The sequence below is a fragment of the Streptomyces sp. NPDC047130 genome, from assembly GCF_040643475.1.
In the GTDB taxonomy this organism is placed as follows: Bacteria; Actinomycetota; Actinomycetes; order Streptomycetales; family Streptomycetaceae; genus Streptomyces.
In genome coordinates this window covers 1-51,931 of record NZ_JBEYUK010000037.1, presented here as the reverse complement: position 1 = coordinate 51,931, position 51,931 = coordinate 1, and the positions used below count along the sequence as shown (strand labels likewise).

The 51,931-nt window shown below is 75.3% G+C and carries 53 protein-coding genes; 24 read left to right on the top strand and 29 right to left on the bottom strand.

Annotated elements, in window-relative coordinates; genetic code table 11:
• Positions 1–528: ricin-type beta-trefoil lectin domain protein (locus tag ABZ836_RS28485; protein ID WP_361146876.1), on the top strand; the 528-nt coding region annotated here is incomplete at its 5' end.
• A 133-nt stretch (positions 529–661) separates the two neighbouring features.
• Here ABZ836_RS28485 and ABZ836_RS28480 read toward each other — a convergent pair.
• From ABZ836_RS28480 to ABZ836_RS28470, 3 genes are all read right to left on the bottom strand, one after another.
• The gene (locus tag ABZ836_RS28480; RefSeq protein ID WP_361146873.1) at positions 662–2,014 is read right to left on the bottom strand and encodes a cytochrome P450; all 1,353 of its coding nucleotides are present in this window, start codon (positions 2,012–2,014) and stop codon (positions 662–664) included.
• Positions 2,015–2,095: 81 nt separating this feature from the next.
• On the bottom strand, positions 2,096–2,278 hold the full coding sequence (locus tag ABZ836_RS28475) for a hypothetical protein (protein WP_356134885.1): 183 nt from the start codon (positions 2,276–2,278) through the stop codon (positions 2,096–2,098).
• Entirely contained in the window at positions 2,275–4,176 is a 1,902-nt protein-coding gene (locus ABZ836_RS28470) for a prolyl oligopeptidase family serine peptidase (RefSeq protein ID WP_361146869.1), read from the bottom strand. Before ABZ836_RS28470 ends, ABZ836_RS28475 begins: the two co-directional genes overlap by 4 nt.
• A 230-nt stretch (positions 4,177–4,406) precedes the next feature.
• Between ABZ836_RS28470 and ABZ836_RS28465 the strand changes: the two genes are divergently transcribed.
• A complete protein-coding gene (locus ABZ836_RS28465) occupies positions 4,407–5,780 on the top strand; it encodes an MFS transporter (RefSeq protein WP_361146866.1) in 1,374 nt (457 codons plus the stop codon).
• On the opposite strand, the gene ABZ836_RS28460 is transcribed toward ABZ836_RS28465, so the two are convergent.
• From ABZ836_RS28460 to ABZ836_RS28450, 3 genes are all read right to left on the bottom strand, one after another.
• Positions 5,749–6,081: a DUF3140 domain-containing protein gene (locus tag ABZ836_RS28460; protein ID WP_356135107.1), complete on the bottom strand. Its 333-nt coding sequence runs from the start codon at positions 6,079–6,081 to the stop codon at positions 5,749–5,751. The genes ABZ836_RS28465 and ABZ836_RS28460 overlap by 32 nt on opposite strands.
• A gap of 5 nt (positions 6,082–6,086) precedes the next feature.
• The gene (locus ABZ836_RS28455; protein WP_356134890.1) at positions 6,087–6,317 is read right to left on the bottom strand and encodes a DUF2945 domain-containing protein; all 231 of its coding nucleotides are present in this window, start codon (positions 6,315–6,317) and stop codon (positions 6,087–6,089) included.
• A gap of 180 nt (positions 6,318–6,497) precedes the next feature.
• A complete protein-coding gene (locus ABZ836_RS28450; RefSeq protein ID WP_356134892.1) occupies positions 6,498–8,036 on the bottom strand; it encodes an IucA/IucC family protein in 1,539 nt (512 codons plus the stop codon).
• 247 nt (positions 8,037–8,283) lie between these two features.
• On the opposite strand from ABZ836_RS28450, the gene ABZ836_RS28445 reads away from it, so the two are divergent.
• From ABZ836_RS28445 to ABZ836_RS28430, 4 genes are read left to right on the top strand one after another with little or no spacing between them, the layout of a single operon-like run.
• Positions 8,284–8,940: a DUF1349 domain-containing protein gene (locus tag ABZ836_RS28445; RefSeq protein ID WP_361146863.1), complete on the top strand. Its 657-nt coding sequence runs from the start codon at positions 8,284–8,286 to the stop codon at positions 8,938–8,940.
• A gap of 50 nt (positions 8,941–8,990) precedes the next feature.
• Entirely contained in the window at positions 8,991–10,505 is a 1,515-nt protein-coding gene (locus ABZ836_RS28440) for an IucA/IucC family siderophore biosynthesis protein (protein ID WP_361146860.1), read from the top strand.
• A gap of 43 nt (positions 10,506–10,548) precedes the next feature.
• Positions 10,549–11,814 (top strand): VWA domain-containing protein, encoded by a 1,266-nt coding sequence (locus ABZ836_RS28435; RefSeq protein WP_361146857.1) that lies wholly within the window; start codon positions 10,549–10,551, stop codon positions 11,812–11,814.
• Positions 11,814–12,692: a hypothetical protein gene (locus ABZ836_RS28430; RefSeq protein ID WP_361146854.1), complete on the top strand. Its 879-nt coding sequence runs from the start codon at positions 11,814–11,816 to the stop codon at positions 12,690–12,692. The genes ABZ836_RS28435 and ABZ836_RS28430 overlap by 1 nt, the downstream gene beginning before the upstream one ends.
• A gap of 63 nt (positions 12,693–12,755) precedes the next feature.
• Here the strand turns inward: ABZ836_RS28430 and ABZ836_RS28425 are convergent, their stop codons facing one another.
• The gene (locus tag ABZ836_RS28425; RefSeq protein WP_361146851.1) at positions 12,756–13,340 is read right to left on the bottom strand and encodes a helix-turn-helix domain-containing protein; all 585 of its coding nucleotides are present in this window, start codon (positions 13,338–13,340) and stop codon (positions 12,756–12,758) included.
• A gap of 84 nt (positions 13,341–13,424) precedes the next feature.
• Between ABZ836_RS28425 and ABZ836_RS28420 the strand changes: the two genes are divergently transcribed.
• The 4 genes from ABZ836_RS28420 (at position 13,425) to ABZ836_RS28405 (ending at position 16,826) form a co-directional block, all read left to right on the top strand.
• On the top strand, positions 13,425–14,633 hold the full coding sequence (locus tag ABZ836_RS28420; RefSeq protein ID WP_356134903.1) for a pyridoxal phosphate-dependent aminotransferase: 1,209 nt from the start codon (positions 13,425–13,427) through the stop codon (positions 14,631–14,633).
• A 29-nt stretch (positions 14,634–14,662) separates the two neighbouring features.
• Positions 14,663–15,202, top strand: a complete 540-nt coding sequence (locus ABZ836_RS28415) for a hypothetical protein (RefSeq protein WP_361146848.1) — start codon at positions 14,663–14,665, stop codon at positions 15,200–15,202.
• Between the two features lie 117 nt (positions 15,203–15,319).
• A complete protein-coding gene (locus ABZ836_RS28410) occupies positions 15,320–16,123 on the top strand; it encodes a class I SAM-dependent methyltransferase (RefSeq protein WP_361146845.1) in 804 nt (267 codons plus the stop codon).
• A complete protein-coding gene (locus tag ABZ836_RS28405) occupies positions 16,116–16,826 on the top strand; it encodes a hypothetical protein (RefSeq protein WP_361146842.1) in 711 nt (236 codons plus the stop codon). The genes ABZ836_RS28410 and ABZ836_RS28405 overlap by 8 nt, the downstream gene beginning before the upstream one ends.
• Here the strand turns inward: ABZ836_RS28405 and ABZ836_RS28400 are convergent.
• A complete protein-coding gene (locus ABZ836_RS28400) occupies positions 16,796–18,166 on the bottom strand; it encodes an MFS transporter (RefSeq protein WP_361146839.1) in 1,371 nt (456 codons plus the stop codon). The genes ABZ836_RS28405 and ABZ836_RS28400 overlap by 31 nt on opposite strands.
• Before the next feature lie 212 nt (positions 18,167–18,378).
• Here ABZ836_RS28400 and ABZ836_RS28395 point away from each other — a divergent pair, with 212 nt between their 5' ends.
• Positions 18,379–18,906, top strand: a complete 528-nt coding sequence (locus tag ABZ836_RS28395; protein WP_356134913.1) for a DUF1648 domain-containing protein — start codon at positions 18,379–18,381, stop codon at positions 18,904–18,906.
• 34 nt (positions 18,907–18,940) lie between these two features.
• Here the strand turns inward: ABZ836_RS28395 and ABZ836_RS28390 are convergent, their stop codons facing one another.
• The gene (locus ABZ836_RS28390; RefSeq protein WP_356134915.1) at positions 18,941–19,309 is read right to left on the bottom strand and encodes a DUF488 family protein; all 369 of its coding nucleotides are present in this window, start codon (positions 19,307–19,309) and stop codon (positions 18,941–18,943) included.
• Between the two features lie 84 nt (positions 19,310–19,393).
• On the opposite strand from ABZ836_RS28390, the gene ABZ836_RS28385 reads away from it, so the two are divergent.
• Positions 19,394–21,565 (top strand): hypothetical protein, encoded by a 2,172-nt coding sequence (locus ABZ836_RS28385; RefSeq protein ID WP_361146835.1) that lies wholly within the window; start codon positions 19,394–19,396, stop codon positions 21,563–21,565.
• Between the two features lie 105 nt (positions 21,566–21,670).
• Here ABZ836_RS28385 and ABZ836_RS28380 read toward each other — a convergent pair whose 3' ends face one another.
• Positions 21,671–22,087, bottom strand: coding sequence for a helix-turn-helix domain-containing protein (locus ABZ836_RS28380; RefSeq protein WP_356134919.1), 417 nt, complete (start codon positions 22,085–22,087; stop codon positions 21,671–21,673).
• Positions 22,088–22,179: 92 nt separating this feature from the next.
• On the opposite strand from ABZ836_RS28380, the gene ABZ836_RS28375 reads away from it, so the two are divergent.
• Entirely contained in the window at positions 22,180–23,625 is a 1,446-nt protein-coding gene (locus ABZ836_RS28375; RefSeq protein ID WP_356134921.1) for an MFS transporter, read from the top strand.
• 178 nt (positions 23,626–23,803) lie between these two features.
• On the opposite strand, the gene ABZ836_RS28370 is transcribed toward ABZ836_RS28375, so the two are convergent.
• The 14 genes from ABZ836_RS28370 to ABZ836_RS28305 all read right to left on the bottom strand — a co-directional run bounded on the left by ABZ836_RS28370 (position 23,804) and on the right by ABZ836_RS28305 (position 36,367).
• Positions 23,804–25,195, bottom strand: a complete 1,392-nt coding sequence (locus ABZ836_RS28370) for an 8-oxoguanine deaminase (RefSeq protein ID WP_356134923.1) — start codon at positions 25,193–25,195, stop codon at positions 23,804–23,806.
• Positions 25,196–25,237: 42 nt separating this feature from the next.
• On the bottom strand, positions 25,238–26,158 hold the full coding sequence (gene pucL, locus ABZ836_RS28365; protein ID WP_361146830.1) for a factor-independent urate hydroxylase: 921 nt from the start codon (positions 26,156–26,158) through the stop codon (positions 25,238–25,240).
• 5 nt (positions 26,159–26,163) lie between these two features.
• Positions 26,164–26,517, bottom strand: a complete 354-nt coding sequence (uraH, locus tag ABZ836_RS28360) for a hydroxyisourate hydrolase (protein WP_361146827.1) — start codon at positions 26,515–26,517, stop codon at positions 26,164–26,166.
• Positions 26,514–27,056 carry a 2-oxo-4-hydroxy-4-carboxy-5-ureidoimidazoline decarboxylase gene (gene uraD / locus ABZ836_RS28355; protein ID WP_356134929.1) on the bottom strand — a complete coding sequence of 181 codons (543 nt, stop codon included), beginning with the start codon at positions 27,054–27,056 and terminating at the stop codon, positions 26,514–26,516. The genes uraH and uraD overlap by 4 nt, the downstream gene beginning before the upstream one ends.
• A gap of 33 nt (positions 27,057–27,089) precedes the next feature.
• Entirely contained in the window at positions 27,090–27,722 is a 633-nt protein-coding gene (locus ABZ836_RS28350) for a 2'-5' RNA ligase family protein (RefSeq protein ID WP_361146823.1), read from the bottom strand.
• 163 nt (positions 27,723–27,885) lie between these two features.
• On the bottom strand, positions 27,886–29,214 hold the full coding sequence (locus ABZ836_RS28345) for an ammonium transporter (RefSeq protein WP_361146888.1): 1,329 nt from the start codon (positions 29,212–29,214) through the stop codon (positions 27,886–27,888).
• Between the two features lie 59 nt (positions 29,215–29,273).
• Positions 29,274–30,215, bottom strand: a complete 942-nt coding sequence (locus ABZ836_RS28340) for an urease accessory protein UreD (RefSeq protein ID WP_356134933.1) — start codon at positions 30,213–30,215, stop codon at positions 29,274–29,276.
• A gap of 1 nt (position 30,216) precedes the next feature.
• Complete coding sequence (ureG, locus tag ABZ836_RS28335) at positions 30,217–30,837, bottom strand: urease accessory protein UreG (protein WP_356134935.1); 621 nt, start codon at positions 30,835–30,837, stop codon at positions 30,217–30,219.
• A 41-nt stretch (positions 30,838–30,878) separates the two neighbouring features.
• Positions 30,879–31,559, bottom strand: a complete 681-nt coding sequence (locus ABZ836_RS28330) for an urease accessory UreF family protein (RefSeq protein ID WP_361146885.1) — start codon at positions 31,557–31,559, stop codon at positions 30,879–30,881.
• 69 nt (positions 31,560–31,628) lie between these two features.
• Positions 31,629–33,353: an urease subunit alpha gene (gene ureC / locus ABZ836_RS28325; protein WP_356134937.1), complete on the bottom strand. Its 1,725-nt coding sequence runs from the start codon at positions 33,351–33,353 to the stop codon at positions 31,629–31,631.
• Between the two features lies 1 nt (position 33,354).
• The gene (locus ABZ836_RS28320; protein ID WP_356134939.1) at positions 33,355–33,792 is read right to left on the bottom strand and encodes an urease subunit beta; all 438 of its coding nucleotides are present in this window, start codon (positions 33,790–33,792) and stop codon (positions 33,355–33,357) included.
• A complete protein-coding gene (locus ABZ836_RS28315) occupies positions 33,789–35,018 on the bottom strand; it encodes a cobalamin biosynthesis protein CbiX (RefSeq protein ID WP_361146817.1) in 1,230 nt (409 codons plus the stop codon). The genes ABZ836_RS28320 and ABZ836_RS28315 overlap by 4 nt, the downstream gene beginning before the upstream one ends.
• A 4-nt stretch (positions 35,019–35,022) precedes the next feature.
• Entirely contained in the window at positions 35,023–35,328 is a 306-nt protein-coding gene (locus ABZ836_RS28310) for an urease subunit gamma (protein ID WP_356134943.1), read from the bottom strand.
• Positions 35,329–35,392: 64 nt separating this feature from the next.
• Entirely contained in the window at positions 35,393–36,367 is a 975-nt protein-coding gene (locus ABZ836_RS28305) for an urea transporter (protein ID WP_356134945.1), read from the bottom strand.
• A gap of 103 nt (positions 36,368–36,470) precedes the next feature.
• Here ABZ836_RS28305 and ABZ836_RS28300 point away from each other — a divergent pair, with 103 nt between their 5' ends.
• From ABZ836_RS28300 to ABZ836_RS28280, 5 genes are all read left to right on the top strand, one after another.
• Positions 36,471–36,983 (top strand): CrcB family protein, encoded by a 513-nt coding sequence (locus ABZ836_RS28300; protein WP_356134947.1) that lies wholly within the window; start codon positions 36,471–36,473, stop codon positions 36,981–36,983.
• On the top strand, positions 36,980–37,354 hold the full coding sequence (locus ABZ836_RS28295) for a CrcB family protein (RefSeq protein WP_356134949.1): 375 nt from the start codon (positions 36,980–36,982) through the stop codon (positions 37,352–37,354). Before ABZ836_RS28300 ends, ABZ836_RS28295 begins: the two co-directional genes overlap by 4 nt.
• A complete protein-coding gene (locus ABZ836_RS28290) occupies positions 37,348–39,297 on the top strand; it encodes an FUSC family protein (RefSeq protein ID WP_361146812.1) in 1,950 nt (649 codons plus the stop codon). Before ABZ836_RS28295 ends, ABZ836_RS28290 begins: the two co-directional genes overlap by 7 nt.
• Before the next feature lie 177 nt (positions 39,298–39,474).
• Positions 39,475–40,131, top strand: a complete 657-nt coding sequence (locus ABZ836_RS28285) for a hypothetical protein (protein ID WP_361146809.1) — start codon at positions 39,475–39,477, stop codon at positions 40,129–40,131.
• A gap of 157 nt (positions 40,132–40,288) precedes the next feature.
• Positions 40,289–41,200 carry a hypothetical protein gene (locus ABZ836_RS28280; RefSeq protein ID WP_361146806.1) on the top strand — a complete coding sequence of 304 codons (912 nt, stop codon included), beginning with the start codon at positions 40,289–40,291 and terminating at the stop codon, positions 41,198–41,200.
• Between the two features lie 45 nt (positions 41,201–41,245).
• Here the strand turns inward: ABZ836_RS28280 and ABZ836_RS28275 are convergent, their stop codons facing one another.
• The 3 genes from ABZ836_RS28275 to ABZ836_RS28265 all read right to left on the bottom strand — a co-directional run bounded on the left by ABZ836_RS28275 (position 41,246) and on the right by ABZ836_RS28265 (position 42,419).
• Positions 41,246–41,620: a helix-turn-helix domain-containing protein gene (locus tag ABZ836_RS28275; RefSeq protein ID WP_356135113.1), complete on the bottom strand. Its 375-nt coding sequence runs from the start codon at positions 41,618–41,620 to the stop codon at positions 41,246–41,248.
• Positions 41,621–41,691: 71 nt separating this feature from the next.
• A complete protein-coding gene (locus tag ABZ836_RS28270) occupies positions 41,692–41,955 on the bottom strand; it encodes a hypothetical protein (protein WP_356134957.1) in 264 nt (87 codons plus the stop codon).
• 59 nt (positions 41,956–42,014) lie between these two features.
• Positions 42,015–42,419 carry a hypothetical protein gene (locus tag ABZ836_RS28265; RefSeq protein ID WP_356135132.1) on the bottom strand — a complete coding sequence of 135 codons (405 nt, stop codon included), beginning with the start codon at positions 42,417–42,419 and terminating at the stop codon, positions 42,015–42,017.
• 218 nt (positions 42,420–42,637) lie between these two features.
• Between ABZ836_RS28265 and ABZ836_RS28260 the strand changes: the two genes are divergently transcribed.
• Both ABZ836_RS28260 and ABZ836_RS28255 read left to right on the top strand, forming a co-directional pair.
• A complete protein-coding gene (locus tag ABZ836_RS28260) occupies positions 42,638–42,865 on the top strand; it encodes a hypothetical protein (RefSeq protein ID WP_356134959.1) in 228 nt (75 codons plus the stop codon).
• Between the two features lie 357 nt (positions 42,866–43,222).
• A complete protein-coding gene (locus ABZ836_RS28255; protein WP_361146802.1) occupies positions 43,223–43,885 on the top strand; it encodes a hypothetical protein in 663 nt (220 codons plus the stop codon).
• A gap of 140 nt (positions 43,886–44,025) precedes the next feature.
• Here ABZ836_RS28255 and ABZ836_RS28250 read toward each other — a convergent pair whose 3' ends face one another.
• Positions 44,026–44,943, bottom strand: a complete 918-nt coding sequence (locus tag ABZ836_RS28250; protein WP_356134963.1) for a nucleotidyl transferase AbiEii/AbiGii toxin family protein — start codon at positions 44,941–44,943, stop codon at positions 44,026–44,028.
• Between the two features lie 263 nt (positions 44,944–45,206).
• Between ABZ836_RS28250 and ABZ836_RS28245 the strand changes: the two genes are divergently transcribed.
• Complete coding sequence (locus ABZ836_RS28245) at positions 45,207–48,077, top strand: AAA family ATPase (RefSeq protein ID WP_356134965.1); 2,871 nt, start codon at positions 45,207–45,209, stop codon at positions 48,075–48,077.
• A gap of 301 nt (positions 48,078–48,378) precedes the next feature.
• Here the strand turns inward: ABZ836_RS28245 and ABZ836_RS28240 are convergent, their stop codons facing one another.
• On the bottom strand, positions 48,379–49,431 hold the full coding sequence (locus ABZ836_RS28240; RefSeq protein WP_356134967.1) for a PRC and DUF2382 domain-containing protein: 1,053 nt from the start codon (positions 49,429–49,431) through the stop codon (positions 48,379–48,381).
• Positions 49,432–49,634: 203 nt separating this feature from the next.
• Between ABZ836_RS28240 and ABZ836_RS28235 the strand changes: the two genes are divergently transcribed.
• The 3 genes from ABZ836_RS28235 to ABZ836_RS28225 all read left to right on the top strand — a co-directional run bounded on the left by ABZ836_RS28235 (position 49,635) and on the right by ABZ836_RS28225 (position 51,797).
• A complete protein-coding gene (locus tag ABZ836_RS28235; protein ID WP_361146882.1) occupies positions 49,635–50,504 on the top strand; it encodes a polysaccharide pyruvyl transferase family protein in 870 nt (289 codons plus the stop codon).
• 147 nt (positions 50,505–50,651) lie between these two features.
• Positions 50,652–51,041: a DUF6153 family protein gene (locus ABZ836_RS28230; protein ID WP_361146879.1), complete on the top strand. Its 390-nt coding sequence runs from the start codon at positions 50,652–50,654 to the stop codon at positions 51,039–51,041.
• A gap of 120 nt (positions 51,042–51,161) precedes the next feature.
• Positions 51,162–51,797, top strand: a complete 636-nt coding sequence (locus tag ABZ836_RS28225; RefSeq protein ID WP_361146797.1) for a DUF305 domain-containing protein — start codon at positions 51,162–51,164, stop codon at positions 51,795–51,797.
• The last annotated feature ends 134 nt before the right edge of the window (positions 51,798–51,931 follow it).

The window sequence follows — 51,931 nt, the reverse complement described above, 5'->3', positions numbered from 1 at the left end:
CGCGACAGCGACTCCTGGCGGTCCGGGGACACCCCGCTGCTGTTCAACAACGACGGCAGCAAGAAGCCCGCGTACACCGCGGTCCTCAACGCCCTCAACAACGGCTCGTCCAACCCCGACCCCACGCCGACCCCGACGCCGCCCTCCGGTGCCGGTCAGATCAAGGGCGTGGGCTCGGGCCGCTGCCTGGACGTGCCCAACGCCACCACCACGGACGGGACCCAGGTCCAGCTGTGGGACTGCAACAACGGCACCAACCAGCAGTGGTCGTTCACCGCGGCGGGTGAGCTCAGGGTCTACGGCAACAAGTGCCTGGACGCCGGAGGCACCGGCAACGGTACCCGGGTGCAGATCTACAGCTGCTGGGGCGGCGACAACCAGAAGTGGCGGCTGAACTCCGACGGTTCGATCGTCGGCGTCCAGTCCGGCCTCTGCCTCGACGCCGTCGGAGCCGGCACCGCCAACGGCACCCTGATCCAGCTCTACTCCTGCTCGAACGGCAGCAACCAGCGCTGGACCCGCACCTGACGGGCCCGTCGCGGGGAGTTCCACCGGGGCCCTCGGCCGCGCGATCGCGGCCGAGGGCCCCTTCGGCGGGCCGCCGGGCCCCGGTGCCCGTTCCGGCCCGTGAGCAGGAGGACGAGGCTCTTCGGGGCGGGGCTCAGCGGCACAGGGTGACGGGCAGGGCCTCCAGGCCGCGCAGCATCATCGTGTTGCGCCAGCGCAGGTCGCGCTCCTGGCAGGCCAGGGTCATTCCGGGGAAGCGGGGGAGGAGCGCGGTGAGCGCGACCTCGGTCTCCAGCTTGCCGAGCAGGGCCCCGAGGCAGCGGTGGATGCCACCGCCGAAGGCGAGATGGCCGGCGTCCCGGCGGTCGAGGACGAGGCGGTCGGGGTCCTGGAAGCGCGCCGGGTCGCGGTTGGCCGCGCCGAGGGACAGCAGCACGAACTCGCCCTGCGGGATCTCCACCCCGCCGACGTCCACCGGCTCGGTGGTGAAGCGGGTGGTGGCCATGCAGATGGGCGAGTCGTAGCGCAGGAACTCCTCGACGGCCCCGGGCATCCGGGTGGGATCGGCGCGCAGCCAGGCGGCCTGGCCGGGATCGCGCAGCAGCGCGAGGCAGGAGGTGCCCAGCAGGTTCACGGTGGTCTCGTGCCCGCCGATCAGCAGCAGGGCGACCATGCCCACGATCTCGTCGTCCGTCAGCTCCCCGCCCTCGCGGGCCTCCAGCAGGTCGGTGAGCAGATCGGCGGGACGGTCGTCGCGGCGCATGCGCCGGTCGGCGAGGGCCAGGACGTACGAGCCCATCTCCTGGACGGCTCGCCGGAACGCCGCGTGGTCGCCCTCCTGGGTGACGATGGCGGTCGACCACTGCCGGTAGAGGTCGCGGTCCTCGGGCGGGAAGCCGAGCAGTTCGCAGACGACGAGGATCGGCAGCGGGAAGGCGAAGTCACGTACCAGGTCCACCGTGGCGGTGGTGGTGCCGGTCGTGCGGCGCACGGCTGCCGCGTCCAGCCCGTCGAGGAGTTCGAGGGTGATGCGCTCGACCATCGGCCGCATCGCCTCGACCCGCTTCCGGCTGAACGCCGCCTGGACCACGCGGCGGAGGCGGGTGTGGTCGGGCGGATCGCTGCTGAGCATATGGGTGATGTCGCTGCCCAGGTTGACGCCCTCGACCCGACTGTCGGCCAGGGCCTGGGCGCGCCGCACATCCTGCGCGAAGCGGCGGTCGAAGAGCGCGGCCCGGACGTCGGCGTAGCGCGGGACGATCCACAGCCGCAGGCCGTTGTCGCCGTGCAGCACGGAGACCGGGGCGGCTTCCCGCATCCTGGCCAGGGTCGGGTACGGGTCGCTGAGGAACGGCGGCGGGTTCCGGCGCGGTTCCGTCGCGCCGTGCTCGTCCGGCCGGTGCACGTCCGGCCCGTGCTCCTCCGGCCCGTGCTCCTCCGGCCGGGGACCGTTCGTCCGGGGACCGTTCGTCCGGGGTGCTGCCGTCGCTGCCGTGGCTGTGGTCATGATGTCTTCCTGTCCTCACCGGTACGGCCGGCGCCGCGGCGGGGTGCCGGGCCTGGCACCCCGCTGCGGCGCTGCTTGGTCTCACTGCAGAGGCGACGTCTTCTCCGTGTTCTTCTCCGTGCGGGTGGTGCAGGTCCGCGCCGGGCCGGTCGGCCGGACCGGGACCGCCTTGTCCAGGGCGGCCTGGGTGTCCGGGTGAATGATGAGCCCGCGCTCCCGCTCGGTGGCGCTGAGGGGGTCGACGCGCAGTCCGTGACGCTTCATGACATTGCCCTTTCTTCGGTTTCCTCGGTGTGGTGGACGGGGTGGTGCGAGCCGGTCCGCCCGCTGTCGCGGGGGTCGGCGGTTCTGGGGGAGGCGCGCAGCGCGTCGTCGGCGTAGCGCACCATGGCGGCCCAGGCGGCGGCGTATCCGGCCGGGTCACGGCCCACGTCGTGTCCGCCGCCGAGCCACCGGACGCGATGCGGGACGTCGCGTCGCCGCAGCGCGGCGAGATAGCGCTCGATCTGTTCCGGAGGGCACTTCTCGTCGTCCGCCGAGGCGGCGAGGAAGAGCGGGCCGCGTACGCGGTCCACGTAGGTCGTCGGGCAGGCCGCGCGATAGCGGTGCGGCACCTGCTCGGGGGTGCCGCCGAAGAGGCGGTCGTCGACCTCCCGCAGCGCCGGCGTCGTCGCCCGGTACGCCGCCGTGTAGTCGGCCACCGGGGCGACGGCCAGCCCCACGTCCCACAGCCGGGGCTGGACGCCCATCGCCAGCAGCGTCAGGTAGCCGCCCCAGGAGTAACCGCACAGGCCGGTACGGCCCGGCTCCGAGACTCCCGCGTCGATGAGGTGGCCGCGCACCGCGGCGAGGTCTTCGAGCTGGGCGAGGCCGACCCGGTGGCCGAAGTCGTTCCGCCAGCGGGGGCCGTAGCCCGTCGAGCCGCGGTAGTTGGTGCGCACCACGGCGAATCCGGCCCGGACCAGGTCCTCGGTCCGTCCGTCGTAGGCGTCCCGGTCGTGGGTGTGGGGCCCGCCGTGGACGAGGAAGAGCGTCGGCCAGGGGCGGTGGTCCGCCGCGCGGCCGGGCGGGGTGGCCACAAAGCTGTGGATCTGCCCGTACGGCCGACGTGTCCACAGCTCGCGGCGCCCTGATCCGGTTGTTCCGCGGGTCGCCGTGCCACGTGACGCCGTGGTGGAGCGGCCGGGATGTTCCGGGCCTTCCGGGCCTTCCGGATGGCAGATCAGCGGCCGGGGCGGTTCGCCGTCGCGGCTCCACAGGCAGTGGACCGTGCGGTCGGGTGCGCAGGAGAAGTCGATGATCGTGCCCTCGGGCGTGGGAAGCACCGTCGTCGTACCGCGGTCGAGGTCGGCGCGGAGCAGGCGGCTGCGTCCCGCCCGGTCCTGCTGGACCAGCGCCGTGCGGCCGGGCCCGTACCAGCAGGCGGTGATCTCCGTGTCGAAGTCGAGGGCGGTGCCGGGACCGTGCGTGCGGATCCCCTCGCCCTGCCGCCAGAAGGCCAGGGTGTAGCGGCCCGCGCGTTCGAGGACGAGCAGCAGTTCCGGCCGTGCGGTGGTGAGGTCCGGGCGGAAGCCCAGCCCCCAGGCCGCGCCGCCGGCGCCGTCCCCCGCCGCGCCGGGGACGGCGTCCACGAGGACGCCGGAGGCCGACCACAGCCGGACCGCGGCCGGTCCGGCCGGGCACCCCGCGGTGGCCAGCAGCCGGCCGCCGGGGGCCAGGCCCACGACCACCCCGTAGCCGGGCTCCTCGGCCACCAGGCGGGCGTGCCCGCCCGGCCGGCCGAGGTAGTACCGGGAGCGGTCCGCGACCCCGACGCCGACGGCGGCGAGGCCGCTGACCGGGTCGAAGGCCAGGCCGTGCATCCGCCCGGCGGGTACGCCGTCGAGCGCCGGGCGCGGGTGCCCGCCCTCGAACGGCCCGCGCAGCCAGCGGCCTCGGCCGTCGGGGGCGGCGTCGAACCACCACAGGCCGTGGCCGTCCGGTTCGATGGCGGCGGTCTCCACACCCAGCGGTGCGGTGGTCGCCTGCCGGCGCCGACCCGTCGTCAGGTCCCAGGCCACGATCTGCGGGAGACCGTCCACGTACCGGGTCTCGACCGCCCGCCGTCCGTCGCGGGCGGCGAAGGACGGGACGTGCACCGCTGTTCCGATATCGCCGCTCATCGCCGTCCCTCCCCTCGCCGGTGTCCGCTTCCGCCGCCGGTGGCCCCGGCTGTGGTGGGCTCCGACGGCCATCACACTGCCGGACGGGCGGGCCGCGCGGCAGGGAAGAAAGCGCAGCGGCACCGGCAGTGAGCTACTGCCGGTCCTTCCCTGGCCCCGGACGGCGGGCGGGCGACAGGGTGCGGGGGCGACCACCTGGCCCGACCCATCGAGGAGAAAGAGGCGACCCGATGAAGATCGCGGCGACCCGGCCCGGCGCAGCTCCCGTCCCACCCGGCGGAGCGCCGAACGGCACAGCGGGTGGCAGGCCGAGCCGTACGCTGACGGCGGTCTACGTCGCGGGCGCGGTGACGGCGTTGGGCACCCAGATGACCATGCTGGCGCTGCCCTGGCTGGTGCTGGAGACCACCGGCTCGGCCACCCGGGCGGGCCTGGTCCTCGCGGCCCAGGTGCTGCCCATGGCGCTGCTCGGTTTCGCGGGCGGAGAGGTCATCCAGCGCCTGGGCGCCCGCCGGACCATGGTCGTCTCCGATCTCGCCCGTGCTCCGGTGGTGGCGCTGATCCCGCTGCTGCAGGCCCTGGGCGCGCTCCGTCCGGCCGTCCTCGTGGCGATCGTCGCGGCGCTCGGGGTGCTGGCCGTTCCGTACCACGCGGCGCAGCGGGTGCTGGCGATGGAACTGCTGAGCCCGCACGCCCGCTCCCTGACCCGCGCCAACAGCGCGCTGGAAGGTGTGCAGTACGGCTCGGCGTTCGCCGGACCGGCGCTCGCGGGCGCGCTGATCCCGCTGGTGGGGACCACGTCGGTGGTGTGGCTGAACGCGGCCACGTTCGCCTTCTCCGGGTTGCTGCTGCTGCGCCGCGTCCCGGCAGGCGGCGGGGCCGGGGGGCCCGCGGCCGGGCCCCGCGGCCTGTGGGCGGGGGTGCGGCATCTGTGCGGCGACTGGTTCCTGAGCCGGGCGATGCTGTCCACCGTGGTGTTCGGGCTGATGCTGCGGACCCTGATGATCACCATGCCGGTGCTGGCCTTCGCCCGGTTCGAGGGGGACCCCAGGATCGGCGGCCTGCTGTTTGCCGCCCTGGGTGCCGGCGGCCTGGTGGGCTCGGTGACCGCCTATGTGCTGGCGGCGCGGGTCGCCCCCGTACGACTCGCCTGCACGGCCCTGGTCTGCGTCGCCCTGCCCCTGTGGGCGCTCCTGGTGCCCGTGCCGGCCGGCGTGCTCGTCGTCGCCGTCGGCCTGTCGTCGGCGGCCGCGCCCCTGGCGAACGCGCCGCTGATGGGGCTGCTCTCCGCCCGGCTGCCGGAGGGCTTCGGGCCCAAGGTGCTGCAGGCCGTGGTCACGATCAGCACCCTGGCCGGGCCGCTGGGCTTCCTGGCCGCGGGCGCCGTGCTGGACCGGGCCGGTGTCGCGGCGACCCTGTGGGGCGTCGCCGCGCTCGCGACATTCGGCAGTGGCAATCTGATCCTGGCCCTGCGCCGCCTGCGGGCCACCGGGGACGCGGACCGACCTGGTCCTCCGCCGAGGTCGAGGAGGGGTCGTCGCCCGGCTGCCGGTGCGACAGCGCCCACGCCGGTCAGGCCAGCGGGTCGTGGCCCCAGTTCATGAGCGAGTGCCTCCAGCGGCTGTCGCGCACGTCGCCCGAGGGCCGCTGGGCGAGGTGCCTGCGCACGTATCCGACCACCTTCCGCATGTGCGCGTAGTCGTCGTCGGAGAGGTCGCCCTTCTTCGCGCCCAGGATCTCCACGATGCGGCGGCCCGAGGCGTGGCCGGTGGACTCGCCGCCGTCCTTGTGCTGCCCGGCCTCCTGCGACTCGGGGGTGGCGAGCCATTTCTCCAGGTCGGCCGGTTTCATGTTCACCACCTCCCGGAAGTCGTCCCAGGTCTCCTTCCGGTCGTCCTCGTCCACGCCGGTCACTTGCCCTTCTTCTTCAGCGCCGACGGCTTGTGCACCGCGGACTTCCCGGACTTCTCGCTGCGGACCTGGTACTGGGGGTCGTCGGAGGAGGCGTCGACCGTGCGTCCGGCCGCCTCGGTCCGCTCGGTGATCTTCTTCTCCACCGTTCCCTCGGCCTCGCTGCCGTGGCTCTTCCAGGCGACCTCGTCGCCCTTCTTCAGCTTCTTGGGCCCGTCGTCCTTGGCCATCGACCGCTCCCTTCGCCGGTGCCGACGCGTCGCGCGTCTCGCGGGCGTCCCTTTCCAGGGTGAGCGCTCCCGCCGCGCGCCGCAGCCCGGACCGGCCGGACCGGCCGGACCGGCCGCAGTGGCCGCAGTGGCCGCACCGGCCGCAGTGGCCGCACGGCGACCCGGGCCCGGCTCCCGCGGTCACCGGCCCCGCGGCGCCCTGGGGCCCGCGCCCACCAGCGGGTTCGGCAGCGGCAGGTAACGGGCGTCCGCGCCGTCCGCGCCGGTCCAGCGCAGCAGCAGGTTGGTCTTGCCCGGCAGCGTGGGCCGGGCGAGCAGCCGCCGGACCTCCGGGATGTCGTGCCGGGCGAGCTCGCGGCGGACCGCGGACCACGGGTCCAGGTCGGGATGCCGCTCCCGGAGGGCCTCGGCCAGTTCGCCCAGGTGGTTCACGACCAGGCAGTACACCAGGCGCTCCCAGCCCGCCTCCCGGGTGGCGGGCGGCACGGTCTTGACGCCCTCCGCGTCGCGGAACAGGGCCCGCACCGGCGTCCCGTCCCGGTCCACGGCGATCAGGCAGTTCTGCAGGTGGGCCTCGAGGACCACCCCGTGCCGGTGGAACAGGTGCAGCGCGGGCGGGACCACGCGGCGGAGGTACGCCGTCCACCAGGCCTCGGGGTCGGTGAGCCGGTCGAGCGGGTTGCCGTCGAAGCCCTCGGCGAGGGCCGCGGTCAGCAGCGCCGTGGAGCCCCGCGGCAGGTGGGCGGCGAGGCCGTCGCGGACCAGGACGGCCAGTTCCTCGAAGGCGAAGGCCGCGGTCCGGTAGCCGCGGTCGCTCAGCCAGGCGGCCCCGGCCGACTCCCCGGCGGGCAGGGCGGCCAGCGCGGTGGTGACGGCCGTGTCGGTGCGGCGCAGGCGCAGCAGGTCGTGGCGCCACAGGCGCCGTACGTCGTTGGTGATCCGCACGTCCAGGCTGAACTTGGCGAAGAGGTCCGCCCGCGGCAGGTGGACGGTGCGGACGGCCGCGGTCGGCCGGGCGGACTCGGCGGTCGTCCCCAGGCGCAGCAGCCGGCCGTCGGCGAAGGCCCGGCGGATCTCGGCGTCGGCGGCCACCAGCTCCAGCTGCCACGGGTGGGCGGGCAGCAGCCGGTATCCGGGCGGCGCCTCGCCCAGGCCGTCCAGGGCGGTCAGGTCGCCCTCCTGGACGACGGCGTCCTCCCGCACCGCGAGCAGGGTCAGCGGGAACCGGGCGTGCGCCTCGGGCGCGTACGGCAGCCAGGCCGCCGCCGGGCCGCCGCCGCGGGCCTTGGGGGCGGGGTGGAAGGGGTGCCCGGTGATCAGGGCCTGTTCCGAGCGCAGGTACGGGTCGTCCGGCGCGGTGGCCGTGGCGCGGGCGGCGAGCAGGGCGGCGACCGCGTCGCGGCTGTCGAGCATCTCGCCGGGCAGCTCGTCGTTGGTGAGGCCGGTGTGCAGGCGCAGTTCCTCGGCGGCGAGCTTGACCAGTTCCGTGTGGTCCAGCCGCCGCCAGCCGTGCGCCCCGCGCACCTCGGGCTCGGCCGGGCGGCGGGTTCCGCGGACCCGCAGCAGCCGTCCGCTGCCCGCGAGCCGGTGGACGTGCCGCCCGGCACCGTCCTGGCCCCCGCCGTCCTCGGGGCGGGCCACCTCGCGCAGCAGGCAGTTGAGGAGGGCGGTGCCGGCGTAGGCGTCGGCGCTCCCGCCGAGGTCCGCGATGGGGGGCATGTGCGGTGGTGGTCCGTTCGTCCGGCGGCGCGGTCGCGGTCAGTATCTCCGGCATCGGCGCGGCGGCGAAGGGCGCCTCGGTGGGAGGGGCGCGGGACGGCCACCCGCGGGGGACGCCCTGGACAAGAGGCGCTCCGGGCTGAAAGATCTTGGTACGGCTCTCGGAGCGGCGGGAGTCACGACCGGGGCGGGAGGGCGTCGGCCGTCCCTCGCCGGAGCGTTCGGACCACCGGCGTGAGGACACCACATGGACCACCAGCGGCAGCTCGACTGGGACGACGCCACCTGGCTCAACCCGCCCCCCGCCACCGCCGTGGACGGCTCCGGCCTGCTGGTCACCGCCCGGGAGGGCTCCGACTTCTGGCGCACCACCAGCTACGGATTCGTCCGCGACGACGGCCACGCGCTGCTCACCGGGTTCCCGGACGGGGCGGCCGTGGAGGTGACCTTCCTGGCGCGCTTCGACACGCTGTACGACCAGGCGGGCCTCATGGTCCGGGTGGACGAGGACACCTGGATCAAGGCGGGCGTGGAGATGAACGACGGTGTCCCGCACCTCGGCGCGGTGGTCACCCGTGGCCTGTCGGACTGGTCCCTGGCGCCGGTGCCCGGCTGGCGGGACCGGCCGGTCACCGTCCGGGCCAGCCGGTCGGGTGACGCGGTCACGGTCCGCGCCCGGGTTCCGGAGGAGCCCTGGCGCATGGTCCGCCTCGCGCCGCTGGACCCTGGTGCGGCGGCCACGGCGGGTCCGTTCTGCTGCTCCCCGCAGCGGGGCGGGCTCGAGGTCCGCTTCACCCGCTTCGCCCTGGGCCCCGCGGACGCCGGCCTCCACGAGGACCCCGCCGTGCCCGAGGACCCCGCCGTCCACGACGAACCGGCCGTCCGCGAGGACCCCGCCGTCTGAGCCGTCCGGGCGGTGACCGGACCCGACCGCGCACCCCGAGGAGGCCGTACGTGCCGCGTTCAGCGGACGAGGAGAACGAGGTCGCGCGCGAGCTGGCGCGGGTGCGCCCGGCCCTGGTGGAGCCGTTCCGGGCGGCGCTGCCCGGGGCGCGGGCGGCGGTGCTGACCCGGTTGTGGCGGGCGCTGGCCTTCGAGCCGCTGCCCTGGGTCACCGGCCGGGAGCACGCCGCGGACGGCCTGACCGTGCGGCTGGCGGACGGCCGGTCGCTGTCCGGGCCGCCCGCCGACCCGTTCGCGGTGGACGGGGCGGTGACCGAGGTCGGGCTCGCGGGCGCGGCGTACCGGGATCCGGCCGCGCTCATGGCGGACCTGGACGTCCCCCACGGCAGCGCGTTCGCGGCCGAACTGGCGGGCAGTGCGGCCTCGTCGGCGCTCTCGCGCGCCGACGCGGTGCCGCTGCCCGGCCGGACGGCGTGGGAGTGGGAGCAGCGGGTGGTGGACGGCCACCCGTACCACCCGGGCTGCCGCTCCCGGCCCGGTTTCACGGTGGCCGAGGAGCTGGCCTACGCGCCCGAGCACCGGCCGGTGGTACGGCTGGGGCTGGTGCCGGTGGACCGGGAGGACTGTTTGGTGTCGGGCGACTGGCCGGCCGCGTGGCGCGAGGGCGGGCGACTGCTGCTGCCCGTGCACCCCTGGCAGGCGCGGCACGTCCTGCGGCTGCCCGGCGTGCGGGAGCGCGAGGAGGACGGCATCCCCGCGCACCCCCTGATGGCGCTGCGCACCCTCGCGGTGCCCGGTGGCCCCCAGGTGAAGACGGCCCTCTCCACCCGGCTGACCTCCTCGGTCCGGGACATCTCCCCGGGCTCCGTGACGTCCTCCGCGGCGGTCTCCGCCTTCGCCGAGTCGCTGACCCCGCGTCTGGACGGCCTGCTCCATGTCACGCGCACCCTGGGCGCCGCCTGCGACGGCACGCCTGACCTCGCGGCGGTGGTGCGGGAGGACCCGGAGGTGTACGCGGGCCCCGGCGAGCGCGTGCTGCCGGTGGCCGCCCTCGGCGAGGCCGGACTGACCGCGTCGTCCTCCTGGCTGGACGGGTTCGCCGTACTGGCCCTGTCGGTGGGCCTGCGGCTGCTGGAGCTGGGGGTGGCCCTGGAGGCCCACGGCCAGAACCTTCTCGTCGTCCTCTCCCCGGACGGGCGGCCGGCCCGGCTGGTCTACCGGGACCTCGCGGACATCCGGGTGAGTCCCGCCCGCCTGGCCCGGCACGGGCTGCGGCTGCCCGAGGGGGTGCCGGCGCGGATCGTCACCGACGATGCGGCGGCCCTGCGCCGCAAGCTCTTCGGGTCGCTGGTCGCGGGGGCGCTGGGGGCTGCGGCGGGTTCGGCGGAGGCCCTGGCCGGGCTGCTGCGGCGGTCCGCGCCACGGCTGCCGCCCACCGCGGACCGGGAGGCACTGCTGCGCGATCCGTTGCCGGTCAAGGCGCTGACCCTGATGCGGCTCTCCCCCGACAGGCCGGGCGACCGGTGGGCCGCCCTGCCCAACCCCCTGTCCGGCAGGGGGAGATGACCCCGGCTCCGCCGCGGAATCGTGCGTTCACTACGATCCGGCGATGATCACAAGAAGACGGTCGGCGGCAGGCACACTCGCCCTGCTCACCGCCCTGACGGCCGGGACCGTGTTCCCCGCCGCGGCGGCAGCCGACGAGACGGACGACCGGCCCGCGCCGCAGGTCGAACTGGTCCTGGACGTCAGCGGTTCGATGCGCGAACGCGACGTGGACGGCGGCAGCCGGATGGCGGCCGCCAAGCAGGCCTTCAACGAGGTCCTGGACGCGACGCCCGAGGAGGTGCTCCTCGGCATCCGCACGCTCGGCGCCAACTACCCCGGCGACGACCGGAAGGAGGGCTGCGAGGACACCGAACAGCTGTACCCGATGGGCCCGTTGGACCGGGTGGAGGCCAAGACGGCGGTGGCCACGCTGGCGCCCACCGGCTGGACCCCGATCGGTCCCGCGCTGCAGGCGGCGGCCCGCGACTTCCAGGAGGGCGAGGGCACCCGCCGGATCGTGCTCATCACCGACGGCGAGGACACCTGCGCGCCGCTGGATCCGTGCGAGGTGGCGCGGGAGATCGCGGCCCGCGGCATCGGCCTGACCATCGACACGCTGGGCCTGGTGCCCGACGCCAAGACCCGCGACCAGCTGCTCTGCATCGCCGAGGCCACCGGCGGCACCTACACCTCCGTCCGACACGAGGACGAACTCGCGGACCGCGTAGGGCAGTTGGTGGAACGCGCGGCCGAACCGACGGTGACCCCGGTCGCCGTCGAGGGAGCCGGGACGTGCGAGGGCGCACCGGCGCTGAAGTCCGGCCTCTACACCGACCGCGCGGAGTTCGGCCAGGCCCGGTGGTACCGCGTCGACCTGCCGCCCGGGCAGGAGGTGCGCGCGGCCGTGAGCGTCGCCGCCGACCGCGAGGTGAATCCCGGATACGGCGTGCTGCTGCGCGCGGTCACCGTCCACGGGCGGGAGACGGTCCGCGGCGAGGCGGCCGGGCACGGGCGCACCGACGTGGTCTCCACCGGGCTGCGCCTGCCCAAGGCGGAGAGCGACGAGGAGGAGTCCCCGGCCGAGGTGGTCTGCCTGGAGGTGACGCACTCCTTCTCGCCCGCCGCCGGGGTGAAGACCACGCCGGGCCTGCCGGTGGAGCTCACGGTGGACGTGGTGGACGGACCGTCGGACGCCTCCGACGTGGCCGCCTTCGGGCTGGGCCGCGGCTGGTGGCTCCTCGGCGCGTTGGTCGTCACCGGCTTCCTGGCCGGCCTCCTGTGGGGCTGGGTCTCCCGTCTGCGAATCACCGTCCGGAGGACGAACTGATGCGAGTGCGACGACCGTGGGGCGTGGCCCTGCTGCTCCTGGCTCTGGCCGCCGCACCGGCGGCCGCCGACACGTCCCCCTCCCCCTCCGGCGACTCCTCCGGCGACTCCTCCGGCGACTCCTCCGGGGGCACGGAGACGGCTGCGCCCACCGAGGCCGGAACCTCGTTCCGCAGTGCCGCGGAGATCGGTGCGGGAGTCAGGGCCACGGCCCAGGGTTCCACCGGCGACTACCTGTACTGGTCCTTCCCGGCGGACGCCACCCAGCGGGCCACCGTGCGTGCCTCGGTGCGGCTGCCCGAGGAACACGCGGGCCAGACCTGGCGGATCGACGTCTACGACGGACTGCGGCGCCGCCAGGCCTGCCAGTACGGCGCGCAGTCCCGCACGGCCGCGGCGGGCGCGGCCTCGGTGGAGTTGGCCTGCGTGCTGCGTACGGTGCGGGGCTGGGCGGAACCGTGGGCCGACGACCCGCTGCCGGGGACGTACTACATCCGGCTGTCGGCGGCCGGCCTCCCGGTGGCGGACGCCGGCCGGGCGATATCGGCCGAGGTCCGGGTGGAGACGGCGGACGCCGGTGGGGCCGCGGCCGTGGACGGCGCTCTGTCCGAGCCGCTGGTCCCCGGCATCGCCCTGCGCGCACCCTCCGACACCACGGACGACGCCACGGACGACACCACGGACGACACCACGGACGAGGGCGGGTCCTCCGAGGACGCGGCCCCGCCGGTCCTCGCCGGGACGGCGCCGGAGGACGGCTGGTCCTCGGGCCGGTGGACGGACCGGTGGCTCTGGACCGGCGCCGGCGGCCTGCTCGCCGCACTGGCCGGCGTCTGGGGCCACACCCTGACCCGTGGCCGGGGCCGCCCGGGGGCGTGACCTCCGGCCGCACCGCGGCGACCACCCCGGCCCGGCTCGACGGGCCGGGGTGGTCGCCCGTCCTCAGGCCCGCACCGGCAGCGCCGTCGCGTCCAACTCCCCCCGGGCCAGCGCCAGACAGGACTCCGCGTCCAGCGCGAGCCGGAGACCGGGCTCCACCGGCGCCGGCCCGATGCCGTACGCCGGACCCTCCGTCGCGCCCGCGTACAGGTGGAACTCCCCTTCCTCCAGGGACACCTGCACCACCCCCCGCACCCCCGCGTCCTCCAGCGCGCGCAGCAGGGGCAGCGCGAACCAGTGGGCCCGGATCGCGTCGGTGGGCCCGCGCTCCCCGAGCCCGCCGGACCCCCACTCCCCCAGCGCGTGCAGCACGCCGGTCAACTCACGTCCGCGCGGCGTGAGTTCGTACACCGACGCGTTCCCCGGCGGTGCCAGCCGGCGCCGGACGAGGAGCCCGTCGCGCTCCATGTCCCGCAGCCGCGTGGCCAGCATGTCGGTGCTGACGCCGGGCAGATCGGCGTGCAGGTCGGTGTAGCGACGGGGACCGGCGAGCAGCTCCCGGACGATCAGCAGGGTCCACCGGTCGCCCACGAGGTCGAGCGCCCGCGCGGCGGAGCAGTACTGGTCGTAGCTTCGGCGAGGTGACATGAGCGTCAGTCTAGACAACAGGTTGGACTTTCCAAGTGCCCACTTGGTAAAACCAAGCAACACCACGAACCCGAGGGGCACACGATGGAGTTCCGCCAGTCGAGCAAGCTCAGCGAGGTCTGCTACGAGATCCGCGGCCCGGTGATCGAGCACGCCGACGCGCTGGAGGAGGCCGGCCACAGCGTGCTGCGCCTGAACACCGGCAACCCGGCGCTCTTCGGGTTCGAGGCCCCGGAGGAGATCGTCCAGGACATGATCCGGATGCTGCCGCGGGCGCACGGCTACACCGACTCCCGCGGTGTCCTCCCGGCCCGCCGCGCCGTGGCGCAGCGCTACCAGGCCCGCGGTGTCGACGTCGGCGTGGACGACGTCTTCCTCGGCAACGGCGTCTCCGAGCTGGTCTCCATGGCGGTGCAGGCCCTCGTCGAGGACGGCGACGAGATCCTGATCCCGGCCCCGGACTTCCCGCTCTGGACCGCGGTCACCACGCTGGCGGGCGGCAAGGCCGTGCACTACCTCTGCGACGAGCGCTCCGACTGGTACCCGGACCTCGCCGACATGGCCTCGAAGATCACCCACCGCACCAAGGCGGTCGTGATCATCAACCCCAACAACCCCACCGGCGCGGTGTATCCGAAGGAGATCCTGGAGGGCATCCTCGATCTCGCCCGCCGCCACGGGCTGATGGTGTTCGCCGACGAGATCTACGACGAGATCCTGTACGACGACGCCGTCCACCACCCGGCCGCCGCCCTCGCCCCCGACCTGGTGGTGCTCACCTTCTGCGGGCTGTCCAAGACCTACCGGGTGGCCGGCTTCCGCAGCGGATGGCTGGTCGTCTCGGGGCCGCGCGAGCACGCCCGGGACTACCTGGAGGGCCTCACCATGCTGGCCTCCATGCGGCTGTGCGCCAACGCGCCCGCCCAGTACGCCATCCAGGCCGCGCTCGGCGGCCGGCAGTCCATCCGTGAACTGACCGCTCCCGGCGGCCGGTTGCGCGAGCAGCGGGACCGGGCCTGGGAGCGGCTCAACGAGATCCCCGGCGTCTCCTGCGTGAAGCCCAAGGGCGCCCTCTACGCCTTCCCGCGCATCGACCCCGAGGTCCACCCGATCCTGGACGACGAGAAGTTCGTGCTCGACCTGCTGCTGCGGGAGAAGATCCAGGTCGTGCAGGGCACCGGCTTCAACTGGCCCTCCCCGGACCACTTCCGCATCCTCACCCTCCCGCACACCGACGTGCTGGACACCGCGATCAGCCGCATCGGCCGTTTCCTGTCCGGGTATCGCCAGTGACCCGGCCCGCGGATGGGTAGCACTCCGGCATGAGCGACCGCCCGCTGCTGCTCCTGGACGTCGACGGCCCCCTCAATCCGTTCGGCGCACGGTTCGTCCGCCACCGGGGCTATGTGACGCACCGGATGCTGCCCGACTGCCGGTCGCCGCTGCCCCACGCGAGCCGCCGGCGGGCGGCTCGGGAGGCGAGGGTGCGGCTCCATCCCGGGCACGGCGCGCGGCTGCTGGCGCTGCCGTACCAGCTGACCTGGGCCACGGCGTGGTGCCGGCAGGCCAACGAACTGGTGGCGCCCGCCATAGGACTGCCCGGCGACCTGCCGGTGGTCGAGTGGCCGTCGGCCCGCTGCGGGCGGAGCGCCGACGGCGTCCACTGGAAGACCCGGACGCTGCTGGAGTGGGCGGCGGGCCGTCCGTTCGCCTGGGTCGACGACGAGCTCACCGGGCGGGACGCCGACCACGTGGCCACCCACCATCCGGGCAGCGCGCTGCTGCTGCGGATAGATCCCCGCAAGGGGCTGCGGGAGCGGGACTTCGGCCGACTCGAGCACTGGGCGCGGACCCTGGGCTGACCGCGGGCGCCGCGGGCTGCCGGCCGTCGCCCCGTGCGGAAGGCGCACCGTGCGGGAGGCGCCCCGTGCGGGAGGCGCCCCGTGCGGGAGGCGCGTGCCGTCTGCGATGCTCGGATCATGGCCGACTTCGACGATCTCCTCACCGAGGGCGCCTCCGTGCCGACCGACGGCTGGGACTTCTCCTGGTTCGAGGGCCGGGCCACCGAGCAGCGGCCCTCCTGGGGGTACGCACGGCTCCTCGGTGACCGGATGGCCCGCTCGCGGGCGGCGCTCGACGTGCAGACCGGCGGCGGCGAGGTCCTCGCCACCGTCCACCGGGCGCCGCCGCTGCTCGCAGCGACCGAGGCCTGGCCGCCGAACGTTGCCATCGCGCGCCGCACCCTGGCGCCGCTCGGCGGGAAGGTGGTGCAGGTCGGCGAGGGCGACGGGCTGCCGTTCCGCGACGGTGCCTTCGACCTGGTGGTGAGCCGCCACCCGGTGGTCACCCGCTGGGACGAGGTGCGCCGGGTGCTGCGGCCCGGCGGGGTGTACCTGTCGCAGCAGGTGGGGGCGGCGACGGTGCGGGAGCTGGCCGAGTTCCTGCGGGAGGGCCGCCCGGAGGACCGCCCCACGGGTCCCGCCGGACCGGCGGACCCGCTCGCCACCCGCTCCGGGAGCACGCCCCTCGCCACGGTGGCCGCGGCCGAGGCGGCCGGCCTGGAGGTGACCGGCCTGCGCCAGGAGGCGCTGCGGATGGAGTTCCACGACATCGCCGCGGTCGTGCACTTCCTGCGCAAGGTGATCTGGATCGTGCCCGGCTTCACCGTCGAGGAGTACCGCGACCGGCTGGCGGTGCTGCACCGCTTCATGGAACGGCACGGTCCCTTCGTCGCCCACTCCCAGCGGCACCTGATCGAGGCGCGGAGGCCGGACCATGACTGACCGCGCCGCAGCCGGCCCGACGCCGGCCCAGCGGCGGATCGTCGAGGCGGCGGACCCGGCGACGGGCCGCCTGAAGGGCGGCTCCGCCCAGCTCGCCGCCCTCGTCCGCCTCGGGCTCGCCTTCCGTCATCCGCGGCCGCCGCACGCCTGCTACCTCACCCCGGCGGGCCGCCGCCTGCGCGACGGGGCGACGGCGGAGCGCGTCCCCGGGCCGGGCCCCGCGTCCGGCCCGGCATCCGGCCCGGCATCCGGCCCCGCGTCGGATCCCGGGCCCGCCCCGGACCAGGCGCCGCGGCCCGCGGAGCCGCGCACCGGCGTGTTCTCCGCGCGCCTCGGCGGCGAGAGCGACGCCCCCGCCCGCACGGCCGAGGTCCGCGGCGCCTGGCAGGGGCTCGTGGAGCTGCGGCGGATGACCAACCAGGACGCCGCGGTGGACCGCCCGTGCGCCTGGGAGCGCTCGCACCTGCCCCAGGCGGCGGCGATCGCCCTGGAGGCGGCGGGCTGCCGCCCGGCCGGCCCGAACACCGGCGGCTACCGGGTGGAGACCACCCCGCAGCCCGAGGCGGTCGCGGTCCGCGCCCCGGACGCCGCCCTGCTGCGCGCCTGCGAGGACGCCCTGAACGCCTCCGGCTGGCACGCCGGCCCCCATACCGAGCCCCGCACCGGCATCCGCTACCTCCTCGCCTCGCCGCGCCGCCGGTAGGGCCCGTCCGACGGCGGGGACGGCACGGCGTCCGGCCGGGGCGTCGCCCGCGGCACCGGGGACGTGGTCCCGCCGCGGTGGACCCACAGGAGGGTTCCGGCGAGCATCACGGCGCCTCCCAGCAGCCAGGGCAGCGGGCCTGACGGGAGCACACCGATGATCAGGCCGGTGAGGCCTGCCACCAGTTGCAGGGTGAGGGACTGGACGGACAGCGCGGTGGCCCGGCCGGAACGCGCGACGCGGCGGTGCAGGAGGTCGTTCTCGTTCGGCTCGGCCGCGCCGAGCCCGAGGTGGACCAGGCCGAAGCCGACGGCCGCGAGGACCATGGAGCCCGCTCCGGCGAACGCCGCGGTGGCGCCGAGCAGCAGCAGGCCGCCCGCGCCGGCGCCGAGGCCCACCGTCACCGCTCGTTCGCCGCTGCCCGCGAGCCGGGCGGTCAGGGGTGCGAGGTGGCTGCCGACGGCCGCGCAGACGAACCCGGCGCAGGCGAGAGCGGCGAAGAGCACCGCCCCGGACTCCGACGCGCCCGTGAGGGCCGCGGCACGTCCGGGCGTGAGCAGTTCGAGCGCGGCCAGGGCACTGCCGGCGGCTCCCGCGCTGAGGAACACCCGGCGGACCAGCGCGTCACGGCCGCCGAGCCGCAGCCCGTCCGCGACGGTGGCCGGGATGCCGCGGAGCACGTCGCGCAGGGTGGCTGCCGGCCGGGGCGGCTCCGGCAGAGCGGTCAGGACGTACAGCACGAAGACGATCTCGACCGCCGCGCCCAGCAGCATCGGAAGGGAAAGAGGCAGCACCAGCCCGGAGGTCGACCCGCTCAGGCGGGAGCCGAGGTCGGGGCCGAGTCCGAGCAGCCAGGGAAGGGCTCCGCCGAGCAGGGTGCCCACGGCGAGCGCGGCGGAGGTCGCGGATCCGCCGCGGGCCAGTCCGGTGCGCAGTTCGGCGTCGGGCCCGTCGTGTGCCTGGACGGTGTCGACGTACCAGGCTTCGGCCGGTCCGCTGGACAGGGCACGGCCCGCGCCCATGAGGGCCATGCCGAGGCCGAGCAGCCAGGGTGTCGTGCCCAGGCCCAGGAGGGTCAGGGCGGCCAGGTTCAGCAGGCCTGCGGCGGCCAGGACGGTGCGGCGGCCGAGGACGTCGGCCAGTCCTCCGGTGGGCAGTTCCAGCGCGGCGGCGGTGACGGAGTGCGCGGCGAAGAAGCCCGCGATGACCACCATGGTCATGCCGCGCTCGGTGAACAGCAGGACCAGAGGAGCGATGCTCAGTCCCAGCGGCAGCCAGAACAGGACGCAGACCGTGACGTAACGGCGGCGTGCGGTGCGCGTGTCCGGGGTGCCGGTCATGACGCGTCCTCCGTATCTGCCCCGGCGGCGCTCCCGCCCGTCACGGGGATCGAGTAGGCGTCTCCGCTCCCGGCCGGCCACGACGGGAGAGTAGAGCAGGCCGGGGAATTTCCCCACGTGTTTTCCGCGCGACCGCTTCCGGCAGCCCGTGCCGATCCACCCAGGACGCGCGGGCCCTTTCCCCGGGCGGGCGCCCGTCGGATGATGCACGCATGGTGTTCTCGTCCTCGATGCGGTGGTGGGTGCTGCCCAATGTCGTCCTGCTCGCCGGGATGGCGGCCTGGGGGGTGCTGCGGTATCCGGATCTGCCGGAGCGGATACCGCAGCACTTTGGGCCGGGCGGGGTGGACGCGTGGGCCCAGAGGTCGGTGGGGAGCGCCCTGGGGGTGGTGTTCGTGTTCGCCGGGGTGACGCTGCTCCTCATCGGCTGCGCGGAGCTGACCCTGCGGGTGACGCCGCGTGACGAGATGCGGCCCGACGCCGCCCCGTACGCGGTGACGCCGACGGCCGCGTCCCTGCTCAACAGGCCGGCCGACAGGGCGTCGGCCCGCCGGATCGCCCGCTCCCTGCTGCTGCTCAACGCCTGTGTCGGCCTCTCCTTCCTCGTGGGATGCTGGACGCTGTGGCGCTCCGTGCCGGAAGCGGACGTGCCGCCCTGGGTGTTCGCGGCGATCCTGCTGCCGTTGCTCGCCGGGACCGGGGCGACCCTCGCGGCGGCCCTCGCCGACCGGAGGCGGTGAGGGGGCGCCCGACGGCGGGACGCCGGGCGCTCCGCTACGCCTTCGCGCCGTCCTCCGTGAGCCACTCGGCGAGGACCGCGGTGTGGCTGATCTCCACGTCGCGCGTGGCCGTCAGGAGGACCACCGGGCCCTCCTCGGCCAGGGAGCGCAGGCGTGCGGCGGCCTCGCGGTGGGCGTCGTCCTCCAGTTCGGCGCGGTAGCGGCCGCGGAACTCCTCGTACCGTTCCGGGTCGTGTCCGTACCACCGGCGCAGCTCGTCGGAGGGGGCGACCTCGCGCAGCCACGCGTCGAGCCGCGCCGCCTCCTTGCTGACGCCGCGTGGCCAGAGACGGTCGACGAGGATCCGCGCCCCGTCGTCGGGAGAAGTGTCGTAGATCCGGTGCTGGGTGATCCGCCTGTCCATGGTTCCACTCTGGCGTCCGGAGCCCGCCCGCGCCGGTCGGAAACTCCGGTGCGGTGGGCGGCGGGCTGCTGCGAGCATGCCGCCATGCGCACCGCTTTCGAACAGATGGTCGTCCGACACGCCTTCCGCCTGCCCGCCCCCACCGGCCCGGCCGGGGACGGGAGCGCGCCGGCCCGGCAGCTGGACTCCGCGCTGCTGTCCGTCGGTTTCACCCTGTCGGGCGAGCTGCTGCGGCACCTGTCGGGGCTGGCGCCCGAGGTGGTGCTGCCGGTGGCCCGGCGCACCCTGGACACGGTCCGGGAGCTGGTCGGCGACCACGTGCGGCACAACGTGTACTTCAAGGCGTTCCCGGACGGCGTTCCGGAGACCGTGGAGTTCTGGCACCGGTGCCTGATGAAGGCGCTGGACGACGAGCGGGCCCGGCCGGGCGTCGTCGCGCGCCTGCGCGACGGCGTCCTGGACCTGCTCACGCTCCCCTCGTACGGCCGCTACCAGCACACCTACGAGGAGATGCTCGCCGTGCACGACGAGCTGATCGCCGCGGCCGGGGACCGCGTCACCGTGCTCCACCTCGGCGGGCCGCCGGAGGAGGAGACGACCGCCCTCTACCGGTCGCTGGCGGGCAGTCGCACACCGCTCGGCGAGGACGGGCTCGAGGACCTCCGGCTGCTGGCGCGGCACTGCGCGGCCGGGCCCGAGCCGGAGGCGATCCCGCTCCGCGAGAACCGGGCGGTGCTGAACGCCGCGCGGGTCGCCGCGGGCGTGCACCCGCTGCTGGACACCGTCACCGACGTGCTGCGGCTGGCCTGCGCGCTGTCCGGCGCGCCGGTCACCCTGGAACAGCCGGTGCGGTTCCGCTCGCTGCCGCGTGCCCAGCGCCGTGTGCTGCTCGCCGGTCTCGACGCGGTGGTGGCGGCGGCCCCGGCCAAGCTGGCCGACGTGCGCCGGCACCGGGAGGCGTGGAAGCGCCTCGGGGAGCGCCTCCATCCGCACGAGCATCCCCGGTGGCCGCACGCCGCCGCGGTGTTCGAGGTGGCGCGCGGGGAGCGGCGGGCGACCTCCTTCGACGGCCGCGTCGACGAGCTGCTGGCCGCCGGGGACGCCGCCGGGGCCGCGCGGCTGCTGGAGGCGGCTCCGGGACGGCTGTTCCGGGCGCTGGACCGGCTGGTGCTGGCGGCGCCGGACGAGGCCGGGCGGGAGGCGGTGCGAGCGGCCGCGGAGCGGGCCGCGCCCCAGGTCTCCGGCCGGGTCCTGCTGTCCGTGCGCGGGCATCTCGCGGCCCGCGCGGGGCGCTTCGGCGAGCAGCGGCTGTTCCTGAACCGTTCGGGACGCGCCTGGGTCACCCCGGACACCCGGCCCGGCCTGCCCGCCGACGTGCGGGACGGGCTGGTCCGGGTCGTCGACGACGAGCTGCGGCGCCGTCTGCCGGACGCGGGACCGGTGCTGGTCGAGCCCGCGTTCCTCGACGTCGCGCTGCCGCTGAGCGGGAAGAACGTGTCGTCCGGCCTGGGCGTGCTGCCGCGCGGCTCGGTGTCGGCCGTCGAGGGCGGACTGCTCCGGTTCTTCGTGCACTGGCGGCAGGCCCGCCGCACGACCGACTTCGACCTCTCGGCGCTGATGCTCGACGAGGAGTACCGGACGGTCTCCTGGCTGGACTGGACGGCGCTGACCGCGGTCGGCGGCGCGCACTCCGGCGACGTCACCGAGGCGCCGCACGGCGCCTCGGAGTTCATCGACCTGCGGCTCGACGCCGTCCAGGGCGCGTTCCTGGTGCCGATGGTGCACGTCTACAGCGGCGAGGGCTTCGAGGAGGTCGCGGAGTCGTTCTTCGGCTTCATGCTGCGCGACGCCGAGCAGGCGGGGCGGCCCTTCGAGCCGCGGACCGTGCGGATGAAGTCCGAGCTGCGCGGTCCCGGACGGGTCGCGCTGCCGCTGGTGTTCGTCCGCGGCGAGGACGGCGTCTGGCACGCGCGGTGGACGCACCTCCACCTGCGGGGCACGCCCTCGCACAACCAGGTGTCGGAGCACCAGGTGTCGGTGGCCACCCTGGTGCGCGGCGTCGTCGCGCGCCGGCAGCCGACCGTGGGGCACCTGACCGGGCTGATGGCGGACAACGGGGTGAGCGTGACGCTCTGGGACGGCGGGGCCGTGCCCGACGGGCCGGTGACCTTCCTGGGTCTGCAGCGGCCCGAGGGGCTGCACCCGGAGTCCCGGGTGATCACCCCGGAAAATCTCCGTGACCTGATCCCCGACTGACGGTTAGGGTGGGGGCACGGCGAGGCCATGACGGGGCTTCCTTCTGATCGCCTGCACAGCGAATGAGACTAGCCCTGTCGCTTTCCTCGCCGTTTTCTCCTGCCCTCAGGCGCCCAGGGCCGCCGCCGGCCCGGCCCCCTCCTCCCGCGCGGCGTCGTAGGCCACCCGGCTCCGGGCGATGGTGCCGCGGTGGCGTTCCGCCCACGCGGTGAGCTGGAGCAGCGTCTCGTACAGTTCCCGCGCCACCGGGGTGATCGCGTACTCCACCCGGGGCGGCACGGTCGGGTACACGGTGCGGGTGACCAGGCCGTCGCGCTCCAGGTTGCGCAGCGTGAGGGTCAGCATCCGGCGGCTGATGCCGGTGACGGCGCGCTCCAACTCCGTGAAACGGATGGGTCCTTGGGCGGTCGCGACCAGGATGCCGACGCTCCACTTGCCCGAGACCCGGTCGAGGACCTCCTGGACCGGGCAGGCCTCCGCCGTCACTGCCTGCGAGGTAACACCGGTGTTCCGCCGGGACATGGAAGTGCCTCCTTACGCCGGGCCCCCATGGTCACCCACGATGTACTCCGTTACAAGTCGTGCACCATGGCCCGTACAGGGGAGTTCCTGCCATGCCGTCGCTCAAGACCCCGTCCCGTGAGGCGTCCGATCCGGCCCCGCCGCACGCCCGTTCCCGTTCCCTGTCGCTGCTGATCCTGTGCGCCGGCGCGCTGATGACCATCCTGGACGGCAACATCGTCACGGTGGCCATGCCCGCGATCCAGCGCGACCTCGGCTTCTCCGCGCCGGGCCTGGCGTGGGTGGTGAACGCCTACCTGATCCCGTTCGGCGGGCTGCTCCTCCTGGCCGGGCGGCTGGGCGACCTGCTGGGCCGCAAGCGGATGTTCACCGCCGGACTGGCGGTCTTCACGGTGGCGTCGGTGCTGTGCGGCGTGGCCGACGGGCAGGCGGCGCTGGTCGCGGCGCGCGCCCTGCAGGGCGCCGGCGGGGCGATGACCATGGCGGTGGTGCTCGGCATGATCGTGGCGCTCTACCCGGAGCAGCGCGAACGGGCCCGCGCGATCGCGGTGTTCAGCGCCGTGGGGGCGACCGGGGCGGCGCTCGGCACGTTCCTGGGCGGGGCGCTCACCCAGGCCGCCGGGTGGCACTGGATCTTCCTGATCAACCTGCCCGTCGGGCTGGTGGCCTGGGGCGCGGCGGTCCGGGTGCTGCCCGCCGACCGGGGTGCCGGGCGCGGCCGCTCGGCGGACTGGGCGGGGGCGGCGCTGGTCACGGGTGCGCTGATGACCACCGTCTACGCCATCGTCGGCGCGGGCGGGCGCGAGGCGGGCGGCACGGCCGCCCTCGCCGCCCTGGCCGTCACGCTGTTCGCCGGGTTCGCCCTGCGGCAGGCGCGGGCGGCCCACCCCTTGCTGCGTCCGGGCATCCTGCGCTCCCGCGTCCTCGCCGGGGCCAACGGAACGCAGATCCTGATGCTGGGGACCATGTACGGCTTCCAGTACATCGGCACCCTCTATCTGCAACGCGTCCTCGGGTACGACGAGTTGGCCACCTCCTTCGCCTTCCTCCCGGCGCCGCTGCTGATCGGCGCGCTGACCCTGGGCCTGGCCGCGCGGATCGTGCAGCGGTTCGGGCCGTACCGGGTGCTGCTGGCGGGGCTGGTGCTCGCCACCACCGGCATGGCGGTGCTGAGCACGGCTCCGGCGGACGGCTCGTACCCGGCGGACGTGCTGCCGCCGCTGCTGATGCTGTCGGCCGGGTTCGCGGTGGCCATGCCGGCGCTGACCGGCCTGGCGATGTCGGGGGCGGCGGAGGAGGACGCGGGACTGGCCTCCGGGCTCTTCAACACCACGCAGGTGGTGGGCGGTTCGCTGGGCCTGGCGGTGCTCACCGCTCTGGCGGCGAGCCGCACCGAGGCGCTGACCGGAGCGGGCGCGCCCCTGGTGGAGGCCACGGCGGACGGGTACCGGCTGGCGTTCACGGTGGCCGCGGGGCTGGGCGCGGCGGCCCTCGCGCTGGCCGCGGCGGTGCTCCGGCCGGGGCGCCCGCCGCGCTGACGAGGGCGGGTGGGGCGGGTCCCGAACGGCGGAGGTGGTGCCGCCGTTCGGGACCCGCCCCCGTGGCGCCGGCACGGCCCCGTCCGCGTCGCCGGAAGACCGCTACCGGGGCCCCGCAGGACCGCTACCGGGGCCCCGCAGGACCGCTACCGGGGCCCCGGAGGGCCCCGCCTCCTGATCAGTCCCCGGCGGCGATCCGCGCCAGCCGCCGCGCCTCCGCGCGGGTGGAGCGGGCCACGGCGTCCTCGTCGACGGTGAGCAGCCGTCCGTCCTCGACCACCGGCTCCCCGCCCACCAGCGACAACGTCACCGGCGCGGCCGCGCCCAGGACCAGCGCGGCGACCGGGTCGGCGATGGAGGCATGGGCCAGGGTGTCCATCCGCCACAGCACCAGGTCGGCCAGCTTGCCGGGCTCGAGGGAGCCGATCTCGGCCTCCCGGCCCAGCACCCGCGCGCCGCCGTGGGTGCCCAGCCGCAGGGCCTGCCGGGCGGTGAGGGCGGCCTCGCGGTGCGGGCCGAGGCGGTTGACCAGGAGGGCGTTGCGCAGCTCGGTGTGCAGTTCGCCGGACTCGTTGGAGGCGGTCCCGTCGACGCCGAGGCCGACCGGGATCCCGGCGGCGAGCATGTCCGGGACCCGGGCGATCCCGGCGGCCAGGCGGGCGTTGGAGGACGGGCAGTGGGCGACGCCGGTGCCGGTGCGGGCGAACGCGGCGATGTCGGCGTCGTTCATGTGCACGCAGTGCGCCATCCACACGTCCTCGCCGAGCCAGCCGGTGGACTCGAAGTAGGCGGTGGGGCCCATACCGAAGAGCTCGTGGCAGAACTTCTCCTCCTCCACGGTCTCCGAGCCGTGGGTGTGCAGCCGGACGCCGAGCCGACGCGCCAACTCGGCCCCCTGGCGCATCAGTTCGGTGGAGACGGAGAACGGCGAGCAGGGCGCGACGGCCACCTGGGTCATCGCCCCGAACGAGGTGTCGTGGTGCGCGGCGACGGTCTCCTCGGTCGCCGCGAGGGCGCCGTCGAGGGTCTCCACCGCGAAGTCCGGCGGCAGCCCGCCGTCGGACTCGCCCCGGTCCATGGAGCCGCGGGCCAGGGTGAAGCGGACGCCGGTCTCCCGGGCGGCGCGGACGATGGCGCCGGACAGGTCGCCGGTGCCGCGCGGGAAGACGTAGTGGTGGTCCATGGCGGTGGTGACGCCGCCGCGCGCCATCATCGCCAGCGATCCCTGGGCCGCGGCGTGCACCATCGGCTCGTCGATCCGCGCCCAGGTGGGGTAGAGGGCGACCAGCCAGTCGAAGAGGTTGTGGTCGGTGGCCAGGCCGCGGGTGAGCCACTGGTAGAAGTGGTGGTGGGTGTTGACCAGGCCGGGGGTGACCAGGTGCCCGGTGCCGTCGATCCGGCGCACCACGTTCCGCAGCCCCTCGGGGGCCTTCCCCTCTCCCACGGATTCGATCACCCGGCCGGCGACCACCACGTGTCCCGAGGCGTACTCGGTGCCGTGGGCGTCGACGGTGGCGACGGCGCAGTTCTCGATGACGATGCGGGCGGGCTGTTCGGCGGGGGACGCCATGGTCGGTCTCCGGTGGATCGGCGGTGTTCCGGGCGGGCGGGGTCAGAGGTTGGTGAGGTCCACGGGGATCCTGGCCTCGGCGCCCTCGCGCAGGACGGTGGCCTCGATCAGGCCGTAGGGCCGGTCGGCGGCGAAGTACACCTCGTTGTCGTTCTCCAGCCCGAACGGCGCGAGGTCGACGAGGAAGTGGTGCTTGTTCGGCAGCGAGAGGCGTATCTCGTCGATCTCCGGCCGGTTCTCGATCACCCCGGCGCCCATCCGGTGGAGGGTCTGCTGGAGGGAGTACGAGTAGGTGTGCGCGAACGCGTCCAGCAGCAGGCGCCGGGCCTCCGCGTAGGAGGCGTCCCAGTCCGGCGCGGTCTCCCCCTCGGCGCCGGTCCAGGAGTACCGCCAGCGGGTGGAGACGTCGGTGGCCAGGATCCGGTCGTAGGCCTCGGGCAGGGTGGTGTACCGGTCCTTGCGGTAGCCCCAGAACTCGGAGTCGGTGGAGTTGAGCACGGTGAGGCCGGTGAGCCCGGAGACCACCTCGCTCCGCTCCCCGTCGTGGACGACCTGGGTGACGCGGGTGCCGCCGCCGGTGCGGGCGAAGGAGTGCCGCGTGCCGGGCCCGCCGATGCGTTCCCAGGCGTACTCCTCGATCCGGATCCGGGCCCGGTGGATGGGCTCCTGGGAGCCGACGAAGTGCCGGGCCAGCAGCAGGCCGAACTCCTCGGGCGAGGCGATGCCGTGCTCCTTGGCGAAGGCGTACACCGTGTTCTTGGTGGTGTCCGTCGGCAGCACGTGGGCGTTGGAGCCGGAGTGGTGCACGTCGTCCATGTCGCCGGAGAGCGAGACGGACACGTTGAGGTCCTTGATGTGGTGGCGCTCGCCGTCGCGGGTGATCCGGACGACACGGGTCTCGGCCTTGCCGTACTGGTTCTGTCCCAGCACGGCGACGCGGGCGGGGGTCTCGTTCTCGGCCATGGGCGCTAGCTCCCTCGGTATACGGAGTAGCCGAACGGGTTGAGGAGCAACGGAACGTGGTGGTGCTCGCCCGGCGTGACGGCGAAGGCGACGGTCACCTCGGGGAAGAACGCGGTCCCGCCGCGGCCCCCGTGGTAGGCGCCGACGTCGAGGACGAGGCGGACGTGGGTGGTGCCCGCGGGCGGGCCGGGCAGGTCCTTGCAGCGGCCGTCCGCGTCGGTGACGGACCCGCCGAGCTCCTGCCAGGGCTGCTCGGGCCCGGTGCGGGCGGCCAGGGAGACGGCCACGCCGGTGGCGGGGCGGCCGATGGTGGTGTCGAGGACGTGGGTGGACACGGTGGCGGGGGCGCCGGTCGTCATCGGCGTGCGTCCTCCTCGGGCGGGCCCTCCTCGGCGAGGCGGGCGAGACGGATGCGGTTGATCATGCCCAGTTCGACGCGGACCACTTCGCGTTCCCGTTCCGGTGTGTTGCCGAGCCGGGCACGGGCGGCGTCCCGCATCTCCCGGGCGCCGCGGCCGGTGGCGCAGATCAGGAAGACGTGGCCGAACCGCTCCTGGTAGGCCAGGTTGAGCTCGAGCATCTCGGCCTTGAGCGCCTCGGTGGCGCCGGCCATGCCGCGCTGCTCGCGGGCGGAGACGGGGTCGCCGGGCCTCGGCCGGCCGATCGGCGGGTGTCCGGCCACGGCCTCGGCGAGGCCGTCGTCGGTCAGGGCCGCCGTGGCGGCGTCGTTGGCGGCGTACAGCGCCTCGGCGTCCGGGTACGGGCGCCGGGCGAGCAGGTGCTCCGCCCAGGAGGCGGAGGCGCAGATCTCCCGCAGGATCTCCCGGGCGCGGGGCTCGTCCAGGGAGTTGAACCGGGCCAGGCCGCGGGGAGGCGGCGTCGAGGGGCTCGCTGTCATATCAGGCAGCCAACCCCACCGGACCGCCGGGCGTCAACATTTTGTTGAAGTTCCCTCGTGGGGGTCGGCGCCTCCGAGGGGGAAGCGGTCCCGCTCCCGCCAGCGGCGCCCGTCGTACACCACCAGGTCCACGGCGTCCACGCGTTCGGTCAGCGGCAGGGAGCGGGCGAGCGCCGCCTCGATGGCGTCGTGCCGGCCGGCGTCGCCGCTGTTGGCCACCGTGACGTGCGGGTCGAGGTCCCCGAACAGGCCGCCGTACGGGGCCTGTTCGGGCCACCGGGCGGTGACGGCGGCGGTGAGGGCGCGCAGCGGGGCGTCCGGTTCGGGGCGCAGCCACAGGACGCCGGGGAAGCGCGCGCAGCCGGCGAACCGGAGCGTGAAGGCCGGGTGCGCGGCGAACACCCCGGCGAGGGCGGCGCGCACGGTCCCGTCGACCCGGTCGTGCGGCAGGAAGGGGAAGAGGACGGTGGCGTGGGCGGTGCCGCCGTGGCGGGCCGCGGTGTCCCAGGCGCGGCGCCAGGGCGCGACGAGGCGGTCGAGGCCGGGCAGCGCGACGCTCAGCGAGGTGGTCCCGACGGGGACCGGCCAGCCCTCGTCCCCGCGTTCGCCGGTCGCCCCACCGGTCCCCGGGCCCGTCCCCCGCGGATCCGCCGTGCCCGCCGTCACGCCCCGCTCCCCCACGGGCGGCGCCTCCCGGCGGCCCGGCGGACGGGGACGCGGGTCCGCCTCGTGACGGTCGTCCTGGGACATGCGTGGCTGCGGTGCACGGCGCTCACGATAGCGAGGAGGCGGATCCGGGCCGCGCGGTGCCCGGCACGGTGGGCCGGTGCTACAGCCGGCGGTCCCGGTGCTCCCTCAGGAGTTCCTGGATCTGCTCCAGGCTCTCCTTGTCGAGGCCCGGGCCACCGGGGGGGCCGGCCAGCCGTCCGGCGGTGTGGAGGTCGTAGGCGCGTTCCTCGTCCTCTCCCGGGACACGGGCGTACTCGTCCTTGTCGGAGAACCCGACCGTCCTGTCGACGGCCTTCGCGATGAGCCACGTCATGACGAACGAGAAGGCGGCGACGGCCAGGACGGCGACGACCTGCCTCCAGAGCAGGGAGAGGCCACCGCCGTGGAAGAGGCCCTCCTTGCCGCTGACGCCCCGCGCGGCGAAGAGACCGACCATCAGCAGCCCGACCAGGCCGCCCGCGCCGTGGACCCCGACCACGTCGAGGGTGTCGTCCACGTTCAGTCGGTACTTCAGGGTCACCGCCCAGGCGCAGAACGCGCCGGCCACCAGGCCGGTGATCAGCGCGCCCACCGGGTCGATCTCGCCGCAGGCGGGGGTGATGGCCACCATGCCCGCCACGGCGGCGGAGCCGATGCCCATCATGGTGACCTTCCTGGTCCTCACGTACTCCACCAGCGGCCAGGTCGCCATGGCGCCCGCCGCCGCGAGCTGGGTGTTGAGGAAGGCGGTGGCGGCGGTACCGGTGTCGCGGAGCGCCGAGCCGGCGTTGAAGGCCAGCCAGCCGAACCACAGCAGGGCCACCCCGATCATGACCAGCGGGATGTTGCTGGGACGCGGCTCCTTGCGCCGGAAGTCGGCGGGCCCTCTGATCACCAGGGCGGCGGCGAGGCCTGCGACACCGGAGTTCAGCTCCACCGGCAGGCCTCCGGCGAAGTCCAGGGCGCCCAGGTGGGCCGAGATCCAGCCGTGCTCCGTGTCGAACACCCAGTGCGCGATGGGCACGTACACGATCAGCAGCCACAGCACGGAGAACACCAGCCACCCCCGCATGGAGGCCCGCCCCGCGATGGAACCGCTGATGAGCGCCACGGTGACGATGGCGAAGCCCATCTGGAAGGTGGCGTAGACGTAGGTGGGGAAGGACGCCGTGAGGGTGTCCGGCTCGATGCCGCGCAGCAGGGCGTGGTCCAGGTTGCCGATGAGGCCGACCCCGCCGACGTCCGGGCCGAAGGCGAGGGTGTACCCGACCAGGAACCAGGCGATGGTCACGAAGCAGAGCGAGGCGAAGCTCATCTTGAGCATCACCAGGATGTGCCGGGTGGCCACCATGCCGCCGTAGAAGAAGGCCAGGGCGGGCGTCATCAGCAGCACCATGGCGGTCGCCGCCAGCATCCAGGCGGTGTCGCCCGAGTCGTACCCCGGTGGCATGGCGGCGGCGAGGACGGTGGTCATGAACGTGTCTCCTCAGGGTCGACGGGGACGGGCCGTCACGGTTTACGCAGGTCGGGAGCCGGGTGTCCGATGAGCAGCCGCCTGACGGCGTCCCATCCGGCGCGGACCGCCTCGGCGACCCGGGGCTGCTCCTGTCCGAGCACGCGCACCCAGGCGCCGCAGTCGTCCGGCAGCACGCTCGCCCCGTGGAGGACGTCGCGGGACTCCATCGACCCGTGCAGGACGTCGGCGATCTCCGCGGCGGGGCGGGCGGAGCTGATCACGTAGAGCGAGGCGACGTGGTCGTGCCCGGCGAAGACGCCCGGTCCGGTCACCCCGCCCGGCTGGTCCGGCCGCAGCCGCAGGGTGTCGACGGCCAGCAGGGCGCCGTCGGGCCGCCGGATCTCCAGGTCGTTGGTGAGGACGGTGTAGGCGTGCCGCTCGCCGCGCGCGAGGCGGCCGGCGGTGAACGTCTCCGCGTAGATCACCGTCGCCCCCTCGCTCACCGTCAGCTCCACCCCCTGGTGGAAGCGCGAGCCGCGGAACGGGATGACCGGGTCGGGGAGGTACTCGACGTAGGCTCCCTCCTCCGCCGTGAGGTGGACGCGCTGGGTCGCGTAGTCGTCCTCCATCCGGTAGACCTTGGTGGCCGCCTGCGTCGTGAACAGGGCCTGGGTGCCCGGGCCGCACCGCAGGTCCTGGCGGTAGCGGTCGGCCTGGGCGATGCCTCCGCCGGTGGCCATCACGTAGGTGAACGCCATGCCGGGCAACGCCGGGTCGACGTGGAGCGGGCGCATGATCTGCAACGGCGACTTCTGGTACCGCGCCACCAGCTCGGTCCGGTCCCCGCGCCGCGCGTACCCGAGGTCCAGGATGCCCACCTTGGCCGGCGAGCCCGGTCGCAGGGTCCGGGGCTCCGAGGAGAAGGCCGCCGTCTCGGGCGGGAGCCGGACCGGCTCGTAGTGTTCCGGCGCGAGCCGGTCGTGGGTCGCCGTCATCTCAGGTCAGGACCTTGTGCCGGGCCTCGAGGAAGGCGGCCACCTCGTCGACGCCCTTGCCCGTCAGACAGTCGGTGAGCACCACCGGTCCCTCGCCGCGCACCCGGTGCGCATCGGCCTCCATGACACCGAGGTCCGTCCGCACGTAGGGGGCGATGTCCACCTTGTTGATCACCAGCAGGTCGGAGTCGGTGATGCCGGGGCCTCGCTTGCGCGGCATCTTCTCCCCCTCGGCGGTGTCCAGCACGAAGACGAAGAGGTCGACCAGGGCCGGGCTGAAGGTGAGGGTGAGGTTGTCGCCGCCGCTCTCGTAGAGGAGGACGTCGACGTCGGGGTGGCGCTCCAGCATCTCGGCGCCGGCGGCCAGGTTCATCGTGGGGTCGTCACGGACGGCGGTGTGGGGGCACGCCCCGGTCTCGACGCCCACGACGCGGTCGCCGTCGAGGACCCCCTCCAGCGTCCGGCGGACGTGCTGGGCGTCCTCCTGGGTGTAGATGTCGTTGGTGATGACGGCCGGTCGCCTGCCCCGCTCGATCAGGACGGGCACCAGGGCCTCGATCAGGGCCGTCTTGCCGGAGCCGACCGGGCCGCCGATCCCGACGCGCAGGACGTTGTCTCGCATGGTGTTTCCTCTCCGGTGCGGCCGCCGCGCACGGCGGCCGGTCAGGTGGCGAACAGGCGGGCCTCGGCCCGTTCGTGGCGGGCGGACATGACGTCCACCGCGAAGGTGGTGGCCCCGAGGTCCTCGAGTTCGCGGGCGAGTGCCGCCCTCGTGGTCTCGACGACGACGGGCGCGGCCTCCCTCAGCAGGGTCTGGGCCCGCCGGTGGTCCGTCAGCCGCAGCCTGAGCGCGGCGCCGGCGAAGCTCGCGCAGAACGCGAACAGGTCGGAGGCGACGGCCTGGCCGGCCGGGACCCCGTTCGCCGCGTGGACCACGCCGGCGGCCACGGCCTGGGTGCCGGGGACCCGGCGCTCCGTCGCCGCCCGGTGGTAGCGGACGATGCCGTCCGCCCCGAACACCTCGGCCGCCAGGTCGAGCAGTTGTCGGCCGGTGCGGGTGGCCGCCTGGCGCGTCTCGCGGTTGAGCTTGGTGGCGTACAGCCGGGCGTCGACGGCGGCGACCGCTTCCCAGTCCCGTGCGGTCGCCGCCCGGTGGGCGAGGGCGAGCGCGGTGGCGTCCGCGGGTCCCACACCGTGCCGGAGGAGGTCGTGGAGCAGGACGGGGAGCGAGCGGGGGTCCACCGCTCGCTCCTGCGCGAAGCCCTCCAGTCCGTGCGACAGGGTGTAGAAGCCGCTGGGGAACGCCGAGTCGGTCAGCTGGAGGCTGACCAGGAGACGGTCCAGCTCCGTCGCCTGGGCGTCCTCCGCCCGCGCCGCCGGCCCGCCGGCGGCCGTCTCCTCCTGGTACACGCGTCAGGCCAGGAAGTAGAGCTGGTTGAGCGGCAGCTTCTGGGCCGGCTCGATCGTGACCACCTCGCCGTCCACCGTGACCTGGTACGTCTCCGGGTCGACGGTGATGTCCGGCACCACGTCGTTGCGGACCATGTTGTGCTTGCCGATCGTGCGGGTCTTGCGCACCGGCAGCACCGTGCGTTCCAGGCCCAGCTTCTCCGGCACTCCGGCGGCGATGCCCGCCTGCGACATGAACGTCACGTGCGTGGCCTGCATGGCTCGCCCGTAGTGGCCGAACGAGGGCCGGTAGTAGACCGGTTGCGGGGTGGGCAGCGAGGCGTTGGGGTCGCCCATCTGCGCCCAGGAGACGACGCCGCCCTTGATCACCATCTTCGGCTTGGCGCCGAAGGAGTGCATCGGCCACAGCACGATGTCGGCCAGCTTGCCCGCCTCCAGGGTGCCGACGTAGTCGGCGACGCCGCTGGCCACGGCGGGGTTGACGGTGACCTTGGCGAGGTAGCGCAGGACGCGCTGGTTGTCGTTGCGGTCGGAGTCCTCGGGCAGCGGGCCGAACGCCTCCTTGCACACGTGCGCGATCTGGAACGCCCGGGTGACCGACTCGCCGATGCGTCCCATGGCCTGCGAGTCGGAGGAGATCATGCTGATGATGCCGCGGTCGTGCAGCACCGTCTCGGCGGCGATCGTCTCGGCCCGTACGCGGCTGTCGGCGAAGGCGACGTCCTCGGGGATGCCGTGGCTCAGGTGGTGGCAGACCATCACCATGTCCAGCAGCTCGTCGACCGAGTTCTTGGTGTACGGCAGCGTGGGGTTGGTGGAGGACGGGAGGACGTTGGCCTCACCGGTCACCCGGAGGATGTCGGGGGCGTGGCCGCCGCCCGCGCCCTCGCTGTGGAAGGTGTGGATGGTGCGGCCGTCGATCGCGGCGCGGGTGTCCTCGAAGAAGCCGCCCTCGTTGAGGGTGTCGGTGTGGATGGCGACCTGGACGTCGTGCCGGTCGGCCACGGACAGCGCGGTGTCGATGACCGCGGGGGTGGAGCCCCAGTCCTCGTGGACCTTGAGCGCGGCCGCGCCGGCCTCGATCTGCTCGTCCAGCACTCCGGGCAGGCTGGCGTTGCCCTTGCCCATCACGCCGAGGTTGACCGGGAGGTCCTCGGCGGCCTGGAGGATCCGGGCGAGGTTGAACGGCCCGGGGGTGCAGGTGGTGCCGTTGGAGCCGTCGGTGGGGCCGGTGCCGCCGCCGAACAGGGTGGTGATGCCGTTGCTGAGGGCCTGTTCGCACTGTTGCGGGGTGATGAGGTGGACGTGCGAGTCCATCGCCCCGGCGGTCGCGATCAGGTGCTCGCCCGCGATGACCTCGGTGCAGGCGCCGATGACGAGGCGCGGGTCGACGGCGTTCTGCGTCTGCGGGTTGCCGGCCTTGCCGATGCCGGCGATGAACCCGTCCTTGACGCCGATGTCGCACTTGACCACGCCGAGCACCGCGTCGAGGACGACCACGTTGGTGATCACCAGGTCCAGGGCGCCCTGGGCGGCGGTGGCCTGCGGGTCGGAGGCCATGCCGTCGCGCATGGTCTTGCCGCCGCCGTAGACCACCTCGTCGCCGTAGGCGCCCGCGCGGAAGTCCTTCTCCACCTCGATCACGAGGTTGGTGTCGGCGAGGCGGATGCGGTCGCCGACGGTGGGCCCGAACATGTCGGCGTACTGCTTGCGGGTGATGACCGGCATGTCAGTGGGATCCCCTCTTCTTGGACTTCTTGCCGTCGGAGTCGTCCTGCGCGGCGCCGTCCTCCGGTCCGGCGCCGTGGAATCCGCGCTGGAGGGCACGGGCGACCGCCTCGACCCGGGCCGGGTGGGACTTGACGCTGCCGTTGAGCAGGCCGCTGAAGCCGGTGAGGCGGCCGGTGCCGGCGTACGCGCACAGTTCGACCTCGTGCGTGCCGCCCGGCTCGAAGCGGACGGAGAGGCCGGCCGGGATGTTGAGGTGCATCCCCAGGGTCGCGTTGCGGTCGAAGTCGAGGGCCGAGTTGGCCTCGAAGAAGTGGTAGTGGGAGCCGACCTGGACGGCCCGGTCGCCGGTGTTGCGGACCGTCACCTTGACGGTCCGCCGGCCGGCGTTGATCTCGATGTCGCCGTCTCCGTACTGGTACCGCGGGGGAAGTGTCATCGAATGCTCCTGGTGAGGAGGGGGGCGTGCGGATCCGCGTCCGGTGCGGCGGCGCCGTCGTGCGCGGGAACGGTGGTGTGCGGGGCGCCGAGGGCGCGGGGGGCCGCCGTCGCCTCGTCGGGTTCCCGGCCGCGGGCGGCCGGGCGAACGGGATCCCGCGGCTCCGGGGCGCCGGAGTGCCCCGTGGCGCGCTCACGGCTCCCGCCGGGCGGGCGGCCGCGCCCATGGTCACCGCCGTGCGCAGGGTCGTCGCCGTGCGCACGGTCGTCGCCGTGGCGGTGACCGTCGCCGTGGCCCTCACCGTGGGCGTGGCCGTGTCCGCGGGCCTGTGCGTGACCGCCGCCATGGCTGTGACCGTGGGCGTGGTCGTAGTCATGGTCATGGGCGTGGGAGCGGCCGAGTTCGTGGCCCGCACCGTCGCCGTGGCCGTATCCGTGGGTCCGTGGGCGACCGCCGCCCTGGCCGTGACCGTGGCCGTGGCCGTGGTCATGGGCGTGGCCGTCGCCGTCGCCGTGGCTGTGGGCGTAGCCGTGGGCGTGGTCGGCCGTGAGCCCGCGGCTCAGGCCGTCGTCCCCGTGCCGCTCCCGGCGCTCCCACGCCTGGCGCGCCCGCGCCTCGAGCACTCCGGCGACGGCGGACGCGGTGAGCAGCGGTCCGGCCGCCGCGCAGCACGAGGGGTCCGGAACCGGCGGCGTGACCCATGCCGCCGGGAGCAGGGTGACGTGCTCCGCGCCGAGCAGGCGGCAGCGGCGGACTCCCCCGGCCGGATCCGGGTCGCCCCCCACGAGCGCGACCTCCACCGTGCGGTGGCGTCCGTACTGGCGGACGAGGCGGGCGATCCGGTAGAGGTCCGCGTCGGCGAACGGGTCACCGGAGGGAGCCGTGACCAGCAGGGCCTCCTCCGCCGGGACCTTCGTGGCGGCCGCGCGCAGCCAGCCGACGAGATGGTCCGCGGTGCCGAAGGGCTCGGCCAGGACGAGGCCCTCGCGTTCGTCCTCCGACAGCGCGCGGAGGGTCCGTGCGGCGTCCGCGGTCAGTCCGGGATCGCGGCCCAGGGTCATGGGCACGACGCACACCCGCTCGCCCCGTTCACGCAGCGCGGCGACGCTGCGGTACAACGCGCGCCCCCGCGCGACCACGGGCACCCGGGCGTCCAGCAGCGCGCGCAGGGCCCGCCCGTCGTCGCTCTCGTGTCCGCCGACGGCGACCACTCTGTCCTGCGGCACGCCGTCAGCCTCCGACCGGGTCGTGGCAGGAGACCAGTTTGTTGCCGTCGTCGAAGGTCGCCTCGACCTGGAGCAGCGGCAGCATCTCGCGGACGCCCGGCATGGTGTCGTCCTCGGTGATCACCTGCCGGCCGAGTTCCATGCAGTCGGCGACGCTCTTCCCGTCGCGGGCGCCCTCGAGAATGGCCTCCGTGACGAGGGCCACCGTCTCGCTGTAGTTGAGCTTCAGGCCCCGGCCGTGGCGCTTGCGGGCCAGGTCCGCCACGACGTACACGAGCAGCTTGTCGATCTCACGGGGTGCCAGGTTCATCGGATGTCGCCTTCCTCGGTTTGCGGTGGCACGCTCGGCCGGGTGCCGGGTCGGTCGTGGTCGCTCACCCGTCCTCCAGCCGGGTGATGCGCGGCAGGAGCGGCACGGCCGCCAGCAGCGCCCAGGTGGTGATGTTGAACGGCCAGGTGAAGGTGTGGCTGCCGAACACCGTGAAGAGCACGGAGAGGGAGGCCGTCAGGCCGGTGCTGGCGGCCGCGGCCAGAACGGCGTAGGCGTAGTTCCAGGGCGAGGGGCGCAGCAGCACGACACCGAAGGCCAGCGCGGTCAGCACGGCGTTGTAGCCGTAGATGCCCTCGCCGATCAGCGCGGCGGGCGCGCCGAGCGCCCACGCGGTGAGGAGCCCGGTGGCGCTGCCCACCACGGTGAACAGGCCCACCTTCCACCCGGCCAGGAACAGGCCCGCCAGCATGATCAGGCCGACGTACCAGGTGCCGGCGAAGAAGATCTGGCCGATGTTCGTGAAGAAGCCCTGCCACAGGTCGGACCAGCTGACGACCGGGGAGGTCGGCGTGGCCGGGGTGACCGCCGTGGCGGGGGTTCCGTGCCAGACGCGTTCGAACGAGGGCGCGCCGAGGACCATGACCAGGGACACCAGGCAGAACGGTCCGGTGAAGGCCTTCAGCCCGACCGGGACCAGGAGGTGGTTGAGGGTGGCGGTGACCAGGGTGCACATGACGGCGGCGCACACCGCCATGACGTACGTCGAGAGGTGGTGGCCGAGGTACACGACCATGGCGATGGCGCCGAGCACCCCGCAGTAGGTCATCAGCCCTTGCTCGACGCTGTCCCGGCGCACCGCCAGGAGCCGGGCGGTGAGCGTCGAGGCCACCGCTCCGATGCAGGCGAAGAGCCCCATCTCCCAGCTCTCCACCCAGAGGGCGGCCAGGATCACCGCGGAGGTCCACACGCTCGCCTGGAAGTCCACCTGCCCCACGCCGCGCAGGGCGCCCAGGGCCGTGCCCCTGAGGTCGCCGGACTCCCCTGCGGTGCCGCCTGCGGGCTCGGTGCGCGTCGTCACGTCGGTCCTCCGGGAACTGGTACCGCTGCGCCGATCGGGCTGTTGTGCCCCCGCGCGGTCGCTGTCGGCGGCTGACTTGGCGCCGACCGCCTAGGGTGACCATATGTGGCATTTCGGCGGATTTTCCCGCCACGCGCACCCGGATCACACGAACGGCCCGCAATGGCCGGTGATCGCGGTCGTGGCGGTCGGCGGCGCGGTGGGCGCCGCACTGCGTCTCGGCGCGTCCACCGTGTGGCAGAACGGCAGCGACGCCCGGCTGGTCTGGCGGACCGGCGCGGCAGCCTTCCCGTGGACGACCCTGCTGGTCAACGTCGTCGGATGCTTCCTGATGGGCGTTCTGACGGTGGCGTTGAAGGAACGGTTCACGCACGCGCCCCGGCTGCTGAACCCGATGCTGGGCACCGGCGTCCTCGGAGGCTTCACCACGTTCTCCTCCTACACGGACGACGCACGGCGCCTGTTCGAGAACGGTCAGCCGGGCTACGCCCTGTGCTACATCGTGCTGACGGTGGCGGCGGCCCTGGCGGGCGTCGCGCTGGGCGCGGCGCTGACCCGTGCCGTACTGGCCCCCCGTCAGGGCCGGGCCGCCGGACCGGGGAGCGACCGCCGATGAACCATCTGCCGCTCGTGCTGCTGGGCGGAGCCGTCGGCGCGGTCGCCCGTTACCTGATCGCGGCCGTCGCGGGCAGGCGTCCCGGCGGTGCCTTCCACTGGGGAACGTTCCTCGCCAACATGGCCGCCTGCCTGCTCCTCGGGTTTCTGGTCGAGGCGGGCGGCGAGGACGCGCTCGGTCCGACCGGCCAGGCGCTGCTGGCGACGGGCTTCTGCGGTGCGCTGTCCACCTGGTCGACGTTCTCCAACGAGGTGATGTCCATGGCGGACGGCAGGCGGGTGGCGGGGGCCGCCGGATACCTCCTGGTGACGGTCGCGGCCGGCCTCGGGCTGTCCTTCGCGGGCGCGGGGCTAGCCGCGGCCGTGTGGTGATCGCGGCCGTCACCCGTCCGGCGGACCGGTGGCGCCGGGCCCTGTCCCGGCTCGACCGGGCCCGCGGGGTCAGGGCCCTGGTGGCCTTCGGCCTCTCGGTCGGACTGGTGACGGCGGGAGCGGGGATCCACAACGGCGTCTTCGCCGCCATGGGCTGCTACGTCGACGCCTACGGCGCCCGCGATCCCTATCCCCGGCGCGGTCCCCTGCTCGTCGTCCTGTCCGCCGGGTTCGCCGTCGCCTTCCTGGCGGGTTCCCTCGCCGCCGGGCAGGTGTGGGCGATGGTGGGGGTCCTCTCCCTGTTCGCGGCCGGCGCCACGCTGCTCGTCGGTGCGCTGCACCTGAGCGGGCCGGGCAGCTACTTCGTGGTGCTGGTGGCCGCGCTGACGGCCTTTCTGCCGCCGGTGGGCATCGCCGACACGGCGGTCCGGATGGGCTTCCTGCTGTTCGGAGCGGCCGTCTCCTGGCTGACCATCATGTCGGGCTGGATCCCGCGCCCGCACGGGCCGGAGGACGGCGCCGTGGCCGCCGCACTGCGCTCCGTGGCGGCCTACGCGCAGGCGGCGGCCGTGGCGGACCGGGGTGAGGGGCCGGCGGCCGCGCCGCGCGAGGCGTACCAGGCGGTCCACGGCGGCTGGTCGGCCGTGCAGGACTCCCGCGGTCTGCGCGGCGGCGCGCTCCCGCCGCGCCTGCTGGAGCTGTACGCCCTCATGCTCCGGCTGGAGACGGTGCTCGACGCGGTGACGGACGCGGCGGAGCGTGAGGACGGGCGGGTACCGGCCGACTGGGCCCCGGCGCTGCGCGAGGCGGCGGCCGCGGTCGCCGGCGGACGGGTGCCGCGGCGGTGGCCCTCCGTGGTGGACGCGGAAGCGGCGGGGGCCGCGCCGCCGCTTCCGGGCCGCGGCACGGCACTGCCGCCCGACCTGCTGCGCGCGGCGCGCGGTCTCTGGCCGAGACCCCTGCCGACGGGGGACCGGGTGCGCGCCGAGCTGGGCGACGTGCTGTCCCCCGCCTCACCCGCGCCGTTCCTGGCGCTGCGCGTGGGGCTCGCCGTCGCGGCGGGAACGGCCCTGGGCGCCCTGCTGCCGCTCCTGCATCCGGCCTGGGTGGCGCTGGGAGCGGCCGCCGCCCTGCAGGGCGCCGCTCAGCAGCCCGTCCGGCGTTCGTGGGGCCGCCTGACCGGCACGGTGGCCGGGGCCGCGCTCACCGCCGTCGTGTGCCACTTCTTCGAACCCGGCGTCCGGGCGACCGTGGTGACCGCCACCGTGGTCCACGCGGCGGCCCGGGCCGTGCCCGCCGGCGCCATGTTCACCCGGATGCTGCTCAACACCCCGGTGGCGCTGCTGCTGGTGGCGGCCGTCCTGCCGGCGGGGACGAGCGTGGCGGAGCTCGCCCTCTACCGCATGCTCGACCTCGCTCTGGGACTCGCCGTGGGCCTGACCGCGGCCGTCCTGCTGCCCCGGGTGCCGGTGCGGCGGGTGTGCGAGGCCGTCTCCCGCGCCGTCGCCGCGGCCGGGGCCGCCGTGGGCTCGCGGCTGCGCACGGGGGCCGCCGACCCCGGGGTGGAGGGCGTCGCCTGGCGGCGCATGGACGACCTGTGGACCGTGCACGCCTCGGTGCCCGCCGAGGAGCTCCGCCCGACCGGCACGGCGGACCGGCTGTGGCCGACCGTGCTGGCGGTGCGCCGCCTGCTCGTTCCCCGCCTCCTGGGCGGCGGGCCCCGACCGCCGAGCCCGGCCGACGGCGCGCGGGTCGGCGCCTACCTGGAGCGGGCGGCGCTCGCCGCCCGCCGAGGGCTGCCCGGGTCGCCCGGTGTCCGGTCGGCGCTCCCCGACCGGCCGCCCGTGGTCCTCGCCGGGCACGGGCCGGACCTCCACCGGCGGCTGGAGGCGCTCCGGCGGGCGCTGCGGGGCGACGAGCCTGCCGGCGGGCCCGGGACCTGACCGGCAGGGCCGCCCGCCGCGCTCACCCGCCTGCCGCACCCGGCGTGCGCTGCTCCGCGCGGGAGGGCATGGTGGGGCTGCGTCGGCGGCGGCCACGTGCGGCGGCATGCCTCGCACGGGGACCCGGCCCGGGTCCGCCACGCCGAGAACCCATGTCGCGGGCCGGTGGGAGGACCGATGCACGACAAGCCGTTGAGCAGGCTGACCGGGAGACTGCGGGACCGCCGGCGGAGCGGTGCGCGGACGGCCCACGGTGATACCGGCCCCGACGCGTTCGGGCTGGACGAGGACAAGGTCGGGGGATTCACCGCCGGGACGCTGGGGCCGGAGGACGAGGCGAGGCTGGCGGAGGAGGTGGCCGCCCTCCTGCCGCTGCGCTGGTCCCTGTCCCCGCGTGCCGAGGAACGGTTGAGCCAGGTGAACGACCGCGTGGGCGGGGACCGACGGCTGTTGGAGTGGCTGGACGGTCATCCCGGGCTTCCCCGGCTGACGGCACGGCTCCTCGTACTCGCCGAGAACCTCGACCACTTCGGCGAGAACACCGCCGTGGTCGACGCGGTGCGCGCCCGGCGGGGCCGGTCGCCGTTGCCGGAGGAGTTGCGGGGCGTCCTGCCGCCCGGCACCGACGAGGAGACCCTGCCCGACATCGCCCAGCGCGTCGAGGAGTTGCTCGGGGAGCGTCGCCCCCAGGACGCGGCACGGCTCGCCCTGGCCACGACCGACTGGCTCCGGGGCGTCGCCCGGGACGCGGCGCCGGACTCCCCGGAGGTCACCGGGATGAGCGAGCTGATGGCTCATCTCCACACCGACATCGCCCAGGCGTCCGCGCCCTGACGCCGGGGCCGCGCGCCCTCCGTCACCCGCCCGGCGCCGCCGCGCCGGTCGTGGCGGCCGGCCGGTGGCGCGGCCGGACCACGGAGAACAGAGAGAGCCGGCCGCGGCCCACGGGCGCCGGGCCGTCGTCGTTCCGTCCCAGGACCAGGAGGCACTGGTGAGCACACCCCGTCCGTCCATGCCGGCCGAGAGCCGCACGCCCCCGCCGGCCCGGGTCTCCCGACGGCCGGCCGCCGAGGGCCCGGCCGTGCGCACGACCCGCCTCCTCGCGGTCTCCCTCGCGGCCGGGGCCCTGTGCGCCTCCGCGGCCTGTTCCGGCGGGGCGGGCACCGAGTCCCGCACCGCTGCCGGGCCGGGCGAGCGTCCGGCGGTCGCGGCGACCACCACGCCCGCGTCCCCGTCGCCGTCCCCCGCCCTGACCGAGGAGGGCGCGCGCCGGGCGCTGATCACCGAGGCGGACATCGAGGACGCCTGGAACCGGGTCGAGCCGGCGACCGCGCGGGCGTGGCGCGACCGCATGCTCCTCGGCAAGGTCGACGCCGCCCGGTTCCTCACCGGGAAGTCGGACGTCCCGGAGTGCCGGCGTCTGGTCGACGCGCTCTTCGACGAGACGCTGCTGGGCCGTCCCTCGGGCGCGTCGGCGCTGACCGGCTTCGAGCAGGACGACTCGCGGCTGCTCTACCAGGTCGCCGCCTACCGGAACACCGACCTCGACGCGTCGATGCGGTGGCTGCGGTCGCTCCCGCAGAGCTGCGACAGCTTCACCCTGACCGGCGACGGCGGCGGAGAACGGACCGTCGAGGTGGTGGAGACGGCACTGCCCGACGAGGGCGACGCCCGCCAGGGACTGACGGTGACGGTGCGGGGCGACGACGGCGGGGAACCGGCCACCCTCACCCTGGGGGTGGCGGTGGTCCGGATCGGCGCGAACGCCATCACGATCACCCAGGGCGGCCTGGACGGTGTCGAGGAGAGCACCACCCGGTCGGCGGTGCGGCAGGGCGCACAGCGGCTCGAGGACGTCCTCGCCGGCCGCACGCCCTCGGCCGACCCTTCGGTCTTCGACTGACCGGCCGGCCTCCGGCGGACGGCGGAAGGGCGGCGGCCGCTCCGCTCAGCCGGCCTGGTCCGGGCCCGTCCCCCCGTCGCTCCGCCTGCCGCCGGCGCGCTCCGAGGCCAGCTCCGCCTGCGCCCGGTTGAGGTAGTTGTAGACGGTGAACCGGCTGACGCCGAGGGCGCTCGCCACCGTCTCGACGCCGTGCCGGACGGCGAAGGCGCCACGGGCCTCCAGGGTGCGGACGGCCTCCTGCTTGGCCCTGCGGTCGAGCTCGGCGAGGGGCCTGCCCGCGGTGCGTTCCATGGCGGCCAGGACGTGGTCCAGCGAGTCGGCGAGCTGCGGCAGCCGCACGGCGACGGCGTCGGCGCCGCCCCAGCGCAGCACCACGTCGTCCGCCCCGGCCTCCCCCGGGGGAAGCAGCACGGCGCCCATGGCGTCGGCCAGCGGCCGCACCGCGGCGACGAACTCCTCGCGCCCGCCCTCGGCGGCGCCCTCCGCGGCGCTCACCCGGCGTCCCGCCCGTCGTCGTCCACCACGCTGACCTGGAACGTCACCCGCGTGGCCCCCGCCTCCAGCGACCGGCGCAGCACGGCGTCGACCGCCGTCAGCACGGCCGGGGATCGGCCCTCGGCGGTGGTGCCGAAGGGGCCGACGTCGACGGAGTCCAGCCCGTCCGCCGTCTCCACGGCCTCCCGGGCCGCGACGGCGTGCCCGGGCACCTCGTCGAGGTCGAAGGGCTCGGTCGTGAACTCCACCCGCAAACGCATTCCTGCCCCCAGCGCACCTGAGCACCGGGCCGCCTCCGCCGCGCGGCCCGGCGGCGACTCTAACGGACGGCCACCGGCGGGCGGATCGGCGGGCGGGGGCTGTCGGCCGGACGCGGTCGCAGCGAGTGGAGCAACTCCGGCTGCGAGGTCACCGACGGCCGGGCCCACCCGGAGTTCGCCCCGGAGCTCACGGGACGCGGGCCCGTCGGGGGCCCGACGGTCGACCCGTACGACCGCACCGGCCCGGTCGGCGAGGACGACGAGTGCGGGGCGTACGACCGCGTCTGACCGACCGCGTCCGGCCGACCGCGTCCGGCCGGTTCGCCGCGCGCCTCCTGCTCCCTCAGGCGCGCGGTGACCATCCGGGCCCTCGCGGAGGGCTCCTTGGGCGCCTCGCCCGCGGTCCCGTCGGCGCTCTCCCGCAGGAACCGGGCCAGTTCCTCGTCGGACAGGTGCTCGGACACGGTCCATCCCCCTCCCTGGCCGCCTCGCTCACGGCAACCGAAGAGCCGAAGCGGCAGGGTTGGGGACCGCCCCCGGCGCGGCGGCAGGGGGGCACGGGGTACGCCGCGCCCCCGGGTGCTCCCCGGGTACTCGTCCCGCCCGGCCAGGGGTGCTCCCCGGGTACTCGTCCCGCCCGCCCCGGGGTGCGGACGGGTCCGCCCCGCCGCAGCCTGGGAGCATGAACCGACCCGACATCGTGGTGCACCCGCCGGGGCTCGACGGCTCCCGCCGGGTCACCCTCGGCGACGAGACGCTGGGCCTCGCCTCCCACCTGGACGACGTCCGCGAGATCCTCCGGCTGGCCGACCTCGACGTGGGCGACGTGGAGTCCGGCGAGGGCGTCGACTGGCAGGGCGGGGGGCCCGGGGAGTGGCCCGGGCTGGAGGATCACCCCAACCTCAAATGAAGCTCAGAGAACGCGCCGGGCCCTTCAACCGCCTTGCCGCCGAGGCGCATGGTGGTCCGCACGGGGTCCGCCGGCACGGGGGCGGCGGACCCTGTTCCCGGCCACGGGGGAGCCGGAGGGAACACGGGGGAACGCGCCGGGGGCTTCGGGGGAGGCTCCGGCGCGCACGCCGGGTGCGGCGGGGATGCCCGCGGCGGCCGCCACCCGAGGAGGGCACGGCCGACTTCCAGGGCCCGGAACCCGACTCCTGCGGTACGGAATCGTCGAAACATCGCCGAAAGCCCGTCAAGGGACGGACAGCGGACCGCCCGCAGGAGCACCATGGGATGTCCGACCGCAACACGCCCTGGAGTGGCCATGTCCGAAAAGGTTCCGGTGCGTTGCCCGGCCTGCCGGCGGGAGCACGTCTACCGGGTACCGGCGTTCCCCTGCGTCTGCGGCACGCCGGTGGCCCCTGCGCTGGACGTCTCGGCCGAACCCACCCAGCTGACCCGGCGCGTGTGGCACGAGAGCTGGGTGACGGTGCCCTGCCCGACCTGCTCGCTGCGCACCCAGTGGCCGTGGCCGGAACTCGGCTGCCCCTGCGGGGTCGTCCTCCGGCTCCCGGTGCTCACCCCGGGCGCCACGGGAGCCCCTTCGGCGGGCCGACCCGCCTTCCAGCCGGTGACCATCCGCACGCCGCTGGACGCGGTCACCGCGGCGGCGCTCTACCTGCGGTGGCTGGGCCACCAGGACGTGCGCCGGTCCGACCGGCGGCCGCCGTCCGGCGTCGGCCTGGCGGCGCCCGGGCTGATCGCCCATGTCGACCCGGGGCCTCGGGTCTCCTCCACCCGGGAGGTGGAGTGTCTGTGGCTGACCGCGATGAGCGAGTCGGCGCTGGGCGTCCACTTCTCGCTGGCCGGCTACGACCCGGCGGCCATGGAGCTGGCCGAGCGGCTGGTCACGCCGCTCTTCGTGCTGGACCGCACGGGCACCCCGCAGGCCGTGAACGACGCCGCGGACGCGATGGCCGAGGGCTGACCCGCCACCCGCCCACGGCGGCGGCACCCGCGGCGTGCCGAGGCGATCCGCGTACCGGGAGCGGGGCCGAGGGCGGGAGCGGGAACGGGAGCGGGACCGGGAGCGAGGGCGGGAACGGGAGCGGGACCGGGGCGGTCGGCTCACGGGAAGAGCGCCGCGGCCAGGCGCGACATCCACCCCGGCGGCGTCCCCGGCTCGACGGGCCACGCGGCCACGGCCTCGGCGGACAGCGGCTCCGGCACGACCTTGCGGATCAGCACGCCGTCGACGGCGCCCCGCTCGGCCAGCAGCATCGAGTCGTACACGTCCTTGCCGCGCACGAATCCCCGCTCGGCGTGGTCCAGCCGCATCCACTTGAGCTTCCACGCCAGGGAGAGCCCGGGGCTCGCGGTGCGCACCGGGACGGGGCTCCGGCCGCCGCCGCGCGGGACCGGCGTCCACACCGGGGAATCGGGCATCACCTCGTCCCGCGAGAAGTCCAACTGCACCGTGCCGGACGGCAGTCCGTCGGCGTGCCAGGGCACCAGCAGGCGGACGCCCGGCCGGCCGACGTAGGCGTAGGCCCAACTCCGGTCCTGCCGGGCCCCGTCGGCGTCGAGGACCACGCCGCCGCCCACCGAGGGCTCCTGCCGTATCCGGTCCAACAGGTCGTGGTACGGCGGGGCTTCGGGGTCCACCGGGCCCGGGTCCCACTCGGCCACCCAGCGCAGCCCTTCCGGCGCGACCAGGGGGCGCCGCCCGAACGTGCCGAACTCCTCGTCCCGCCACATCTCGTAGCGGGCGGCGCCGTCGGCGGCTTCCGGCCACTGCTGGACCACGTCCAGTTCGTCGACGTACGGGAAGGGGTCCAGCCGGTCCACCTGGCCCTGGTCCTCCAGGACCACCCAGTCCAGGTCGGCGGGTTCCCGGGCGGCCTCCCCCAGCCAGGCGGGCAGGGTGGCGCTGCCCCGCAGCACCAGTGCGTCGCTCCACGGCGCGTCGGCGATCAGCCACAGCAGGCGGTCCAGTGCCGCCCGGTGCGCCTCGGCCCGTCCCGCCTGCCGCTTCGGTCTCTCCACGGCGGTGAGACTAGCCGCCGGTCCCGACACCGCTCTTCCCGCGACACTCTCGACACCGGCTTTTTCCACGGCAGTTGACGTGGTCTTCCAGGATCGCCGCCGTGGTCGAAAGCGGCCCGGATCCGCCTTTTCCTTTTCCCTTCCCCGAATGACACTTCGGCCGTCGGAAGGCGTGGGAGAAGGGCCGGTCGCGTTCCGCCCGATAAGCCGGTGCCCCTTGCCTACTATTGGCCAGGACACGACATGCGAGAGGAGCGGTGACCGTGCCCCACGACGTCCAGGACCCAGCCGACCACCGCTCCGGCCGGACGAACGAGCAGGTCGTCGGCCGGGAGGATCTGCTCGCCGACGCCCGGCGCAAACTCGGCCAGGGCGGGGGCGTCCTGCTCCACGGACCGGCCGGAATCGGGAAATCGACGGTCCTGCGGGCACTGGTGGCCGAATACGCCGGAAAGTCACGGACGGTGCTGCGCTGTTCGGCGACGGAGTCGGAATCCCATCTCCCGTTCCTGGCCATCGCCGATCTCCTCGGCCCCCATCTCGACCGGGTCGCCGACCGGCTGCCGCCCACCCAGCGCACCGCGCTGGAGGCCGCGCTCACCGGGCACGGCGGGACGGCGCTGCAGCCGGACGGGCAACACGGGCTGGCCCTGCGGCTGGCCGTGCTGGCCGCCTTCCGCGCGCTGGCCGCCGACGGGCCGGTCCTGGTGGTCGCGGACGACCTGCAGTGGCTGGACCGCGCCAGCACCGAACTCCTGGGCTTCGCCGCCCGCCGGAGCAACGGCACCCGGGTGCGGATGCTGTGCGCGTTGCGCACCGGGACGCCCGACGGGCCGGACGTCAACGTCTACCTGCGCGGGCTGCCCCACGACTCGGAGGCGCTGCGGGTTGCCCCGCTGGACCGCGCGCACATCTCCGCCCTGCTCGCCCGCCGCGGCCTGACGGGGCTGCCCCGTTCCACCGTGCGCGCCATCGGGGCGGCCAGCGACGGCAACCCGATGTTCGCGCTGGAACTGGGCCGCGCCCTCGCGGAGAGCCCGACGCCGCCCCGGCCGGGGGAGCCGCTGCCGGTGCCGACCTCGCTGCGGGCCCTGCTCCTCGGGCGGCTGGACCGGCTGCCCGCCGGGACCCGGCGCACCCTGCTGGTGGCCGCCGCCGGCGCCCGCCCCACCCTGGAGCTGCTGCGCGCGGCGGGCCGTGCCGATGCCGAGGAGGACGTCGCCCGGGCCTGCGCGCTCGGGGTGCTGGTCGCCGACCCGGAGAACCAGACGGTCCGGTTCACCCACCCTCTGGTGCCGTCCGCGCTCTACGCCGCGGCCGACGGCCCCGAGCGGCGGGCGGTGCACGCGGCGCTCTCCCGCGCGGCCCTCGACCCGATCGAACGCGCCCGGCACCTCGCGCTCGCCACCGCCGGAGCCGATCCGGAGGTCGCCGCCCGGCTCTCCGAGGCGGCCGGACTCGCCCGTGACCGGGGCGCGCCCTCGGTGGCGGCCTCGCTGGGCCTGCTGGCCGCGCGCCACACCCCGGAGCCCGCCCCGCACTCCCCCGGCGCCGACTCCCCCGACGCCCACCGGCTGCGCGCCGCCGAGGACGCTCTGACGGCGGGCGAGGCCGACCTGGCCCGCGACATCGCCCACGACGTGCTGGGCCGCGCCACCGGGGCGGCCGAACGGGTCCGGGCGTGGACGGTGGTGATCGACGCGGCCGGGCAGGCGATGACCGAGGTGGACGCCGTCTTCCCGCAGGCGCTGGCGGACGCGGGCGACGATCCGCGTCTGCTCGGCCTGGTCCACCACCGGCTGGCCTGGCAGGCACTGCTGGTCGAGGGCGACAGCCGCCGCGCCCACCAGGAGGCGGCACGCGCCGCCCGGCTCGCCGCCGCGGGCGGGGACCGCCGCACCGAGCTGCTCTCGCTGGCCTTCCAGGCCCACATGGAGGTGCTGCGCGGCCATCCGGACGCCCCCGCCACCATCGCGCGGGCGCTGCAGGAGGCTCCGCAGGACGAGGCGGTGGCCTGCGACCACAACGGCGCGGGCGCGGTGCACTGCCGCTGGATGGTGATGGGCGACCGCCTGGACGAGGCGCGGACCACCGTCACCGCCCTGCTGCGGGGCGCGCGGCGGCGCGGCATGGTCGAGGCGGAGGTGCAGTACCTGCGGCTGCTGGCGGAGACCGAGTTGCGCTCCGGGCACTGCGGACGCGCCGTCGACCTGGCGCGGGAGTCGCTGCGGCTGGCCCGGGACACCGGGATCGGCGAGGCCGCCGCCGGAGCGCTGGCCGCCCGCGCGGAGGCGTCCGGCGGCGACCCGGTGCCGGCCGAGGAGCTGGCCCGGGAGGCGGTGCGGGCGGCGGAGCGCGACGGCGACCACCTCTTCCTCGCGCACGCCCTCTCCGCGCTGGGTCACGTCCGGCTGACCACGGGCGACCACGCCGGGGCGGTGGAGGCGCTGAGCCGGGTACGGGTGCTCGAGCGGCGGGTGGGCATCGACGACCCGGCCGACGGGCGCTGGCACGGCGACCTCGCGGAGGCCCTGGTGCGCACCGGGGAGACCGCGGAGGCGCGGCGTCTCGTGGCGGAGACCCGGGTGCGCGCGGAGCGGCTGGGCCGGGAGGGCGTGCTGGGGGTGCTGGACCGGGCCGAGGCGCTGGTGCTGGCGGCCGAGGGCGACCACGCCGGGGCGGAGCGGCTGCTGGCCCGGTCCCGGGAGCGGTTCGCCCGGCTGGGGCGGCGGCTGTCCGAGGGGCGCACGCTGCTGGCGCTGGCCGAGGTGCGGACCCTGCGCGGAGCGAGCGGGGCGGAGCCGCGGGAGGAGGCGCTGCGGCTGTTCCGGCGGTGCCGGGCCCTGCCCTGGCTGCGGCGGGCCGAGTCGGCCGCGCAGGCGGCTCCGGTCCCGCCGGCCGCGCCCGCGGCTCCCGCCGTTCCGGCCGCCGGGGGCGGGGCGGCGGTCCTGCAGGGGCTCGCGGCGATGGAACGGCAGGTCGCCGGACTGGTGATGGAGGGGGCCACCAACCGGGAGATCGCGGGGCGGCTCTTCGTCAGCGTGAAGACGGTCGAGGCGACCCTGACCCGCGTGTACCGCAAGCTGGGGATCCGCTCCCGCGTCGACATCGTCCGCCTGGCCGCCGGAGGCTGACGTCACCTCCCGAGGCCGACGTCACTGCCGGAGGCCGACGTCGCGGTCGGAGGCCGACGCCGCCGCCGGACGGTGACCTCGCCCCCGGAGGCTCACCCGCCGCCGGGGCCGGTCCTCCGCCACGGGACGGGGGCGGGCCGAGAGGGAAAACCCTCGGTCCGCCCCCGCAGGGCAGTCCCTCATGTGCGCCGGGTGGGCATCCTCCTAGGCTGACCTTGACCCCAAGGGGCCGAAGACGGGGGGGCGTTGCGGACGACCACGAGCGAACCGCAGCGCCCCCCATCCACGTGCGGAAGGACGGTCACCTTCCCTTCCGGTGCCGGCCGCGTCCACCGCTCTCGCCGAAGTCGCCGGCGTCCACGCCGGACGAGGACTCCATGCCGGGGGCGTCGAAGCCCTCCGTCTCGATCCGCTCCTTGCGGACCCGGCCGGTGACGGTCTTGTTCTGGACGCGCTCCTCCGTGGTGAGCCGCACCCGCTCGACCGGGACCACCTCGGTCTCGACCACGGGCTGCTCGGCGTGGAGCGTCACCTCGTACTCGGCCTCCTTCAGCGGCTGTCCGGAGAGCGCCGAGGAACGGTTGGCCTCGGTGATCGGCTCGCGGACGACGCGGACCTCCTCGTACCGCAGCGGAACGCTCTGCTGCACCTCTTCGGTGTCGACGTACTTGTGCAGCCTGGCCCGGCCGCTCTCCTGACGTTCGACCCGGACGTGCATGCGCTCCTCGGAACGCGTCATGGCGTTCTCGGCCGTCTCCTGGCCGACGTCGCCGGCGCCGGAACGCGCGCGGGCCTCGGAGGCCTTGCCCCGGCCCTCCATCCCCGCGGTGCGGCCCTCCGCGCCGGTGCCGCCCGCGTAGGCCCGGCCCTCGTCGGCGTCCCCGGCCTTGCGGCCCCGTGCGGACGCCTTGCCGGCGATGCCTCCGGCCACACCCCCGGCCGCCCCGGCCGTGCCCGCGTCCATGCCGGTCCGGCCGGACGTGGAGGCCTGGCCCTTGCCCTCGCCCTGGCCCGTGGACTGCTGCCAGGACTCGTTCCAGTCGACGCCGTAGTAGTCGTACAGGCGGTGCTCCTCCTCGCGGGAGAGGTGACCGCCGCTGTCGACCACGACGTCGGGGGCGTCCTTGACCTTGTCCTTGGTGTACGGCACCTCGAGGTGGTCCTCCACCAGCGTGGCGTCGCGGATCGGGACGAACGTCTCGCTGCCGCCGAAGAGGCCGGTCTTGACGCTCACCCACTCCGGGCGGCCGGTCGCGTCGTCGAGGAAGACGTGCTTGGCCTCGCCGATCTTCGCGCCCGTGCCGTCGTACACCGGATGGTCGAGGACGGCGGGGATCTGGTCTCGGGTGATCATTTCATCACCCTCCTTCCACACTCGGCTCGCCCAACGGGTAGACCCGGACAAAAGCAGTGAAACGGTCTTTTGCGCATCAATTCACCGGGGCGTGTGCGCGTGAGGCGGTGCGGAACGGGGACCCGGATCGCACTGTGGACACGAGCGACGACAGCGCGTGCACCGCCCCGTCGGCGGACGGCGGGGCGGTGCGGCGGATCCTGGTGACCGGGTGGTTCGGCTTCCTGCACGGGGAGGCCACCGCCGGGGACGTGCTGGCCCTGGAACGGGTCCGTCAGGTCCTCGACGGGGCGGGCCTGCCGTACGACGTGGCCTGGAGCCCCGGCTTCCGGCCCGGGGAGCTCTCGCCGGGGTCGGCGGACCCGGCTGCCTACTCCCACCTGGTCTTCGTCTGCGGCCCGCTCCACGGGTGGCAGATCGAGCAGCTCCACCGGCGGTTCGCCGGGTGCGTGCGGGTGGCGGTCGGGGTTTCGGTGATCGATCCGTCCTCGGCGGCGGTGCGCGGCTTCCACCGGGTGCTGGCGCGGGACTCCGGCGGGGTCGCCGCCCCCGACCTGGCGGCACGGGCACCGGCCGCCTCCCCGGTGCCGGTCGTGGGGGTGGTGCTCACCCACGGGCAGCAGGAGTACGGCGGGCGGCGGCTGCACGAGGCGGTGGGCGCGACGGTGACCGACTGGCTGGGCGGCACGGACTGCGCGCGGGTGGAGCTGGAGACGCGGCTGGACACCCGGGACTGGCGGCTCGCGGCGACGCCCGGGCAGCTGGAGTCGCTGCTGCGGCGGCTCGACGTGGTGGTCACGACGCGGCTGCACGGGCTGGTGCTGGGTCTGCGGGCCGGGGTGCCGGTGCTCGCGGTGGACCCCGTGGCCGGGGGCGCGAAGGTCTCGGCGCAGGGGCGGGTGTGGGGGTGGCCGGCGGTGGTGCCGGGCGAGCACGTGTCCGAGGACGCGCTCGAGCGGTGGCTCCACTGGTGCCTGGGCGCGGAGGCCCGCGCCGCCGCCTCCGCCGTCGCCGCCGCCACCCCCCGCGACCCCGCCGACACCCTCCTGGCCGCCCTCCACCACGGAAGCTGAGCCGCACCCCGCCACCGCCCGGCCCGCCCCACGGGCCCGGGCCCCCCGCGACCGCACCCCACGGCCGACCGACCACCACCCGGGCGACCGCCCGGCCCACCAGCCCCGCCGTGGAGCCGGAGGGGCGACGCGTACGATGGCGCCGTGATCGGCAGGCCTGGGGGACCGCGGCGCCGCCCCACGGGGTGGCTGTTCGCGCTGCTCGTGCCGGCCGTCCTCGCCGGGCTCCTGGGGATGCACGGCCTGGCTCCCGGCGGCGCGGTGACCCCGCCGCACGGGGCCCGCACCGCGCACGCGCCCGCGGCGACCGCCGGGGCCCACGCGTGCCCGGACACCGGCGGCGGGCACGGACACCTGGCCCACGCGGACGACCTGTGCGCCGCGGCCGGCGTGGGGTCCGCGTACGCGCCGCCCCCGCTCGCGGACGCCGGCCCCGCCGCCGTGGCGGCCTCCCCGGCCGTCACCCCCGCTCCCGCGTCGGCCACACCCGCCCGCGCCCCGCCCGACCTGGCGGAACTGCAACTCCTGCGCATCTAGAGCGGCCCGCACGGCACCCGCGCACGCATACCCCCCGGGGGTTGCGTCGGCGTGCCGTGCCGCTGCCGTACCCGCTTCGCACACAGCACCGGAACTCTCCGCAGGAGGAGTCGCACAGCCATGCTCGACAACCGTTCACTGACCCGCCGCACCACCGCCCTGGTCACCGCCGGGGCCGCCGCCCTGGTCCTCGCGGCCTGCGGCGCCGACCAGGGCTCCGCCGGCCACGACGGCCACTCCCCCGCCTCGGCACCCGCCCCGTCGCCCACCTCGGCGCCCGCCTCCCCCGGCGCGCCGAACGCCGCCGACCGGGCCTTCACCACGGGGATGATCCCCCACCACCGCCAGGCCGTGGAGATGGCCGACCTGGCGCCCGGCCGGGCCGGGTCGGCGGAGGTGAAGGACCTCGCCGCGCAGATCCAGAAGGCGCAGGGCCCGGAGATCACCACCCTGACCGGCTGGCTGGAGGCGTGGGGCGAGGAGGTGCCGGGCGAGGACGCCACGCACCACTCGGCGCACGGGTCCGGCGGGATGATGTCCGCCGAGGACATGGAGGAGCTGCGCGCGGCCTCCGGCGCCGCGTTCGACGAGGCGTTCCTGCGGATGATGATCGAACACCACGAGGGCGCCGTCGCCATGGCCGAGGAGGAACTGGCCGACGGATCCCACGGCCCGGCCCGGCGGATGGCCGAGGACATCGTCGCCTCGCAGTCCGCGGAGATCGACCGGATGCGGGAGCTCCTCGGACGCGACTGACCCCCGCCCGGGGACGAACCCGGTGGGGCGGGCGCCGCGGTCCCGCATCCCGTCCGCGGTGCGGTCCTCGGCGATGCCGACGGCGACCCGGTCGACCGCGGCCAGCAGGCCGCCGAACACCAGCGCCACGACGA

What these genes read in the sequence shown, in the direction of transcription:
- ABZ836_RS28380 (WP_356134919.1), bottom strand. Translation starts at nt 22,087, where the DNA reads ATGTCCCGGCGGAACACCGGTGTTACCTCGCAGGCAGTGACGGCGGAG.
- ABZ836_RS28475 (WP_356134885.1), bottom strand. Translation starts at nt 2,278, where the DNA reads ATGAAGCGTCACGGACTGCGCGTCGACCCCCTCAGCGCCACCGAGCGG.
- uraH (WP_361146827.1), bottom strand. Translation starts at nt 26,517, where the DNA reads ATGACGACCGGCGCCCCCGCCACCGTGTCCACCCACGTCCTCGACACC.
- ABZ836_RS28340 (WP_356134933.1), bottom strand. Translation starts at nt 30,215, where the DNA reads ATGACGGCGACCCACGACCGGCTCGCGCCGGAACACTACGAGCCGGTC.
- ABZ836_RS28405 (WP_361146842.1), top strand. Translation starts at nt 16,116, where the DNA reads ATGACTGACCGCGCCGCAGCCGGCCCGACGCCGGCCCAGCGGCGGATC.
- pucL (WP_361146830.1), bottom strand. Translation starts at nt 26,158, where the DNA reads ATGGCCGAGAACGAGACCCCCGCCCGCGTCGCCGTGCTGGGACAGAAC.
- ABZ836_RS28240 (WP_356134967.1), bottom strand. Translation starts at nt 49,431, where the DNA reads ATGATCACCCGAGACCAGATCCCCGCCGTCCTCGACCATCCGGTGTAC.
- ABZ836_RS28395 (WP_356134913.1), top strand. Translation starts at nt 18,379, where the DNA reads ATGGTGTTCTCGTCCTCGATGCGGTGGTGGGTGCTGCCCAATGTCGTC.
- ABZ836_RS28310 (WP_356134943.1), bottom strand. Translation starts at nt 35,328, where the DNA reads ATGAACCTGGCACCCCGTGAGATCGACAAGCTGCTCGTGTACGTCGTG.
- ureC (WP_356134937.1), bottom strand. Translation starts at nt 33,353, where the DNA reads ATGCCGGTCATCACCCGCAAGCAGTACGCCGACATGTTCGGGCCCACC.
- ABZ836_RS28420 (WP_356134903.1), top strand. Translation starts at nt 13,425, where the DNA reads ATGGAGTTCCGCCAGTCGAGCAAGCTCAGCGAGGTCTGCTACGAGATC.
- ABZ836_RS28400 (WP_361146839.1), bottom strand. Translation starts at nt 18,166, where the DNA reads ATGACCGGCACCCCGGACACGCGCACCGCACGCCGCCGTTACGTCACG.
- ABZ836_RS28345 (WP_361146888.1), bottom strand. Translation starts at nt 29,214, where the DNA reads ATGCCACCGGGGTACGACTCGGGCGACACCGCCTGGATGCTGGCGGCG.
- ABZ836_RS28445 (WP_361146863.1), top strand. Translation starts at nt 8,284, where the DNA reads ATGGACCACCAGCGGCAGCTCGACTGGGACGACGCCACCTGGCTCAAC.
- ABZ836_RS28275 (WP_356135113.1), bottom strand. Translation starts at nt 41,620, where the DNA reads ATGGGCGCCGTGCTGCTTCCCCCGGGGGAGGCCGGGGCGGACGACGTG.
- ABZ836_RS28375 (WP_356134921.1), top strand. Translation starts at nt 22,180, where the DNA reads ATGCCGTCGCTCAAGACCCCGTCCCGTGAGGCGTCCGATCCGGCCCCG.
- ABZ836_RS28255 (WP_361146802.1), top strand. Translation starts at nt 43,223, where the DNA reads ATGTCCGAAAAGGTTCCGGTGCGTTGCCCGGCCTGCCGGCGGGAGCAC.
- ABZ836_RS28430 (WP_361146854.1), top strand. Translation starts at nt 11,814, where the DNA reads ATGCGAGTGCGACGACCGTGGGGCGTGGCCCTGCTGCTCCTGGCTCTG.
- ABZ836_RS28465 (WP_361146866.1), top strand. Translation starts at nt 4,407, where the DNA reads ATGAAGATCGCGGCGACCCGGCCCGGCGCAGCTCCCGTCCCACCCGGC.
- ABZ836_RS28410 (WP_361146845.1), top strand. Translation starts at nt 15,320, where the DNA reads ATGGCCGACTTCGACGATCTCCTCACCGAGGGCGCCTCCGTGCCGACC.
- ABZ836_RS28370 (WP_356134923.1), bottom strand. Translation starts at nt 25,195, where the DNA reads ATGGCGTCCCCCGCCGAACAGCCCGCCCGCATCGTCATCGAGAACTGC.
- ABZ836_RS28225 (WP_361146797.1), top strand. Translation starts at nt 51,162, where the DNA reads ATGCTCGACAACCGTTCACTGACCCGCCGCACCACCGCCCTGGTCACC.
- ABZ836_RS28295 (WP_356134949.1), top strand. Translation starts at nt 36,980, where the DNA reads ATGAACCATCTGCCGCTCGTGCTGCTGGGCGGAGCCGTCGGCGCGGTC.
- ABZ836_RS28435 (WP_361146857.1), top strand. Translation starts at nt 10,549, where the DNA reads ATGATCACAAGAAGACGGTCGGCGGCAGGCACACTCGCCCTGCTCACC.
- ABZ836_RS28270 (WP_356134957.1), bottom strand. Translation starts at nt 41,955, where the DNA reads ATGCGTTTGCGGGTGGAGTTCACGACCGAGCCCTTCGACCTCGACGAG.
- ABZ836_RS28480 (WP_361146873.1), bottom strand. Translation starts at nt 2,014, where the DNA reads ATGACCACAGCCACGGCAGCGACGGCAGCACCCCGGACGAACGGTCCC.
- ABZ836_RS28450 (WP_356134892.1), bottom strand. Translation starts at nt 8,036, where the DNA reads ATGCCCCCCATCGCGGACCTCGGCGGGAGCGCCGACGCCTACGCCGGC.
- ABZ836_RS28390 (WP_356134915.1), bottom strand. Translation starts at nt 19,309, where the DNA reads ATGGACAGGCGGATCACCCAGCACCGGATCTACGACACTTCTCCCGAC.
- ABZ836_RS28300 (WP_356134947.1), top strand. Translation starts at nt 36,471, where the DNA reads ATGTGGCATTTCGGCGGATTTTCCCGCCACGCGCACCCGGATCACACG.
- ureG (WP_356134935.1), bottom strand. Translation starts at nt 30,837, where the DNA reads ATGCGAGACAACGTCCTGCGCGTCGGGATCGGCGGCCCGGTCGGCTCC.
- ABZ836_RS28320 (WP_356134939.1), bottom strand. Translation starts at nt 33,792, where the DNA reads ATGACACTTCCCCCGCGGTACCAGTACGGAGACGGCGACATCGAGATC.
- ABZ836_RS28470 (WP_361146869.1), bottom strand. Translation starts at nt 4,176, where the DNA reads ATGAGCGGCGATATCGGAACAGCGGTGCACGTCCCGTCCTTCGCCGCC.
- ABZ836_RS28260 (WP_356134959.1), top strand. Translation starts at nt 42,638, where the DNA reads ATGAACCGACCCGACATCGTGGTGCACCCGCCGGGGCTCGACGGCTCC.
- ABZ836_RS28455 (WP_356134890.1), bottom strand. Translation starts at nt 6,317, where the DNA reads ATGGCCAAGGACGACGGGCCCAAGAAGCTGAAGAAGGGCGACGAGGTC.
- uraD (WP_356134929.1), bottom strand. Translation starts at nt 27,056, where the DNA reads ATGACAGCGAGCCCCTCGACGCCGCCTCCCCGCGGCCTGGCCCGGTTC.
- ABZ836_RS28425 (WP_361146851.1), bottom strand. Translation starts at nt 13,340, where the DNA reads ATGTCACCTCGCCGAAGCTACGACCAGTACTGCTCCGCCGCGCGGGCG.
- ABZ836_RS28415 (WP_361146848.1), top strand. Translation starts at nt 14,663, where the DNA reads ATGAGCGACCGCCCGCTGCTGCTCCTGGACGTCGACGGCCCCCTCAAT.
- ABZ836_RS28385 (WP_361146835.1), top strand. Translation starts at nt 19,394, where the DNA reads ATGCGCACCGCTTTCGAACAGATGGTCGTCCGACACGCCTTCCGCCTG.
- ABZ836_RS28285 (WP_361146809.1), top strand. Translation starts at nt 39,475, where the DNA reads ATGCACGACAAGCCGTTGAGCAGGCTGACCGGGAGACTGCGGGACCGC.